We start from the raw sequence: 55,179 nt of genomic DNA, 5'->3' as shown, positions 1-55,179 counted from the left end.
GATTGGCGTTGCTCAGTGGGTGGCGGCGACGAGTTTCAGAGAAACGCTTGAGCAGCGTTTCTTCGTCGGCATCCAGGTACAGGACATCGCATTGAATATGCTTGGCACGGGCGTCTTCAAGCAATTCCGGAAATCGGGTCAGATGGCTCGGTAGATTGCGTGCATCGATCGAGACCGCCACCAGTGGCTGCGCCAGCTCGGTGTGAATCAGGGCGCGTTCGGCCAGTTCCGGCAGTAGACCGGCCGGCAGGTTATCGATGCAGTAGTAACCGTTGTCCTCAAGGACATCCAGGGCGGTACTTTTACCCGAGCCGGAACGGCCACTGACAATGATCAAGCGCATGGTTACGGCCTGTTCTGTTCTTCCAGTACAACCTGGTACAAGGCTTCGTTGCTTGGCGCGCTGCGCAGTCTGTCGCGCACGTCCTTGCGGTCGAGCATGCTGGCGATCTGGCGTAACAGCTCCAGGTGCGCATCGGTGGCGGCTTCCGGCACCAGCAGGACGAACAGCAGGTCCACAGGCGCGCCGTCGATAGCGTCGAAATCGATAGGGGCGTCAAGGTGCATCAGCGCACTGATCGGCGCTTCGCAGCCCTTGAGGCGGCAGTGGGGAATGGCGATGCCGTTGCCAAAACCGGTGGAACCCAGTTTTTCACGGGCAATCAATGCCTCGAAGACATCTTGCATCTCCAGATCCGGAACTTCCCGGGCGATCAGGTTGGCAATTTGTTCGAGGGCTTTCTTTTTACTGCCGCCCGGCACGTTCACCAGGGAACGGCCGGGGGTCAGGATACTTTCAAGTCGGATCATGGGGGTGGGGGTTATCGACCGGTAGCGCCCTGAAGCAGGCTCTGGGTCTTTTCCTTATGCTTTTTGAGTTGTTTATCAAGCTTGTCGGTCAGCGCGTCGATCGCAGCGTACATATCGGTATGTTCCGCGTTTGCGACGACCTCGTTGCCGGGAATATGCAGCGTGGCTTCGATTTTCTGCTTCAGCTTTTCGACGCACATCGTGACTTGCACGTTGGTGATCTTGTCGAAATGTCCCTCAAGCCTCTTGAGCTTTTGCTCAACGTATTCACGGAGAGGTTGGGTAACTTCCAGTTGGTGTCCACTGATGTTGACTTGCATACAGCTTCTCCTTCGTTGCCAGTGCATAAAGCGGCAGGCCGAAGAGCCTGCCACTGGAACGCTGTAACGTGGCTTACATCAACCGCTTGCGTTCGCTCGAAGGCGCGATCCCGAGGGATTCGCGGTACTTGGCGACGGTGCGGCGAGCCACCTGAATGCCTTGTGCCTCCAGTAAACCAGCGATCTTGCTGTCACTCAACGGCTTTTTCTGATTTTCCGCGGCAACCAGTTTCTTGATGATCGCGCGGATCGCCGTGGACGAGCATTCACCGCCTTCGGAGGTGCTCACATGGCTGGAGAAAAAGTATTTCAGTTCATATATGCCCCGTGGGGTATGCATGAATTTTTGCGTGGTCACCCGGGAAATCGTCGACTCGTGCATGCCCACCGCTTCGGCGATGTCATGCAGGACCAGCGGCTTCATGGCTTCGTCGCCGTACTCCAGAAAGCCGCGTTGATGCTCGACGATCTGGGTGGCCACTTTCATCAGGGTTTCGTTGCGGCTCTGCAGGCTCTTGATGAACCAGCGGGCTTCCTGCAACTGATTGCGCATGAAGGTGTTGTCGGCACTGGTGTCGGCGCGGCGCACGAAACCGGCGTACTGGGCGTTGACCCGCAGGCGCGGCACCGATTCCTGGTTCAGCTCGACCAGCCAGCGCTCGTTGTCCTTGCGCACGATGACGTCAGGTACCACGTACTCGGCTTCGGTCGATTCGATCTGCGAACCTGGGCGCGGGTTGAGGCTCTGCACCAGTTCGATGACCTGGCGCAGCTCATCTTCCTTGAGCTTCATGCGGCGCATCAGCTGGCTGTAATCGCGGCTGCCGAGCAGGTCGATGTAATCGGTGACCAGACGCTTGGCCTCGGCCAGCCAAGGGGTCTTGGCCGACAGCTGGCGCAATTGCAGCAGCAGGCATTCGCCCAGATTGCGTGCGCCGATGCCGGCCGGTTCAAACTGCTGAATGCGGTGCAGGACGGCTTCGATCTCGTCCAGCTCGATGTCGAGCTCCGGATCAAAGGCGTCGAGAATTTCTTCGAGGGTTTCGTCGAGGTAGCCCTGATTGTTGATGCAATCGATCAGGGTGACGGCGATCAGGCGATCGGTGTCGGACATCGGTGCCAGGTTCAACTGCCAAAGCAGGTGGCTTTGCAGGCTCTCGCCGGCGGAGGTGCGTGTGGTGAAGTCCCACTCGTCATCATCGCTGCTCGGCAGGCTGCTGGCGCTGGTCTGATAGACGTCTTCCCAGGCGGTGTCGACGGGCAGTTCGTTGGGAATTCGCTCGTTCCATTCGCCGTCTTCGAGGTTATCGACGGTCGGCGCGGTCTCCTGATAGGAGGGTTCCTGGATCTCGGTGTTGGGCTTCTGTTCGGCGTTGTCGGCCATGGGATCGGAGTTGTCGAAGTCGTCGCCGTCTTCCTGGCGTTCGAGCATCGGATTGGATTCCAGAGCCTCCTGGATTTCCTGTTGCAGATCCAGGGTCGACAATTGGAGCAGGCGGATGGCCTGTTGCAGCTGCGGTGTCATCGTCAGCTGCTGGCCCATTCTCAAGACTAGCGATGGTTTCATGGCAGGGGCTTAACACCTTATTCGCCGGCGCTATGCGCCATCCACTACAGGGCGCCGGAGCGCCAAACTTAAGCAAATTATATGCCTGAAACTGTCGTGTTTGCCTAGAGCGCTGTAACAATAAAAGCGTATAAAAAGGCGCTTCAACGTTACAGCACCCGGACGGCTGGTCGAATGCCGTCGTGCTTACAGGCGGAACTCGTGACCCAGATAGACTTCCTTCACCAGATCGTTGGCGAGGATGGTCGCGGAGTCGCCTTCGGCGATCAGCTGGCCGTCGTTGACGATGTAGGCGGTTTCGCAGATATCCAGTGTCTCACGGACGTTATGGTCGGTGATAAGTACACCGATACCCTTGGCCTTGAGGTGGTGGATGATCTGCTTGATGTCGCCGACCGAGATCGGGTCGACACCGGCGAACGGTTCGTCGAGCAGGATGAACTTCGGTGCCGTGGCCAGTGCGCGGGCGATCTCCACGCGGCGGCGCTCACCACCGGACAGGCTCATGCCGAGGTTGTCGCGGATGTGGCTGATGTGGAATTCCTGCAGCAGGCTTTCCAGCTCCTTGCGACGACCGGCCTTGTCGAGCTCCTGACGGGTCTCGAGGATGGCCATGATATTGTCGGCCACCGACAGTTTGCGGAAGATCGACGCTTCTTGCGGCAGATAGCCGATACCGGCCTTGGCGCGACCGTGCATCGGCTGGTGGCTGACGTCCAGGTCGTCGATCAGTACGCGACCCTGATCGGCCTGGACCAGGCCGACGATCATGTAGAAGCAGGTGGTCTTGCCGGCGCCATTCGGGCCGAGCAGGCCGACGATCTGACCGCTGTCGATCGACAGGCTGACGTCGCGCACGACCTGGCGGCTTTTATAGGCCTTGGCCAGGTGCTGAGCTTTCAGAGTTGCCATTACTGGGTTTTCTCGTCGGTTTTCTTCTTCGGCTGGATCACCATGTCGATGCGCGGGCGCGCTTCGGTGACCTTGCTGCCAGTGGCTCGACCGGCGCTGGCCAGTTTCTTCACCGTGTCATAGACGATTTTCTCGCCTTGAGTGGTGTTGTTGTCCTTGTCGACGACTTTGGCCTTGTCGATCAATACAACGCGGTTTTGCGCAGCGTGGTACTGAATGGTCACACCCCAGCCCTGGACAGGTTTGGTGTCGCCGGCAGTCTGCAACTGTTCGAAGTAGGCGAGGTTGCCCACCGAAGTCACGACGTCGATGTCGCCATTGGGCGCGCGAGTCATGGTCACGGTGTTGCCTTTGACGATCATCGAACCCTGGGTGATGATCACGTCGCCTTTGTAGGTGGCAACGCCGTTCTTGTCGTCCAGTTGGGCATCGTCGGCCTGAATGCGGATTGGCTGCTCTTGATCGTTCGGCAGAGCCCAGGCGCTCACGCTTCCCAGTGCTGCGCCCAGACTGAGCAAAATAGGGAGGGTTTTAACGAGCCTCATACTGTCCTCTTACGTTCGATAGCAGGTGTATCCTGCTTTCCTTCAAATACGCTTTCATTCCTACGCCAGTCGATACACCGCCAGCGCCGTCGATTCTAACGGGTTGCTGGGTCTGCGCATATTGCTGCTGCGGGAACACCGTCATGCGAGTGGAGGTGATCAGGGTGTCGCGGTTCTTTTCGTCGGTGCGTTTGACGCGTACCGAGTCGATCAGCTCTACCTCGGTGCCACCGGAGTTCACTTCGCCGCGCTCACTGGTCACGTGCCATGGGAAATCGGTGCCACGGAACATGTTCAGGTCAGGCTTGGTGACCAGTGTAATGTCGGTCGCCTTGACGTGCTCAGCCTTGTCGGACGTCATTTCGTACTGCACTTTGCCGTCTTCGAGGTACTGGATCGTGTGGGTATTGGTCGCATACCAGTCGATCGGGCTTTCCTCTGCCGAAACCGGCGGTTTGTCGAGGAAGCGTTCCGGGCTGATGTTCCAGTAGCCGACCGCACCGAAAATCGCTGCGATGCAACCGAACAGCAGGATGTTGCGAAACTTTTTGCTAAACATGGTTGGACTCACAGGTACGCGTTGTTGGCGGCTTCGAGGCTGCCTTGGGCGCGCAGGATCAGTTCGCAGAATTCGCGGGCGGCACCTTCTCCGCCACGGGCCTGGGTAACGCCATGGGCGTGCTCGCGCACAAAGGCGGCAGCGTTGGCCACGGCCATGCCCAGCCCTACACGGCGGATCACCGGCAGATCCGGCAGGTCGTCACCGAGATAGGCCACTTGTTCATAGCTTAGGCCCAGTTGTTCCAGAAGACCGTCGAGAACGACCAGTTTGTCTTCGCGCCCCTGAAACAGGTGCGGGATCCCCAGGTTTTTTGCCCGACGCTCGACCACCGGGGTCTTGCGACCGCTGATGATTGCAGTCTGTACGCCGGCGTTCATCAGCATCTTGATGCCCTGGCCATCGAGCGTATTGAAAGTCTTGAACTCGCTGCCGTCTTCAAGGAAGTACAGGCGCCCGTCGGTGAGGACGCCGTCGACGTCGAAAACCGCCAGTTTGATGGCTTTGCCGCGTTGCAGCAGATCGTTGCTCATTTACATCACTCCTGCGCGCAGCAGGTCGGAGAGGTTGAAGGCGCCGATCGGGCGATCCTCTTCATCCACGACAACCAGCGCGTTGATTCGGTGGTCTTCCATGATTTTCAGGGCTTCGGCGGCGAGCATTTCGGCGCGGGCGGTCTTGCCGTGCACGGTCATTACCTGGTCGATGGTGGCGCTGTGGATGTCGATGCTGCGATCCAGGGTGCGACGCAGGTCGCCATCGGTGAAGATCCCGGCCAGTTTGCCGTCCGCTTCAAGAATGACGGTCATGCCCAGTCCCTTGCGGGTCATCTCCATCAGCGCGTCCTTGAGCAGGGTGCCGCGCTGTACCTGCGGCAGTTCCTGACCGGCGTGCATGACATTTTCCACTTTCAGCAGCAGGCGTCGGCCCAGTGCGCCACCCGGGTGGGAAAAGGCGAAGTCTTCGGCGGTGAAACCGCGCGCTTCCAGCAGTGCTACGGCCAGGGCGTCGCCCATGACCAGCGCGGCGGTGGTCGAGGAGGTCGGCGCCAGATTCAGCGGGCAGGCTTCGTGCTCGACGTGAACATTGAGATTGACCTCGGCGGCCTTGGCCAGCGGCGATTGCGGGTTGCCGGTCACGCTGATCAGCTGGATGCCCAGGCGCTTGATCAGTGGCAGCAGGGTGACGATTTCGTTGGTGGAACCGGAGTTCGACAGGGCCAGAATCACGTCGTCACGGGTGATCATGCCCATGTCGCCGTGGCTGGCCTCGGCCGGATGCACGAAAAACGCCGGGGTGCCGGTGCTGGCCAGGGTCGCGGCAATCTTGTTGCCGATGTGCCCGGACTTGCCCATGCCGACCACGACAACACGGCCCTTGCTGGCCAGAATCATCTCGCAAGCGCGTACGAAATCGGCGTCGATATGGGGCAACAAGCCTTGTACGGCTTCCACTTCGAGGCGGATGGTGCGTTGTGCCGATTGAATCAGGTCGCTGGTTTGGCTCATGTCAGAAATCGTATAGCCCGATGAAAAGGCGGCGATTATAGCGGTTATGTTGAAAAGCCTCACGCAAGTTCGTCGTGCTTTGTCATTCCTCGTTACCAAAACTCTGCAAATAAGGCCTAAAGCCCTTCAACTCGCAGAATGCGGGCCGGTGCAGGCCTTGGGCGCTTGCCCTTTGCAGTGATATAGTTCGCCGCCAGTTCGGCCTGCCCGGGATGTAGGGGCTTTCTTCCAGGAAGCCAGGCGCCCCAGTGAGAGGCTGCATCGCAAGGAGTTTAGATGAGTGCCGATAACGCCTACGCGGTCGAGCTGAAGGGAGTCTCCTTCAAGCGCGGTGCGCGGAGCATTTTCAATAACGTCGATATCCGCATCCCGCGCGGCAAGGTCACCGGCATCATGGGGCCTTCCGGGTGTGGCAAGACCACGCTGTTGCGCCTGATGGGCGCCCAGTTGCGGCCATCCAAGGGCGAGGTCTGGGTCAACGGCCAGAACCTGCCTAAGCTGTCGCGCAGCGATCTGTTCGATGCGCGCAAGCACATGGGCGTGCTGTTTCAGAGCGGTGCGCTGTTCACCGATCTCGATGTGTTCGAGAACGTCGCCTTCCCGCTGCGTGTTCATACCGACCTGCCGGACGAGATGATCCGCGACATCGTGCTGCTCAAATTGCAGGCGGTGGGCCTGCGCGGTGCGATCGAACTGATGCCCGACGAGCTATCCGGCGGCATGAAACGCCGCGTCGCACTGGCCCGGGCCATTGCCCTCGATCCGCAGATCCTCATGTACGACGAACCGTTCGTCGGCCAGGATCCGATCGCCATGGGCGTGCTGGTTCGCCTGATCCGTCTGCTCAACGATGCCCTGGGGATTACCAGCATCGTGGTCTCCCACGACCTCGCCGAAACCGCGAGCATCGCCGACTACATCTATGTGGTCGGTGATGGCCAGGTATTGGGGCAGGGCACGCCGGACGAACTGATGAGCTCGGACGATCCGCGTATCCGTCAGTTCATGACCGGTGAACCCGACGGCCCGGTGCCGTATCACTTTCCAGCGCCGGATTACCGCGCAGATCTTCTGGGGAAGCGCCGCTGATGCGCAGAATTACATTAATGGAGCGTGTGCGTCGTTTCGGCCTCGCCGGAATCGACAGCGTCGCAGTGTTCGGGCGTTCGACCCTGTTCCTGTTTCATGCCTTGCTCGGGCGTGGCGGCATCGGCGGTGGTTTTGGCCTGCTGGTCAAGCAGCTGCACTCCGTCGGCGTGATGTCGCTGGTGATCATCGTGGTGTCCGGGATCTTCATCGGCATGGTGCTGGCCCTGCAGGGCTTCAACATCCTGTCCAGCTACGGTTCGGAACAGGCTGTCGGGCAGATGGTAGCGCTGACCCTGTTGCGTGAGCTGGGGCCGGTGGTGACTGCGCTGCTGTTCGCCGGTCGTGCCGGTTCCGCGCTGACGGCGGAAATCGGCAACATGAAATCCACCGAACAGCTGTCCAGCCTGGAAATGATCGGGGTCGATCCGCTCAAGTACATCATTGCCCCGCGTCTGTGGGCCGGCTTCATTTCCCTGCCGGTGCTGGCGATGATCTTCAGCGTGGTCGGCATCTGGGGCGGTTCGTGGGTCGCCGTCGACTGGCTGGGCGTCTACGAAGGTTCCTACTGGTCGAACATGCAGAACAGCGTGAGCTTCGGTGACGATGTGCTCAACGGCATCATCAAAAGTGCAGTATTTGCTTTTGTCGTCACCTGGATCGCCGTATTTCAAGGCTATGACTGCGAACCCACTTCCGAGGGGATCAGCCGTGCCACCACCAAGACCGTGGTTTATGCCTCGCTGGCAGTACTCGGCCTGGACTTTATTCTGACCGCTTTGATGTTTGGAGATTTCTGATGCAAAACCGCACCCTGGAAATCGGTGTCGGCCTGTTCCTGCTGGCAGGGATCCTGGCCTTGTTGCTGCTGGCCCTGCGGGTCAGTGGCCTGTCTCCGACTTCGACCACCGATACCTACAAGCTTTACGCGTATTTCGACAATATCGCCGGTTTGACGGTCAGAGCCAAAGTGACCATGGCGGGTGTGACCATCGGCAAGGTCACCGCGATCGATTTGGACCGCGACAGCTTCACCGGTCGGGTGACCCTGCAAGTGGATAAAAGCGTCGACAATCTGCCGACCGACTCCACAGCATCTATCCTGACAGCGGGTCTGCTGGGCGAGAAATACATTGGTATCAGCGTAGGCGGGGAAGACACCCGCCTGAAGGATGGTGGAACCATCCACGACACGCAGTCGTCTCTGGTACTGGAAGACCTGATCGGTAAATTCCTGCTCAATACCGTTAGCAAAGACGCCAAATGAGGAGCTTTTGAATGATCTCTACCTTGCGACGTGGCCTGTTGGTGTTGCTTGCGGCACTGCCGCTGGTGGCCAATGCCGTGGCGGCGCCTTCGGCGCATGACCTGGTTCAGGACACCACCAACCGGATGCTGGCTGATCTGGCTGCCAACAAAGAGAAGTACAAGCAGGATCCGGCTGACTTCTACACCGCGTTGAACACCATCGTCGGGCCGGTCGTGGATGCCGAGGGCATTTCCAAGAGCATCATGACGGTCAAGTATTCGCGCAAGGCAACCCCGGCGCAGATGAAGACCTTCGAGGAAAACTTCAAGCGCGGCCTGTTCCAGTTCTACGGCAACGCCTTGCTCGAGTACAACAACCAGGGCATCACCGTCGATGCGCCCAAGGATGAGTCGGGCGACCGCACCAGCGTCGGCATGACCGTCAAGGGCAACAACGGCGCGATCTACCCGGTGTCGTACACCCTGGAGAAGATCAATGGCGAGTGGAAACTGCGTAACGTGATCATCAACGGCATCAACATCGGCAAGCTGTTCCGTGACCAGTTCGCTGACGCGATGCAACGCAATGGCAACGACCTGGACAAGACCATCAACGGCTGGGCCGGGGAAGTCGCCAAGGCCAAGCAGTCTGCCGAGCAGAACGAGAAGCCTGCCCAATGACCGAGTCGGCCATTCGTCTGGACGAAGCCAGTGAGCTGCAGCTCAGCGGCGTGCTGGATTACCGCACCGCCCCTGACCTGCGCGAGCAGGGCAGGGCGCTGATCAAGTCGTGCAATGCTCCGGCATTGGTGATCGATTGCTCGGCGGTGGAGAAGTCCAGCAGCGTCGGTCTGTCGCTGCTGCTGTGCTTCATTCGCGATGCCAAGGCCGCCGGCAAGGCGGTCAGCATTCGCGGGATGCCCGAAGACATGCGCGAAATTGCTCAGGTCAGCGAACTGACCGAGCTGTTGGCGCAACCCTGAACCCGCATCTATAGAGAAGCCCCCCGTCAGAGTCCTGCGCAGCGGGGTTCGCAGGCGCGGGGCTTTTTTGTATGATGTCCGACCCGTGCGCACAGGGCGCCGATTGAGGTTGAGCATGCAGGCCGTAGAAGTGAAGAGCTTCCTTGAAGGAAAGCTGCCAGGAACGCAGGTGGAAGTTGAAGGCGAAGGCTGCAACTTCCAGCTGAACGTGATTAGTGATGAACTGGCGGCGTTGAGCCCGGTCAAGCGTCAGCAAAGCATCTATGCCCATTTGAACCCTTGGATCGCCGATGGCAGCATCCACGCGGTCACTATGAAATTTTTCAGCAGCGCGGCCTGGGCCGAGCGCACCTGAGCCCTAGGGCGTCGAGATTCTTATGGATAAATTGATTATTACCGGTGGCGCTCGTCTTGATGGCGAGATCCGCATCTCCGGGGCGAAGAACTCCGCCCTGCCGATCCTGGCTGCCACCCTGCTGTGCGATGGCCCGGTTACCGTTGGCAACCTGCCGCACCTGCACGACATCACCACCATGATCGAGCTGTTCGGTCGCATGGGCATCGAGCCTGTGATCGACGAGAAGCTCAGCGTCGAAATCGACCCGCGCACCATCAAGACCCTGATCGCTCCGTACGAACTGGTGAAAACCATGCGTGCGTCGATCCTGGTGCTGGGTCCGATGGTTGCGCGTTTCGGTGAGGCCGAAGTCGCACTGCCTGGCGGTTGCGCCATCGGTTCGCGTCCGGTCGACCTGCACATCCGTGGCCTGGAAGCCATGGGCGCGGTCATCGACGTCGAGGGTGGCTACATCAAGGCCAAGGCGCCTGAAGGCGGCCTGCGCGGCGCGCACTTCTTCTTCGATACCGTCAGTGTGACCGGTACCGAGAACATCATGATGGCTGCCGCTCTGGCCAAGGGTCGCAGCGTGTTGCAGAACGCCGCTCGCGAACCTGAAGTGGTCGACCTGGCGAACTTCCTCAACGCCATGGGCGCCAAAGTGTCCGGCGCCGGCACCGACACCATCACCATCGATGGCGTCGAGCGTCTGGGTTCGGCTTTCTACAAGGTCATGCCTGACCGCATCGAAACCGGCACCTATCTGGTGGCCGCTGCGGTCACCGGTGGCCGCGTGAAGGTCAAGGACACCGATCCGACCATCCTCGAAGCCGTTCTGGAAAAACTCCGTGAAGCCGGCGCAGAAATCACCTGTGGTGAAGACTGGATCGAGCTGAACATGCACGGCAAACGCCCGAAAGCGGTCAACGTGCGCACTGCGCCGTACCCGGCGTTCCCGACCGACATGCAAGCGCAGTTCATCTCGCTCAACGCCATTGCCGAAGGCACCGGTGCGGTGATCGAGACGATCTTCGAAAACCGTTTCATGCACGTGTACGAACTGCACCGCATGGGCGCGCACATCCAGGTCGAAGGCAACACCGCCATCGTGACCGGCATCGAAACACTCAAGGGCGCGCCAGTGATGGCAACCGACCTGCGTGCTTCGGCGAGCCTGGTGATTTCGGCGCTGGTGGCACAGGGCGATACCCTGATCGACCGCATCTACCACATCGACCGTGGTTACGAGTGCATCGAGGAAAAACTGCAGATGCTGGGCGCCAAGATCCGTCGCGTTCCGGGCTGATCGCTGCATCTGGACACAGGGAAGTGTCCGTTGAATTCGTTTTGATCGGGGGTGGCAACGCCCTCGAAGTATGTCCGGCGCCGATTGCGACCGGACATGAGTACCTTGATAAGGACTGACGTTTCCCATGTTGACCATCGCACTGTCCAAGGGCCGCATCCTTGACGACACCCTGCCGCTTCTCGCCGAAGCGGGCATCGTGCCGACCGAGAATCCGGACAAGAGCCGCAAGCTGATCATCCCCACGACCCAGGAAGACGTTCGCCTGTTGATCGTGCGGGCCACCGACGTGCCGACCTATGTCGAGCATGGCGCGGCTGACCTCGGCGTTGCCGGTAAAGACGTGCTGATGGAATACACAGGCCAGGGCCTGTACGAGCCGCTGGATCTGCAGATTGCCCAGTGCAAGCTGATGACCGCCGGCAAGGTCGGCGCGGTCGAGCCCAAGGGCCGCCTGCGCGTCGCCACCAAATTCGTCAACGTCGCCAAGCGTTACTACGCCGAGCAGGGCCGTCAGGTCGACATCATCAAGCTGTATGGCTCGATGGAGCTGGCGCCGCTGATCGGCCTGGCCGACAAGATCATCGATGTGGTCGACACCGGCAACACCCTGCGTGCCAACGGCCTGGAACCCCAGGAACTGATCGCCACGATCAGCTCGCGTCTGGTGGTCAATAAAGCTTCGATGAAAATGCAACACGCCCGAATCCAGGCGTTGATCGACACCCTGCGCAAGGCAGTGGAGTCTCGACACCGCGGCTGATGTACCTGCGCGACGTTAAGTCGCGCCCGTCTATCCGCCTCATAGCCAGAATCTCAGGTGCCCAAGCGGAAACGACTGCTAAGTTAGGGCGCCTGAGTTTTTGCCATTCCTATGAGGCTCTCGCTATGACCGCACCGACTGCAATTCGCCGACTCAACGCTGCTGACCCGGATTTCGCGCATCATCTGGATCATCTGCTGAGCTGGGAAAGTGTGTCTGACGACTCGGTCAATCAGCGGGTGCTGGACATTATCAAGGCTGTGCGCGAGCGCGGTGACGCAGCGCTGGTCGAGTTCACCCAGAAATTCGACGGCCTGGAAGTCGCTTCGATGGCGGATCTGATCCTGCCGCGCGAGCGCCTGGAACTGGCCCTGACTCGTATCACTGTCCCGCAACGCGAAGCGCTGGAAAAAGCCGCCGCCCGCGTGCGCAGCTATCACGAAAAACAGAAGCAGGACTCCTGGAGCTACACCGAAGCCGACGGCACGGTGCTGGGCCAGAAAGTCACGCCACTGGATCGCGCCGGTCTGTACGTGCCGGGCGGCAAGGCGTCGTACCCGTCGTCGGTGTTGATGAACGCGATTCCGGCCAAGGTTGCCGGCGTGACCGAAGTGGTCATGGTGGTGCCGACCCCGCGCGGTGAAGTCAACGAGCTGGTGCTGGCGGCGGCGTGCATCGCCGGCGTCGACCGGGTGTTCACCATCGGTGGCGCGCAAGCTGTTGCCGCATTGGCCTATGGCACCGAAAGCGTGCCGCAGGTGGACAAGGTCGTCGGCCCGGGCAACATCTATGTCGCCACGGCCAAGCGTCACGTGTTCGGTCAGGTCGGCATCGACATGATCGCCGGCCCATCGGAAATCCTCGTGGTGTGCGACGGCCAGACCGATCCGGACTGGATCGCCATGGACCTGTTCTCCCAGGCCGAGCACGACGAAGACGCCCAGGCGATTCTGGTCAGCCCGGACGCCGAGTTCCTCGACAAGGTCGCCGCCAGCATCGACAAATTGCTGCCGACCATGGATCGCGCGACCATCATCGAAACCTCGATCAACGGCCGTGGTGCCCTGATCCACGTGCGCGACATGGCCCAGGCCATCGAAGTCGCCAACCGCATCGCGCCGGAGCACCTTGAGCTGTCGGTGGCCGACCCGCAGGCCTGGCTGCCGCAGATCCGCCACGCCGGCGCGATCTTCATGGGCCGCCACACCTCCGAAGCGCTGGGCGACTACTGCGCAGGTCCGAACCACGTGTTGCCGACCTCCGGCACCGCGCGTTTCTCCTCGCCGCTGGGCGTGTATGACTTCCAGAAGCGCTCGTCGATCATCTTCTGCTCCGAGGCCGGCGCTTCGGAACTCGGCAAGACCGCATCAATCCTGGCCCGTGGCGAATCGCTGAGCGCCCACGCGCGCAGCGCCGAATACCGCATCAAAGACGAAGTGAAGGGGAACTGAACATGAGTAAATTCTGGAGCCCGTTCGTCAAGGATCTGGTGCCTTACGTGCCGGGCGAGCAGCCGAAGCTGACCCGTCTGGTCAAACTCAACACCAACGAAAACCCGTACGGCCCGTCGCCAAAAGCCCTGGCGGCGATGCAGACCGAACTCAACGACAACCTGCGCCTGTACCCTGATCCGAACAGCGATCTGCTGAAAAACGCCGTCGCCAAGTACTACGGCGTACAAAGCAATCAAGTGTTCCTCGGCAACGGTTCGGACGAAGTGCTGGCGCACATCTTCCACGGCCTGCTGCAACACGATCAGCCGATCCTGTTCCCGGACATCAGCTACAGCTTCTATCCGGTCTACTGCGGCCTTTACGGCATCAACTTCGACGCGGTGCCGCTGGACGCACAGTTCCAGATCAATCCGGCGGACTACGCCAAGCCGAACGGCGGGATCATCTTCCCCAACCCGAACGCACCGACCGGTTGCCTGCTGGCGCTGGAAGCGGTCGAGCAGATCCTCAAGGCCAGCCCGGATTCGGTGGTGGTAGTCGACGAAGCCTACATCGACTTCGGCGGCGAAACCGCGATCAGCCTGGTGGACCGTTATCCGAACCTGCTGGTCACCCAGACCCTGTCCAAGTCTCGTTCGCTGGCAGGCCTGCGGGTCGGTCTGGCGGTCGGGCATCCGGACCTGATTGAGGCGCTGGAGCGGATCAAGAACAGCTTCAACTCCTACCCGATCGATCGCATGGCGAATGTCGGCGCGGCGGCGGCGTTCGAAGATCGCGAATACTTCGACAAGACCTGCGCACTGGTCATCGAGAGTCGCGAATGGGTGGTTGCGCAGTTGCAGGCCAAGGGCTTTGAAGTGCTGCCGTCAGCGGCGAACTTCATCTTCGCCCGGCATCCGCAACACGATGCGGCGGGGCTCGCAGCCAAACTGCGTGAGCAGGGTGTGATCGTGCGCCACTTCAAGCAGGAGCGGATTGCCCAGTTCCTGCGGATCTCGATCGGCACGCCGGAGCAGAATCAGGCGTTGATCGACGGTCTGGGCGAACTCTGAAACGACGCTGATCCCTGTGGGTTTCGTCCCGCAGGGATCAGCGCTGGTTTATTCGTGATGCGGTTCGCCAAGGAACGTCAACGAACTGAACAACCCTCTGCTGCTCACCTCTGCACTGTCCTTCACCGGCACTTCCACCTGCGCCGCAATCACATTCAATCCCTCATTACGCACCAGCACCTGCGCGCGGCCGTCCTTGTCGGTTTCAGTGCTCAAGGTATTCGGCGCGCTGCGGTAGTCACCGATCAACTTCACGCCCGCCGCCGGTTTGCCATCCAGCAACACCCGCACCGGCAATGATTTCCCCGGTCCGATGGTCAGCGGATCGACCTCCGGCAAAATCAGCAATTTGATCTGATCCAGTTTGGGCAGCTTCGCTCCCAGCTGATAAATCGCCAGGCTGTACTTGAGGGTCTCGGTCGACTCGATGGCGCCCGGGACTTTGCTACGCCCCTCGTTGACCCATTTCTTGTCGGCGGTTTGCGACCACATGCCATTGTTCAGGGCCACGGCCATCACCGCCGGCGGTTTCAACGGTTGCAGGCGGGCGTGATCCGCCAGGCGCTGCACACTGACGGGAATCATCTTGCCGCTCGCGTCAAAGGCCCACGCCCCGCTGACTTTCTGCGGTTTGAACGCATTGTCCTCGGCACCGTGGCCGTAGACGACTTCGATATTGCCGCGCCGTTGTTCGGTCCACAAACCATGGGCCGAGGCGTGAGTGGCGAACAGCGCGGCGATGAGCAGCAGGGATTTGCCGTATTGCATGGTGACGTCCTTTTACAGGTTGAGTGTCAGGCTGACCGTGAAATTGCGCGGCTCGCCGGGGTTGACCCAGTAGTTGCTGTACGAGCGCTCGTAATACTTTTCGTCGAACAGGTTGTTCAGATTCAGTCCGAGAGTGACGGTGTCGCTGGCCTTGTAATGGGCCAGCAGGTCGACGGTGTGATAGGCCGGCAGCTCGAAATCGCTGCCGGACTCACCCGAGCGGTCACCGACGTAGGTGAACGCCGCGCCGATATCCGAGCCGCGCAAGCGGCCGTCCTGAAACTCGTAGACACCCAGCAGGCTGCCGCTGCGTTTGGCCACTCCGAGGATGCGGCTACCGGCAGGAATCGCGGCATCACCCTTGGTGACTTCGGCGTCGATCCAGGCGAAGGCGCCGATCACCCTGACGGCGTCGGTGACTTGCCCGGTGACTTGCAGATCGAAACCCCGGCTGCGGGCCTTGCCCATGGCGCGGCTGGTGTCGGTGCCCGGGTCGAGGGCGAGGACGTTTTCCTTGTCGATATGGAAGAAGGCGAGGGTGCTGCTTAACCGTTCGTCGAACAGCTCGTTCTTGATGCCGATTTCGTAACCCACACCTTCCTCCGGATCGAAGGATTTGCCAGCCGCATCGAGGCCGTTGTTCGGTTTGAATGAGGTCGAGGCGTTGGCGAACAGGCCGGTGTCCGGTGTCAGTTGATAGAGCAGTCCGGCACGTTGAGTGAGTGCATCGTGGGTCTGGCGGCTGGTGGTGTTGCGGCTGTGGTCATCGATGTTTTGCTCAAAGTGCTCGAATCGCGCCCCGATCATCCCGCGCAGTTTTTCGCTGAAGACCATTTGATCCTGCAGGTTCAGCGCATGGCTTTCGACGTGTTCGAAAAAGTCTGTGCCGGAGCGTGCGCCGTTGGGTTTGGGCTGGCCGTACACCGGGTTATAGATATCGATGGCGTAAGGCCTGCCGGCGATGGTGGTGACGCGCTCGTTCTTGCGGAAGTTCTCGTACTCGCTACCGATCAGCAGTTCGTGCTGCCAGGTGCCGAGGTCGAACAGGCCGCGCAGTTCCAGCTGGGTGATGCTGTCGTGCCAGTTGGTATCGCGTTCGCGATAGCGGCGGTTGATTGTGTGGCCATCGGCATTCAAAGGACGGTTTTCGGAGGCGAATCCCCACAGTTTGCCTTCCTTGTAATGGCTGGCCAGGCGCAGTTTCCAGGCATCGTTGAGGTGGTGCTCAAGCGTGGCTTGCAGTCTGTTGTTGTGGTTGTCGATGTTGCCGTCGTTCGGCTCACCCAGGAATGTCGAGCGCGAGACGCCGCTCCATTTATTGTTTGGCGCAACGATGCCGCGGTCGAAGGTCGAGCTATGACGCACGAATTCGCTCTCCACCAGCAGGCTGGTGTCCGGGTTCAACTGCCAACTGAAGGAAGGGGCGACGAATACGCGTTTGCTGTCGACGTGATCGCGAAAGCTGTTGTTGTCCTCGACCGCGAGGTTGATCCGCGACAGCACATCACCCTGATCATCCAGCGGCGTGTTGACATCCAGCGCGGTGCGATAACGATCCCAACTGCCGGCACTGGTTTGCAGGGTAGTGAACGCTTCGGGCTGCGGTTTCTTGGTGACGATGTTGACCGTGCCACCCGGATCGCCTCGGCCGTACAGGCTGGCGGCCGGTCCTTTGAGCACTTCGATGCGCTCGATGTTGGCAGCGTCCGGTGTGCTCGGGTAACCACGGTTGGCGCTGAAGCCGTCCTGGTAAAACTCGGAGGTGGTGAAGCCGCGCACGCTGTATTCGTAAAGCGTCAGGCCGCCGAAGTTGTTTTGCTTCGACACGCCACCGGCGAAATCCAGCGCACGTTCGACGCTGGAGCTGCCCAGATCCTTGAGCACGCTGGCAGGCACCACGCTGATGGCCTGCGGAATATCGCGGATTGCGGTGTCGGTTTTGGTGGCGCTGGACGAGCGCGTGGCGCGGTAGCCATTGACCGGGCCAGTAGGGGATTCGTAATCGGAGGTGACGCTGATGGCGTCGAGTTCGAGCGTTTGCGGTTCATCGGCAAACGCGGGATCGCCAAGCAGGCCAAGGGTCAGGCCGAGGAGGGAGGCCTTTTTTCGAGACGACATGTTATGTTGTTCCAAGGTGCTAATTGAAACAATATAACATGCCTGTTGAGAATGTCTGTTATTCGCGCCAATGACGCGAACAAAGTCTTACTCTTCTTTTTCCTTCACCGGCGCTGGCGGCGGACGCAGACCGATTTCAGCGGTCAGCTTCAACTCCTTGCCATTGCGCATCACCTGAATCGTGACCTTGTCGGTTGGCTTGATTCGCGCCACCTGGTTCATCGACTTGCGACCATCGCCCGCAGGTTCGCCGTCGATGCTCAGGATCACATCGCCCAGTTGCAGGCCGGCCTTCTGTGCCGGGCCGTCGCGGAAAATCCCCGCCACCACGATCCCCGGACGGCCCGACAGACCGAACGACTCGGCCAGTTCCTGAGTCAGCGGTTGCACTTCAATGCCCAGCCAGCCACGGATCACCTGGCCGTGCTCGATGATCGACTTCATCACTTCCATCGCCAGTTTCACCGGGATCGCGAAGCCGATGCCTTGGGAGCCGCCGGACTTGGAGAAGATCGCGGTGTTGATGCCGGTGAGGTTGCCGTTGGCGTCGACCAGCGCACCGCCGGAGTTGCCCGGGTTGATCGCCGCGTCGGTCTGGATGAAGTCTTCGTAGTTGTTCAGGCCGAGCTGGTTGCGGCCGGTGGCGCTGATGATGCCCATGGTCACAGTCTGGCCGACCCCGAACGGGTTGCCGATGGCCAGCGCGACGTCGCCGATGCGGATGTTGTCGGAACGGCCGACGGTGATCGACGGCAGGGTTTTCAGGTCGATCTTCAGGACCGCGAGGTCGGTTTCCGGGTCGCTGCCGATCACTCGGGCCAGGGTTTCGCGACCGTCCTTGAGCGCCACGACGATCTGGTCGGCGCCGCTGGTGACGTGGTTGTTGGTCAGGATGTAGCCTTCCGGGCTCATGATCACGCCGGAGCCGAGGCTCGATTCCATGCGTTTCTGTTTCGGCGAGTTGTCACCGAAGAAGCGGCGGAACTGCGGGTCTTCGAACAGCGGATGGCTTGGCTTGTTGATGACTTTGGTGGTGTAGAGGTTCACCACCGACGGCGCGGCGATGGTCACCGCGTCGGCATAGGACACCGGCCCCTGCTGCACGCTGGTGGTCTGCGGGGCCTGTTGCAGGTTGACGTCGAGGCTCGGAAGCCCGACCCACTGCGGGTAACGCTGAATAATCAACAGAGCGATAAGCACGCCGGCCAACAGCGGCCAGCCGAAAAAACGCAGCGCCTTGAGCATTAAGCACGTCCTGGAAAAGTTGCAGGCGGGGTCAGACCGCCCATAATGTCGCGCATTATACGAGGCCGCGCGTGCCTCTGAACGGGATATTTAGGAGTCTTTCATGGCCGTCGCCCTGAGCACCCTGGTCGAAGAAGCCGACCGTTACCTTGGCAGTGCGAAAATTGCCGATTATTGCCCCAACGGCCTGCAGGTCGAGGGCCGTCCGCAGGTGATGCGCATCGTCAGCGGCGTCACCGCCAGCCAGGCGTTGCTCGATGCCGCCGTCGAGGCCGAAGCCGATCTGGTGCTGGTGCATCACGGTTATTTCTGGAAGGGCGAGAACCCGTGCATTACCGGCATGAAGCAGCGCCGTCTGAAGACGCTGCTCAAGCACGACATCAGTCTGCTCGGTTATCACCTGCCGCTGGATCTGCACCCGGACGTCGGCAACAACGTGCAACTGGCCCGTCAGCTGGACATCACCGTCGAAGGGCCGCTGGACCCGGACAACCTGAAGATCGTCGGTCTGGTCGGTTCACTGAGCGAGCCGATGACCCCGCGTGACTTCGCCCGCAAAGTGCAGGAAGTCATGGGGCGCGAGCCGCTGTTGGTCGAAGGCAGCGCGATGATCCGCCGGGTCGGCTGGTGCACCGGTGGCGGTCAGGGCTACATCGACAACGCCATCGCGGCCGGCGTCGATCTGTTCCTCAGCGGCGAAGCCTCCGAGCAGACATTCCACAGCGCCCGGGAAAACGACATCAGCTTCATCGCCGCCGGCCACCACGCCACCGAACGCTACGGCGTGCAGGCGCTGGGTGACTATCTGGCGAAGCGTTTTGCCCTCGAGCACATCTTCATCGACTGCCCGAATCCGATCTGACTTTTGCCTGAAAGCACCCGAACGGGCGGGCATATTCATATACCCTTTCGATCTAGTTGGCGTCCTGATTAGAAGAGGTCGCTGTGCTAGGATTCCTCGCTCGAACACGGCCCGCTGGCCGTTCATAAGAAAGCTTTCGTGAGTAGCCATGGTCGACAAACTGACGCATCTGAAACAGCTGGAGGCGGAAAGCATCCACATCATCCGCGAGGTGGCCGCCGAGTTCGACAACCCGGTGATGCTGTACTCCATCGGTAAAGACTCCGCCGTGATGCTGCATCTGGCACGCAAGGCGTTCTTCCCGGGCAAACTGCCGTTTCCGGTGATGCACGTCGACACCCGCTGGAAATTCCAGGAGATGTACAAGTTCCGCGACAAGATGGTCGAAGAGCTTGGCCTGGACCTGATCACCCACGTCAACCCGGATGGCGTTGCGCAGGGCATCAACCCGTTCACCCACGGCAGCGCCAAGCACACCGACATCATGAAGACCGAGGGCCTGAAGCAGGCGCTCGACAAGCATGGTTTCGACGCCGCTTTCGGCGGTGCCCGTCGCGATGAAGAGAAGTCCCGCGCCAAGGAGCGCGTCTACTCGTTCCGCGACAGCAAGCACCGCTGGGACCCGAAGAACCAGCGTCCCGAGCTGTGGAACGTCTACAACGGCAAGGTCAACAAGGGCGAATCCATTCGTGTGTTCCCGCTGTCGAACTGGACCGAGCTGGACATCTGGCAGTACATCTACCTCGAAGGCATCCCGATCGTACCGCTGTACTTCGCGGCCGAACGCGAAGTGATCGAGAAGAACGGCACGCTGATCATGATCGACGACGAGCGCATCCTCGAGCACCTGTCCGACGAGGACAAGGCGCGCATCGTCAAAAAGAAAGTGCGTTTCCGTACCCTTGGCTGCTACCCGTTGACGGGCGCGGTGGAGTCCGAGGCCGAAAGCCTGACGGACATCATTCAGGAAATGCTCCTGACGCGAACTTCCGAGCGCCAGGGCCGGGTCATCGACCACGATGGCGCAGGCTCGATGGAAGACAAGAAACGTCAGGGTTATTTCTAAGGGGTTGTCATGTCGCACGCATCTGATTTGATCAGCGAGGACATCCTCGCCTACCTGGGCCAGCACGAACGTAAAGAGCTGCTGCGCTTTTTGACCTGCGGTAACGTCGATGACGGCAAGAGCACCCTGATCGGGCGCCTGCTGCACGACTCGAAGATGATCTACGAAGATCACCTCGAAGCCATCACCCGCGATTCGAAGAAAGTCGGCACCACCGGTGACGACATCGACCTGGCATTGCTGGTCGACGGCCTGCAGGCCGAGCGCGAGCAGGGCATCACCATCGATGTCGCCTACCGCTATTTCTCCACCGCCAAGCGCAAATTCATCATCGCCGACACCCCCGGCCATGAGCAGTACACCCGCAACATGGCCACCGGTGCGTCCACCTGTGACCTGGCGATCATCCTGGTCGACGCCCGTTACGGCGTGCAGACCCAGACCCGCCGCCACAGCTTTATCGCATCCTTGCTGGGCATCAAGCACATCGTTGTCGCCATCAACAAGATGGACCTCAAGGGCTTCGATCAGGGCGTGTTCGAGTCGATCAAGGCCGACTACCTGAAGTTCGCCGAAGGCTTGAAGATGAAGCCGACGAGCATGCACTTCGTGCCGATGTCCGCTCTGAAGGGCGACAACGTGGTGAACAAGTCCGAGCGCTCGCCGTGGTACACCGGTCAGTCGCTGATGGAAATCCTCGAGACCGTGGAAGTGGCGGGCGACCGCAACTTCACCGATCTGCGTTTCCCGGTGCAGTACGTCAACCGTCCGAACCTGAACTTCCGCGGTTTCGCCGGCACCCTGGCCAGCGGCATCGTCAAGAAGGGCGACGAAGTCGTGGTCCTGCCGTCGGGCAAGAGCAGCCGCGTGAAATCCATCGTCACTTTTGAAGGTGAGCTGGAACACGCAGGTCCTGGCCAGGCGGTAACACTGACCATGGAAGACGAAATCGACATCTCCCGTGGCGACCTGCTGGTACACGCCGACAACGTTCCGCCAGTGACCGACAGCTTCGAAGCGATGCTGGTGTGGATGGCTGAAGAGCCGATGCTGCCGGGCAAGAAATACGACATCAAACGCGCCACCAGTTACGTGCCGGGCTCGATTGCCAGCATCGTCAACAAGGTCGACGTCAACACCCTCGAAGAAGGCCCGGCGAGCGCGTTGCAGCTCAACGAAATCGGCAAGGTGAAGATTGCGCTCGATGCGCCGATCGCCCTCGACGGTTACGACAGCAACCGCACCACCGGCGCGTTCATCGTTATCGACCGTTTGACCAACGGCACCGTCGGCGCCGGCATGATCGTCGCTCAGCCACTGGCTCATGGCACTGCTACCCATCACGGCAAACTGGCCCATGTAGCGACTACCGAGCGTGCTCAGCGTTTCGGTCAGCAACCGGCCACTGTGTTGTTCAGCGGCCTGTCGGGCGCGGGCAAGAGCACGTTGGCGTATGCGGTCGAGCGCAAGCTGTTCGATCTGGGGCGTGCGGTGTTTGTGCTGGATGGTCAGAATCTGCGTCATGACCTCAACAAAGGGCTGCCGCAGGATCGTGCTGGCCGCACCGAAAACTGGCGTCGTGCCGCGCATGTGGCGCGTCAGTTCAACGAGGCGGGTCTGCTGACGCTTGCGGCGTTTGTGGCGCCGAGTGCTGAAGGTCGTGAGCAGGCGAAGGATTTGATTGGCAAGGATCGTTTGCTGACGGTTTATGTCCAGGCTTCGCCGACTGTTTGCGCCGAGCGTGATCCGCAAGGTTTGTACGCGGCAGGTGGCGATAATATTCCGGGTGAGTCTTTCCCGTTCGATGTGCCGCTGGATGCTGATCTTGTGATCGACACTCAGTCGTTGTCGCTGGATGAAAGCGTGAAGCAGGTGCTGGATCTGTTGCGTAAGCGTGGTGCGATTTAAGCGTTAGCTGCGAATAAAAAAGCCCGCCGATGAGTGATTATCGGCGGGTTTTTTTTGGGTTGTTTGGGGTGAATATCCGTTGTTGCGGTAACGGCGGCTTATGGTTTCGCCCTTACGGCGAGTCACTTTGGCAAACGCCCCAAAGTAACCAAAGGTCTGGGCCCCGGCGTTCGGCACCTCGCTGTGGCTCGGTGTTCCTTCGTTCCGGGATTCATCCGGGGGCATCGCCTACGGTTTGCTTCGCTGCACCTCCTCTCGATGCATGCGGCTGCGCCGCACGGTCGCTGCGCTCCCATCCCCGGATGAATCCCTCCACTCAGCCTTCCGATGGGGCCAGCACGTCAAAAGCGGTACTCGAGCTAACGCTCATTGTGTTGAGTGGTGAAGAGCAGGTGCGGGAAGGGGGGCTTTGCTCTTCCGGGGGAGCACCTGACAGCCAACCACCGTCAGGCGCTCCCACACGGAAGATCAGCGTCGGTTGGGATATTCGCGGTGCATCTGTTCCAGCAATGCATCCTTGTCTTGCCACAGCTGGTTGATCCAGCCTTGGAATTGCAGGCGGTATTCGCCGTCCTGGTCGTAGTTTTTGCCGATGAACTGCGGTGGGATTTTCAGTTCTTCGAAGTGCACCACTACGTCTCGGACGTTGCCGCACAGCAGGTCCCAGAAGCCAGGGCGTCCGCCCGGGTAGTGGATGGTGACGTTGACGATCGATTCCAGTTGTTCGCCCATCGCATCCAGTACGAAGGCAATGCCGCCGGCTTTGGGCTTGAGCAGGTATTTGAACGGTGATTGTTGCTGTGCGTGTTTGCCTTCGGTGAAGCGTGTGCCTTCGACGAAGTTGAAGATGCCTACCGGGTTGTCGCGGAATTTCGCGCAGGTCTTGCGGGTGGTTTCCAGGTCTTTGCCTTTCTTTTCCGGGTGTTTTTCCAGATAGGCTTTTGAATAGCGTTTCATGAACGGGAAGCCCAGTGTCCACCACGCCAGACCGATGACCGGCACCCAGATCAGTTCCTGCTTGAGGAAGAATTTCAGCGGCTGGATGCGTCGGTTGAGTACGTATTGCAGCACCAGAATGTCGACCCAGCTCTGGTGGTTGCTGGTGATCAGGTACGAGTGTTGATGGTCGAGGCCTTGCAGGCCGCTGAGGTGCCAGCGGGTGCGGCGGACCAGGTTCATCCAGCCTTTGTTGTTGCTGATCCAGGCTTCGTGGGTGTGGCTCATCAGCCAGCGCGAGGCGCGGCGGGCGAGGTCGAACGGCAGCACTTTGATCAGCGCCACGAGAAACAGGAACGAGCACAGCAGGATCGTGTTCAGCGCCAGCAGCAGCGCGGCGATCACGCCGCGCAGGGTGGCAGGGAGGAAAGCCAGCATCGGGTCAGATATCCAGAGGTCGGTTGGCAGCCTGAATCGCGGTCAGGGCGATGGTGTAGACGATGTCGTCGACCTGCGCGCCTCGCGGCAGATCGTTCACCGGTTTGCGCAGGCCTTGCAGCATCGGGCCGAGGCTGACGCAATCGGCGCTGCGTTGCACGGCTTTGTGGGTGGTGTTGCCGGTGTTCAGGTCGGGGAACACGAACACCGTGGCGCGACCGGCCACCTGGCTGTTCGGCGCCAGTTGCCGCGCCACGGTTTCGTTGGCGGCGGCGTCGTATTGCAATGGGCCGTCGATCAGCAGCGAGTGCTGTTGTTCGTGGGCGAGCAGGGTGGCTTCGCGGACTTTTTCGACTTCCTCGCCGGTGGCGGATTCGCCGCTGGAGTAGCTGATCATCGCCACGCGCGGGGTGATGCCGAACGCGGCGGCCGAGTCGGCGCTTTGCAGGGCGATTTCGGCCAGTTCGCTGGCGCTCGGGTGCGGGTTCATTACGCAGTCGCCGTAGACCAGCACTTCCTCCGGGAACAGCATGAAGAACACCGACGACACCAGCGTGCAGCCCGGCGCCGTCTTGATCAGCTGAAGCGCAGGGCGGATGGTGTTGGCGGTGGTGTTGATGATGCCGGAGACCAGGCCGTCGACTTCATCCAGCGCCAGCATCATGGTGCCGATCACCACGGTGTCTTCCAGTTGTTGCTCGGCCATCGGCGCGTTGAGGCTTTTGGTTTTGCGCAGGGCGACCATCGGTTCGACGTAGCGCTCGCGGATCAGGTCCGGATCGAGAATTTCCAGACCCGGCGGCAGCACGATGCCTTGCGCCCGCGCCACGGCGTCGACGTCTGCCGGTTTGGCCAGCAGCACGCAACGGGCGATCCCGCGTTCCTGACAGATCGCCGCCGCTTGCACGGTGAACGGCTCGCTGCCTTCAGGCAGGACGATGCGTTTGTTGGCGGCCTGGGCGCGTTGAATCAATTGATAACGGAACACCGCCGGCGACAGGCGCATTTCCCGCGGCGTGCCGCAGCGCTGGTGCAGCCAGTTGGCATCCAGATGGCTGGCGACGAAATCGGTGATGATCTCGGCGCGCTCGCGGTCATCGACGGGAATTTCCTTGTTCAGGCCGTTGAGCAGGTTGGCGGTGTCGTAGGAGCCGGTGCTCACCGACAGCACTGGCAGACCGGCCTGCAACGCGCCACGGCACAGGTCCATGATGCGCGGATCCGGAAGGGTGTCGCTGGTCAGCAGCAGGCCGGCCAGCGGCACGCCGTTGATGGCGGCGAGGCTGACGGCGAGGATGATGTCGTCGCGATCGCCGGGGGTCACCACCAGCACGCCGGGCTTGAGTAGATCCACGGTGTTGCGCATGGTGCGTGCGCAAATGATGGTCTTGGTCATGCGCCGGGTTTCGTAGTCGCCGGCGTTGAGCACCTGGGCGCCCATCAGGTCGGCGACGTCGCGGGTGCGCGGAGCGTTGAGTTCGGGCTGGAACGGAATGCAGCCGAGCAGACGGAAATCACCGGTGCGCAGCAAGGGCGAATGCTCTTTCAGACGCGCGGCGAAGGCGTCCATGCTTTCGTCGGTCTTGACCTTGTTGAGGATCACGCCGAGGACTTTCGGGTCTTTCGGCCCGCCGAACAGTTGCGCTTGTAACTCGACGCGGCCGGACAGTTCGGTCAGCACTTCGTTTTCCGGGGCCGAGACCAGAATCACCTCGGCATCGAGGCTCTTGGCCAGGTGCAGGTTGACCCGCGCGGCGTAGCTGGCGCTGCGGGTCGGCACCATGCCTTCGACAACCAGTACGTCTTTGCCGATGGCGGCCTGCTGGTAGAGGGTGATGATTTCTTCGAGCAACTCGTCGAGCTGACCGTCGCCAAGCATCCGCTCGACGTGGGCCAGGCCCAGTGGCTGCGGCGGTTTCAGGCCGTGGGTGCGGGCCACCAGTTCGGTGGAGCGCTCAGGGCCGGTATCACCCGGATGCGGCTGGGCAATCGGTTTGAAGAAGCCGACTTTCAGCCCGGCCCGTTCCAGCGTACGCACCAGCCCGAGGCTGATGGAGGTCAGACCCACACCAAAGTCGGTGGGCGCGATAAAAAAAGTTTGCATGCGGATTCTCTAAGGGTGCATGGCAATGGCGATCGTCTCTGTGTGCCGATCTGCCGAATTTCAGTCGCCAAGGTTATCGCTAACCGAGCCTTGTGCGCACCAACCGCAAGCAAAGGGTTGGCCTATTTTTTCAATACGTTGCGCCGCGTCCAGGACCCACGCCCGGGACTGCCACGGCGGCAGGTGGCGCAGGTGCTGGGTGTGGCCGCAGGACAGCTCGGCGACCCAGTGGCCGTCCTCGTCCTGATGGAATCCGGTGACGGTCACGGGCGCCAATCGATCCCGTCTGTCCGGGTTCTGTTCGCTTTCGGGCAAATCCTTGTTTAGACTTGTCCGTTCTTCATTCTTATGCAAAAGGTCTCGCCCCATGCTGATCGCCGCCAATAAGGCTGTCTCCATCGACTATACCCTGACCAACGACGCTGGTGAGGTCATCGACAGCTCCGCCGGCGGCGCTCCGCTGGTCTACCTGCATGGCGCAGGCAACATCATCCCGGGCCTGGAAAAAGCCCTGGAAGGTAAAGAAGTCGGCAACGAGCTGGACGTTTCCGTCGAGCCGGAAGATGCCTACGGCGAATACGCCGCTGAACTGGTCAGCACCCTGAGCCGCAGCATGTTCGAAGGCGTTGACGAGCTGGAAGTCGGCATGCAGTTCCACGCTTCGGCGCCGGACGGCCAGATGCAGATCGTCACCATCCGTGACCTGGACGGCGATGACGTCACCGTCGACGGCAACCACCCGCTGGCCGGTCAGCGCCTGAACTTCAAAGTGAAGGTCGTTGCCATCCGTGACGCCAGCCAGGAAGAAATCGCTCATGGTCACGTCCATGGCGAAGGTGGCCATCACCACTGATTTTCTGCGCTAAGCTCAGAGAACTGGAGAGGCGCCCGAGGGCGCCTTTTTAGTCCGCGGCTGTCCTTGGTGGCCTCGCCAAGTGGCTGTTTCGAGTAGAAAACGGGAATCTGGAGTTCGTCATGAGTGCTTTTCACGACCTTAAGTTGACAGCCCTGGATGGTCAGGAGCTACCGCTGGCACCCTTCAAGGGCCAAGTCGTGCTGGTGGTCAACGTCGCCTCCAAATGCGGCTTGACCCCACAGTACGCGGCGCTGGAAAACCTTTATCAGCAATACAAAGGCAAAGGCTTCAGTGTGCTGGGCCTGCCGTGCAACCAGTTTGCCGGTCAGGAACCGGGCAGTGAGCAGGAGATCCAGGAATTCTGCAGCCTCAACTATGGCGTGAGTTTTCCGTTGTCGAAAAAGCTCGAAGTCAACGGTCACGACCGTCATCAGCTCTACCGCCTGCTGGCGGGCGAGGGCGCGGAATTTCCCGGTGACATCACCTGGAATTTCGAGAAATTCCTGCTCGGCAAGGACGGTCGGGTACTGGCCCGGTTCTCGCCGCGCACGGCGCCGGATGATCCTTCGGTGATTACGGCGATTGAAAAAGCCCTGAGCTGAAACACAAAAATCGCAGCCCTCGAGCTGCGATTTTTTTCGCCTGCCTTTTGACCCTTAATCATTCAGATCAATAGTGCTATCGGCTGGTTGAAACTGCGCATATTATCGCCGTCATATGAATCGCATGCCCGTCGATCAATTTTTCGTGGAGCCTCCCATGCCCGTGCAAGCCCTGTTCAAACCGTTCCAGCTCGGTGCCCTCGAACTGCCGACCCGCGTGGTCATGGCGCCGATGACCCGCTCGTTTTCCCCGGGCGGCGTACCCAATTCCAAAGTGATCGAATACTACCGTCGTCGTGCGGCGGCCGGTGTCGGCCTGATCATCACCGAAGGCACCACCGTCGGCCACCAGGCTTCCAACGGTTATCCGAACGTGCCGCACTTTTACGGTGAAGCCGCGCTGGCTGGCTGGAAGAAAGTCGTCGACGCGGTGCACGCCGAAGGCGGCAAGATCGTTCCGCAACTGTGGCACGTCGGCAATGTGCGCCGTCTGGGCACCGAGCCGGACGCGAGCGTGCCGGGTTACGGACCGTCGGAAAAACTCAAGGACGGTCAGGTCGTCGTGCACGGCATGACCAAACAGGACATCCAGGACGTGATCGCAGCCTTCGCCCAAGCCGCCAAAGATGCCCAGAGCATCGGCATGGACGGCGTGGAAATCCATGGCGCTCACGGTTACCTGATCGACCAGTTCTTCTGGGAAGGCAGCAACCAGCGCACCGACGAATACGGTGGCAGCCTGGCCAACCGTTCGCGTTTTGCCATCGAGCTGATCCAGGCCGTCCGCGCCGCTGTTGGCGAAGGCTTCCCGATCATCTTCCGCTTCTCGCAATGGAAACAGCAGGACTACACCGCGCGTCTGGTGCAAACCGCCGAAGCGCTGGGCGAATTTCTCAAGCCGCTGTCCGACGCCGGCGTGGATATTTTCCACTGCTCGACGCGCCGTTTCTGGGAGCCGGAGTTCGACGGTTCCGACCTGAACCTGGCCGGCTGGACACGCAAACTGACGGGCAAACCGACCATCACCGTCGGCAGCGTCGGCCTCGATGGCGAGTTCCTGCAATTCATGGTCAACACCGACAAGGTCGCGCAACCGGCCAGTCTGGAAAAACTGCTGGAGCGTCTGAACAACGACGAGTTCGATCTGGTGGCGGTGGGGCGTGCACTGCTGGTCGATCCGGACTGGGCGCAGAAAGTACGCGAAGGCCGCGAGCAGGACATTCTGCCCTTCAGCCGTGAGGCGTTGATGACGCTGGTTTGATCGCCGTGGGCGGCTTGTCGCGCAGGTCGCGGCAAGCCCCCAGCAAATGGTTTTCAAACTGTTCGACGATGGCCGCCCAACCCTGGCGGCTGGCGTGTTGGCGTGCGTTCAGGCGCACGCAGCGCAACCGTTCATCCTCTTCCAGCAGCCACGCCGCTGCCTCGCAGAACGCCTCTTCATCCCCGGGCATCGCCAGCACGCCGTTGTAGCCATGGCGAATGTGCTGGGCCGCTGCGGCCTGATCGTAAGCCACCACCCCAAGGCCTGAGGCCAGCGCTTCGAGCACGACGTTGCCAAAGGTTTCGGTCAGGCTCGGAAACAGAAAAACATCCCCCGACGCATAGTGCGCCGCCAGCGCTTCGCCCCGTTGCGAGCCGCAGAAAATCGCCTCGGGCAGTTCCTTTTCCAGTGCCATTCGTTGCGGCCCGTCGCCGACCACGATCAGCTTCAGGTTGCGCTGTGGATAAGTGCCGGCGAGCTTTTCGAAACTGCGCTTGAGCAGGCCGAGGTTCTTCTCCGGCGCCAGGCGTCCTACGTGAATGACGGCAATATCCCGCTCGCCGAGACCCCATTGCTCACGCAGGGCATTCAGGCGTTTGGCCGGGTGAAACAACTGACTGTCGACACCCCGGGACAGCAGCGCCAGGCGTTCGAAATGCCGACGCTCCAGCTCCAAACGCTGGCTGACACTCGGCACCAGGGTCATGGCCGAACGATTATGAAACCAGCGCAGATAGTGGGTGAGCAAACGCGTCAGCAAACCCAGCCCGTACTGATGGGTGTATTGCTGAAAGTTGGTGTGAAAACCGCTGACCACGGCAATCCCCAGACGCCGTGCCGCGCGCAATGCCGACAGCCCGAGCGGACCTTCGGTGGCGATGTAGAGCACGTCCGGGCGCTGACGCGTCCAGCGCCGCAGCAACTTGTGCATCGACGACTGACCCCATTGCAACCCCGGATAACCCGGCAACGGCCAGCCCCGGCACAACAACAGCGAGTCGTCTTCAGTGCGCTGCGGGTCGTCAGCCTGACGCGGTCGCACCAGTTCCACCCGGTGCCCGCGTGCGCGCAAACCGTCGCACAAGCGACCAAGGGTGTTGGCCACGCCGTTGATTTCCGGTGGGAAGGTTTCGCTGATGAGGGTGATATGTAGAGCTGTCGTCATGACCTCAGTGTCGGCGGAGGCCATGTCGTGGTTGTGACGTTCGGATGATGGATTTGTGACGCGGGCTCAGCGTTGGGTCACCAGATTCTCGGCCCCGCGCTCGCGCACCCAGAATAGTGTCGCGCCAGCCACCGCGGCCGGCATCATCAGGATGTTGACCACCGGAATCAGCAACACCAGATAAACGATCCCGCCGAAGCTCATGCTCTGCCAGCGTTTCTGCCGCAGCCAGGCGAGCATCTCGTTCCAGCCCAGTTTGTGGTTGTCCGCCGGGTAGTCGATGTACTGGATCGCCATCATCCACACCCCGAACAGCAGCCACAGCGGCGCGGCGACGATGTTCACCACCGGGATGAACGAAAGGATAAACAGGCCGATGGCTCGGGGCAGGAAGTAACCGAGCTTGCGCATTTCCCGCGCGAATGTGCGCGGGACCATGGCGATCAGTTCGCCCCAGCTGAAGGCCGGAAAATCGTCGGTGCCGCGCACCACCACTTCAACCTTTTCCGCGAGGAAACCGTTGAACGGCGCGGCGATCACATTGGCCAGTATGGTAAAGGTGAAGAACACCATCAACGCCACCAGCACCACGAACAGCGGCCACAGGATGTAACTGAGAAAACTCAGCCATTCGGGCAGCGACGGCATCAGCGTGTCGACCCACAGGCTGAACTGGTGGCCGGCCAGATAGATCAATCCGACGAACAGCACCAGGTTGATGGCCAGCGGCAGCAGCACGAACAGGCGCAGGCTCGGGCTGAGGACCAATTTGAGGCCTTCGCGCAGGTATTGCGGGCCGGACAGAACAGGGGCGGGCATAAGGTGCTCCGAGCAAGGGAAAACGCGCCGACCTTACCGACTTTGCAGAACCTGTGAAAGCGCGGCAGCGGGATCGACATTCACTGTAACAAAGACGTCCATCTCGTCAGTGTGTCGGCATAGAGACCACCTATGAGCTGGATTGTTAAACCGTATTTCCTTAATCTTGCCCCCCTCGATACGCTGCACCCAACTTTTTACAGGACTGTCGAGCTCACGCCTTCCCCAAGGTTATCCACAGTCCTTTTTTATTCCCGCCGGCAGTCCGGCGTCCGGCCAGGTGTCTTGGCCGGTCAACAGGAGCAGGTTCATGTCTGAAGTCCGTCATTCGCGAGTGATCATCCTCGGTTCCGGCCCTGCCGGTTACAGCGCTGCCGTCTACGCTGCCCGTGCCAACCTCAAGCCGCTGCTGATAACCGGCATGCAGGCCGGCGGTCAACTGACCACCACCACCGAAGTCGACAACTGGCCGGGCGACGTCCACGGTCTGACCGGCCCGGTACTGATGGAGCGCATGCGCGAGCACGCCGAGCGTTTTGAAACCGAGATCGTCTTCGATCACATCAACGCTGTGGACTTCGCTTCCAAGCCATACAGCCTGACCGGCGACAGCGGCACTTACACCTGCGACGCGCTGATCATCGCCACCGGCGCCAGCGCTCGCTACCTGGGCCTGCCGTCGGAAGAAGCGTTCATGGGCAAGGGCGTTTCGGCCTGCGCGACCTGCGACGGTTTCTTCTATCGCAACAAGCCGGTGGCTGTGGTCGGTGGCGGCAACACCGCTGTCGAAGAAGCCCTGTACCTGGCCAACATCGCCAGCAAGGTCACCCTGATCCACCGTCGCGAAACCTTCCGCGCCGAGAAGATCCTGATCGACAAGCTCAACGCCCGTGTGGCCGAAGGCAAGATCGAGCTGAAACTGAACGCGACCCTGGACGAAGTGCTGGGCGACAACATGGGCGTGACCGGTGCGCGCCTGAAGAACAACGACGGCAGCTTCGACGAAATCAAGGTCGACGGCGTGTTCATCGCGATCGGCCACACCCCGAACACTTCGCTGTTCGAAGGTCAGCTGGAGCTGAAGGACGGCTATCTCGTGGTTCAGGGCGGCCGTGAAGGCAACGCCACCGCGACCAGCGTCGAAGGCATCTTCGCCGCCGGCGATGTGGCTGACCACGTTTATCGTCAGGCCATTACCTCGGCCGGCGCCGGCTGCATGGCGGCACTGGACACCGAGCGTTACCTGGACGATCTGCAGAACGTTTCGTTCTAAGAACGCAGGCAAAGAAAAACCGGCCAATTGGCCGGTTTTTTTGTGCCTGCGATTCGCTCGGAATCAGCGGCGGGTCAGCGGTTGCGCTTCGAACTTCACGCCCGCCAGACCGTGCTGGATCAGCGCACGGATATTGCCGTGATCGCTGCCTTCAGGCGTTGCCACGACCGAGCGGTAGTGTTCGCCGAACGCCAGCAGCGCTTCTTCATCGCTCAAGCCTTCCAGCAGCGCCAGCCCCAGGGTCTTGCACGAGCCTTCGTTCTGCCCGGCCGCGTTTTCCACGCCACCGTTGTTGAACGCCTGAGGCTGGTAGTCGTAACCGGCGGCGATGAAGGACAAGGTGTCGGCAAAAACGTGTTCGCCGCTCTTGAGGCTGGCGCGCAGGGTGTTCAGATCACTCATGACTTACGACTCCTTCTCACTGTTACATGTGATATTCACAAATATATTCAAGAACTTACACATGGTAACTTTTTCGGGCCACATGCGCGCCGGGCAATCGCAGGGGCGTGAAAGTTATCCCGATGCCTTGCTGGCAAGCACGGTGTCGCGACAGCCATGTGCGCGATTGAGCTGCACCTCGATGTGATCGAACCGGTTCCCGGACAGTAGCGCCACCAGAGAACGGGCGCTGAAATTCTGCCCGCCCTCGGTCAGGATCTGTACATAGAGACTCATGAGCGCCGGCAGAATCGGTCCGGCCAGATCATCGTCCAACAAGGTTTCACTGACCGCCAGACATCCTCCTGGCTTGAGATAATAGTGAGTATTGGCCAGCAGCTTGACCTGGTAATCATGACTCCAGTCCCCCAATACAGCGGAGATCAGCACTACATCGAAGTCAGCCTCGGTCAATGGCAAACGAGCGAAGATATCCCCTGACAGGCATGAAATTCGATCGCTCAATCCCTTGCGCCCGACTTCGGCGCGGGCGAAACGCGTGGCTTTTTCCAGATCAATCATTGTGATCTGCGCCTGAGGAATCGCCTGCGCGATTTCAATGGACACCTGCCCGCCGCCGCCCCCCAGATCAAGTATGCGTAACGGAGTGGCAGAACCGACTCTCGCGCTCAGCGCGTCGGCAATACGAGTCCCTGCGCCGGTGCTGAACGTGTTCATGGCCGTCATGAACACATTGAAGTCTTTCTCGCTTTTATCCAGCTCGGCATAGAACTCATTGGTATCACTTTGCGCCGAAGACAGGTGCAGACGATCAGAGATCGGTTTGCCGCTTTTAAGCGACTCGGCTAGCTGACCGAACAACGGATAGACATGACGGCTATGGTGCTCGATCGCCGAACAAATATTGTCCGTGCTGTGGCGGGAAAGCAGTTTCTGCGCATCGCTTGAGCTGAAGAACTTTTCATCTCGCTCAATGATCAGTCCCACCGACAAACCGAAGGACACCAGTTTCTGGACCTGCGCCGCACTTAGCTGGCACGCGTCGGCCAATTCGCTGATTGCCGTTCCTGATGTCTCATCCAGATGACTGAACAGATCGACCTCGACACAACCGAATAACGAGGCAGACAACATATAGCTATTAACCAGGGTGTGAATCAATGCTTCGGAACTTGGCAATTTACCGCGAAAGTCAATCGTTCCCTGATTCTGCATATCTATGATCCCAGTATTGAGTTGATGTAAGCCAAAGTCCTGGCCGGTGCGTACTTGAAAGCGGCTCCTTCGCCGAAAGCAAATACATGTGTGTGTGCCGGCAACGCGGTTTGCGCCTCGGGTGCCAGTGAGGCGAAGGCGTCTGCCGAGCGGGTGGTTCGCACTTCGGAGAATGAAAGCGGCAAGGGTGCGAACCGCTGCAAATGTGCCAGGGCTTTGTTCAGGTGAGCGTCGGCGCGGTCAGGCAGATGGTTTGGCGCAACGTCCCAATCCGGCTGAGGAATGCCAAACAGAATCTCGCCGCATGCGGTCGGACGAGCATGGAAGCCACTGTCGTGTTCAACCACAAAGGGCAGATGTGACAGGTTATGGCCTGCAAGCCGATGAACGGTGATGGTTCGATTGCGCACTGCAACCGGCAGTCCCAGGCGTTCGAGCAGGCTCGGCGTCCAGTAACCGGTGGCAAAGATCACCCCATGCGCCACGTAACGCCCCGCTTGCGTCAACAAGTGCCGTGCACCGGCACTTTGCTCCAGAGCCAGAACCGGATGGCCGAACCGGAAGGTCACCCCAAGTCGCTCGCATGCTGAGCGCAGTGCATGCCATGTGAGCAGGGGATCTCTGAAACCGGCGTGCTCATCTTCCACGGCGTAATCCACAGCCTTCCATTCAATATGTGGTCTGCGGGCCTGAAGCTGCGCACGTGAAAGAACCTGCAGGCCCCTCGCACCGGCCCCGTCCAGCACACCCTCGGCGGCTGCCGCACCGAAGCAGTAGTAACTCGGGCAGGGACGGAAATCGCCAGCCAGGCCCAGTTCCGAGTAAAAACCGTGGCTTTCTGCAACCTGGGCGCTGACAACAGGGTCAGGGTCGAAAAAACGTATCCCGGCCCCGGATACAGTCGAGGCGTTTGTCACCTGGGACATCTGCTCGATGACACACACACGCAGCTTGCGTCGGGCCAGGTGCAGTGCGGTGCACAGACCGACGAGCCCGGCACCGACGACGAGCCAGTCGTAGTGGCTCAATACCTGGCGTGAGCTCATCAGCGATCCAGCTCGCCAATCACTTGCGGCATTATGCAGCCCAAGTGCAGGCGCAGCAGCGCCACGGCTTCGGCCTCCAGGTACATGCTGGTGCGCCGTTCGCCGTGATCGGCCGAGTCCTCGAAGTCGTCGGCGGTCATCCGCTGGAAACGGCTTACCACATCAAGCAGCTGTTTGACCGAGCTGGCGTACTGTTTGACGGCATAGCCGTTGGGAACACCAAGGGCGTTGCCCAAATGGATCTTGTGCCGATTGAAAAACGTGTCGTATTCCTGGTGCAACCGAGTCCAGGAACCGGGCTGGGGGACGACTCCTGCGAATTGCCCCTCAAGTCGCTGCCGATGAGTCGCGAACAACCGCCCCAGATCAGCCAGAGTGCTTTGACGAAAGCTTTCAAATTCACTGCGATCATAGTTTTCGCGGTTGACGTCGGGTCTTTTCAACGACAGGTAAAAGCGATACCAGTCAGCAACGGCCGGTGAGGTAAACACGTCGTTGGCCCAGATCGCGTGGTTGCGACTGGTGGAGAATTTCAACTGATCCAACAGCAGAAATTCATTGACCACGAACGTCATCTTCAACGCCCGCACACCCAGCGCGGCAAATAACTGTGGGTACAGATGGGCGTAATAGAACGAGTTGTCGAAACCCATCAGGTGAATGATTTCGAAGTCTGCGGCATTCAAGCGTTCGATTGCCCGCCCGACATCACTGATTTCTTCGCCAAATACACTTTTGTAAATGGCGGCCAGGTAACCGGCAGCCATTTCGATCCAGGCCAGATAAGATTGCCCCACCAATTCCGGATGTCTTGATGGCACGCCCCATTCGCTGTGGAACGTCACCACATAATCCTCTTGTGCGAGCGCTTGTTGCTTGAGCAAGTACTTCTCGAGTTTCGGTGGCGCAGTGACCTGAAAACCGGCGTGTACAAAATCGGCAGCGCATCGGCCCAGATCCAGTACACCCTTTTTGCCTTGCCGCAGCGTCGGCGCCGAACCGCACAGGTTGCACGACACATCATGCAGGTTGTAGCTGTTATTGGGACTGCCGCAGTCTTCGCACACGCACCCGTTGGAGGGCGCCTGGCAGGTGGGACAAGCGCCCCGGGCAAAGGCGTCAAATACTTCGATCCGGCAATCGGCACACCATGCGATGTCCTGCGGTTTGATCTGCAGAATGTCTTTGGCCAGCAGGCGCTGAATGAAGTCGTGGACGAATTCGAGGTGAAAATGGCTGTCGCAATCATGCACGTCGTCGTAATCGATACCGGCATTATCAAAGGTGCTCAGGATCGATCGACTGAAATGTTCATAGACTTCGCGGGCAGAAATGTCCTGTTGCCGAGCCTTCAGGTCGACATAGGATTGGTGCTTGTCCAGACCGACAATCAGGCTGGCCGGTGTGCCTTGACTCTGTAGATAGCGCTTGATGATATCGGCACAGATGTAAGGCCCGGAAATATGCCCCAGGTGCAGATTGCCGTTAGGTGTCGGTGGTGGAGTAAACAGGATCTGGCGAGTGGTCCGGGGTTCGGATTGTGATTCTGCGTCTTCCCACCAGATACTCATGAACTCGACTGGCGACTCAGGATGAGCCTCGATGTAGTGTTCGCTGAAAGGCTTGATGTAAATAACATCCCCGGCCGAGATATCGCTTCGAGTATTGTCCTGAACAAACGCTCCATGACCGGATACGATGATGAACGTTTCATGTTCGTGATGCAGATGCGGTTGGCTTAGTGTCCCGGCTTCAACCGTGACACACGCAGAACCGAAGGGTGTACGCAGCGAAGGCTCAGGATAGATACGCTTGATCAGTGCATTGTATTCATGACTGGATTTGAACTGTTGGTGCTTTCTGACGACTTCCATGCTTGTCTCCCCAACTTGCAAAATGCTAATCACCGGGCACACGAATCCCCGGATGCAGACTTGTGTCTGCATCCTTCATCCGTTCTTATTGTTTTAAATCGTTTCTAGCGAAAGTAACTCGTCGAAAGTCTGACGACGACGAATGACCCTGACCGAGTCGCCATCCAGGAGTAATTCCGGGATTAACGGTCGGGTGTTGTAGTTGGATGACATGCTTGCACCGTAGGCGCCGCAATCATGGAAAACCAGCAAGTCATCCACTTGCAAATCCGGCAGCAATTGGTGATCGATTTCGCCGTTGCTCTGCTGAGTGAATACGTCCCCAGCCTCGCACAACGAACCCGCCACCACGGTATTGCGCCACCGCTCCCGATCCAGCACCGGGATTTTCTGAATGGCGGTGATCTGGTGAAAACTGCCATACATGGCTGGCCGCATCAGATCGTTGAAGCCGGAGTTCACCAGCACGAAATGATTTGGCCCGACATCCTTCTTCGCTCTGACCTGAGTGACCAGGCACCCGGATTCTGCGACCAGAAGGCGCCCTGGTTCGATCTCCAGCGTCACCGGGTGCCCAAGATGTGCTTCGATCTGGCGACGCGCCAGATCCCAGATCCGGAAGTACTCGTCGATGTCGATCTGCGGGTCATTGTCGCGATAGGCGATTGGCAATCCGCCCCCCGCCGAGATCGCCGAAATATCGAACGGGCAACGCAATACGTGCTCGACCATGCTTGCGCAGACACGTTGCAGGTGCTCGTAATCGACGCCGGAGCCAATGTGCATGTGCAGACCCACCAACTCAAGACCGTAGGTTTCGATCAGTTGGTAGCATTCAGCCAGGTTTTCATGCCAGTTGCCGTGCTTGCTGCTTGGGCCTCCGGTATTGGTTTTGCGGCTATGACCGTGACCGAATCCCGGGTTTATCCGCAACCAGACTTTATGCCCGGGACTTGCCTTGCCCAGTTGCTCCAGCATTTGCGGGGAGCCGGCGTTGACCGGAATGTTCAGTTCGATCACCCGCGCCAGCGTCGCTTCGTCCAGGACGTCACAGGTGTAAACGATTTGGGCATGTCCCTCATCGTTGCGAAATCCGGCTCTGTGAGCTCGTTCAATTTCGCCCAGTGACACCGCGTCGACCATGGCGCCCAGACTTTTCATCAACTTGAGTATTTGAATGTTCGGATTGGCTTTCTGCGCATAGCGAATCACATCGAATGCGCGCAACTGCCCGGTCCGGCGACGAATGGAATCGGCGTCATAGAGCCAGAACGGCGTACCGAACTCGTGCGCCAGTTGGTTGATCAGTGAATCGTTGAAGTTGTTCAAAATGAGGTATCCGTTCAAGGAGTCGGAGGGCTGAGTTCGTACCAGACATAAGACTTTCGGGACGGTTCGAGCACATTCCATTCGCCCTTGTAACCGGCGGGAAAGACCAGTTGCATACCGGGTAAAAACATCAACTGGGAGCCGTGCTCGTCTTCGATCATGATCCGCCCCTCCAGCAGGCTGGCGAATTCATGCCCGGTGAAATTCACCGTAAAACTGCCCACGCTGCATTCCCAGATCCCGACCGAGAACAACCGGTCCGCGCTCTCGAACTGTTTGTGAAAAGTTTGTACCGGACGACCCTGCGTGCACTTTTCCGGTGGTGTTGCGTACTCGATCAATTCCATGGCCTGGTTGGCCAAGGAACGAATGTGGCGATTGTCGAACATGCTTTTATCTCGTGAAGGCGTTGGCAGAACCGGCTCAGTTTTGTTCGATTTCAAACAGGTCGGCTGAGAGCCTGGCGGTTTGAAACATGAAGTCAGGCGTGTCCTGATGCTCGATCGGCCAGAACCATTCCACATGCCCTTCCCGGGTTTCGAAGTTCTGCGCGTCCCGGTCGGAAAAATCTCCAACGCCTTTGTAAAGGCTGAGTTCGTGCACACCCTCGGGCAGTGCAACGGGATTGATACGGGTGATCCTTCCGGGTGCCGCCTTCAGGAAAGCGACGGCCGCCGTTCCGCGATGCTTGATCAGGGGCATGTCGTCCCAGATATCGCAATAGCTCTTGGCATGCAGGGCATAAAGGTCGATGCCCAGCGAGCGATAAACCAGGTCGATGATGCGGTCGCCTGCGGGCCGGGCGCCGACCTCGATAATGAAAGGCACACCGTTGACGATCTTGATCTCGACGTGTGATACGCCACGTTCGATACCCAGCGCCCGACATGCCTTTTCGGCGGTTACGCACAAGGCTTGGTAATCCGTCCCGGCATAGGGAACGATGTGACCCATTTCAGCAAAAAAAGGACGTGGCGACAGTTGCTTGTGGGTGACGGCCGCCGCCTTGCACTCGCCAGGTCTGCAATAAACTTCGACGGAGACTTCAAGCTCGCTGTCGAGAAAGGCTTCCAGATGAATCCGTTCAGGATCGATGTAAAGAATGTCCTTGTACTTGTGCAACAACTTCGCGGCGTCATCAATCGCCACCTGCAACTCCTGCGGGTTGCTCACCAGACGCACACCCCCACTGCCACCGAAGACACTGGGTTTGAAAATGACCTTTTCCTGATCCTTGAAAATGTAGCTGGCGACACCTTCGTTGACCGCCAGGGTCGGCGCCACATTCAGCCCTGCCTTGGCCAGTTCGGTCTTCATCAGTAATTTGTCGCGGCAGCGCAGAATGACCTCGTCACTGTGGAACGGTATTGCGTATTGCCTTGCTATCGCAGCGCCAGCCTCCAGAACAAAATCATTGACCGGAATGACCGCTGCCGGTGTGAGGCCGGTCTTGCGTTCGTAGTCTTTGACCGCCTCAAGCGCGCGCACCGGATCCAGCAGGTACGGGCTGACGATGTAGTCATCGGCCAGGCTGGCTGCCGGCCTGCGCCGCTGGGCCAGAACCTCGCCTGGATAGGCCAGCACCACAACGGCCATGCCCAGCGCACGTGCGGTACACAACACGGCCCGCTCCCTCATGGGTAAATCGGCGCCGATCAACAAGGCGTAGCGATTGGATAAGGTCATATCGAATCCTCAAACTCTTACGTAGTTAGGGTGCCGTCTTTATCAGGCGCTGGCAGATGCGGTGTTCGCTTGCCCTTTGGCGAAACGAGTCGCAGAGGTCTGCAGCAGGAGCGCGATGGACAACGTGATCATCAGGAACGGCACAAACCAGGCCGTATCGATCATTGCCAGTTGCAGGCTCAGAACCAGCAACAACACCGGAGTAGCCAGCGCATTCGCTCTGCTGACACAAAGGCCGACGGCGGCCTCGCTGTAGCGATAGGCGATCGCAGCGCGGATATGCACCCGGGCGCCGCCAAATGCCATGCCTAGAATCAGCAGACTCAGGGCTTTGAGCACAAGTGTGTCAGGCACCAGGAACCAGACCAGAGCGGCGGTGATGGCAAGTGCAATCAGCCCGGACAGGAAGACCAAGAGGTTACGGCCGGTATTGCCCAGAATGATCAGCACACCGATCAACGCCATGCCCATGCCGAATACGGCGTCCAGCACACCTAACTCAAACAGCGCCCAGCCATGGCTCGACACGTACACCGGAAGCATGAAGTTGAATGCTCCGAGGATGGGCCAGATCAACACCATTGGAATGAACAGGGTCAGTGGAAGCTTCGCCGGCGCTGCGAGGGCACTGCCTTCCCGGGTTTCAATCACGGCGGCACCATTTCGGGTGTAGCAGACCACGGCGACGAGCAAGAAGCTGACGCCCAGAAGAATGGAAAACCCCATGCCGGTCAGAATCGGCATCAGGCCGGCCGCCAGCAACGGTCCAATCATCAGCGCCGCCTGGCTGGTGGCGGTGGTCGCACCGCTGATGCGTCTGACTGTCGCTTCATCCATACCGCGCTGAACCTGGGTAAACCACATATCCAGGCTGGCTTCCAGCAACATGAATATCAGCCACACAAACAGATTGGTGATCAACAGCCCGACCGTGATATCACGGCACACCCCGGCGACCAGGCTTAGACCTGCGAGACAGACCAGGAACCAACTGCTCATCTGGCGTCCGTTCATTCGGGTCGACAGGCGTTTGATCATCATCGGCGTAACAAACGCCGGAATGAAGGAACAGAAAATCGCGAGTGCCAGCGGCAAGTAGCCGCCTTCATCCTGATTGAGAATGGTCCATGTCAGGGAAACCAGCAGTGCACCGGAAAACAACCGGTAAACCGTGGAACAGATTAAAAAAACGATCAGCTCTCTGTGTGTTTTCATGTCGTCAATGCTCCCTGCAAGACTCTGTCATTCAGCGTGTTGACGATTTCCCCACCCACTTCATGGGACCGCCGTGAAATAACCGAAAGCAATGTATCGCTCAGTCCATGGGTATGTTCCGACATGCCCTGGATATAAATGTTGGGTTTGAAATTGTCATTCATCTGCAACGCGTAATGACGGCTCAAACGCGGTATGTGTGCAGGCTCTGCCCAATAAGATTTGAGGGAGTCCAGCAGCGCCAGGTTGTTCCGTCGGCTGTAGCCGGTAGCGCAGATGACGACGTCCACTTCAAGTTCCTGATATTCGCCATCGAGCGTCGAAACCAATGTGACGGACAACGCATTATTGTGCTCGACCACCTCGGTGAGTCGTTTGAACTTGAGCATTCCGAAGCGATCGACATTCCCGCCAATCGTGGCTTCGTATTCTTCGCGATAAAGGCTTTGGATAATTGCCAGATCGGCCACCGAATAGTTGGTGTCGAAGTGTTTTCGAATCAGTGCCTGGCGATTATCCGGATCCAGGTAAAAAATCCGGTCGATCATTTCGTTATCAAACACTTCATTCACGTATTCACTGTCATCGGCTTGCTTGAATCCGATACCACTGCTGGCCACTCGAACATCTGCATGACGATAATGGCTTATCAGGTGCTGATAGATCTCCGCGGCGCTCTGTCCGGAACCCACGACCAGAAAACGATAGCGTTTGTTTTCGTCGTATTCAGGCAGCTTTTCCAGCAACTGCGAAGAGTGGAAGACGTGGGGGCTGGCGCACGCCACCGGCATTGCCGGTTCACCGCCAATGGCAATAGCGAGGTTTTGCGTCCTGACGACCTGTGTGTTGCCCGTCAGCGTGTCATTGACGGTTACATCAAGTGCGACGACGTGATCACCTTCTTTAACCGGTAAAACCGATTGAACCCATGATGAGTAACGCGTCACATGATTGAAGTGGCCGGCGACCCAACGCAGGTAATCGTCAAATTCCTTGCGACTGGGGTTGAAGTCTCGCAGGTTGGCGAAAGAACCCAGTCGGCGATGTTCATGCAAGTAGTTCACAAATGTGAAATGACTTTTTGGATTGCGCAAGAAACAAAGATCTTTCATGAAGGAAATTTGCATCTTGGCACTGGGTAGCATCATCGGATGGTGCCAGCCATGTTTGTTCTTGGCTTCAAAGAACATGATTTTTTTGCCTTCAGTCTCTTCTTTGTAATCTTCATAAAGCGAGACTGCCAAGCCAATATGCGAAGGACCAAAACCAACGCCAACCAAATCATGCATGTCCATAAGTTGACCCCTCACCCGGGTCGATTCCGGTTAATCCGTTGGTAAACCTGATCCGCCTCTTGCTCGCACGCGCCTGCTTCCGATGATCATGTCGGCACCGCTGAATGACGGGCAGCTGATCTCGGATCTGATGGGCAGAGTGGCAGAGGTTTATTTTGTCGGGCCAGTGTAGTTAGATGGCCACTACATTCAAAATATCATTTCTTCGGAGGGGGCTTTCATTTCTGATATGCCCTGAGCAAGGCTCAAACAGCCACGCATGCTATGCTCGCTGGCGCTTTTCAATGGGTTCAGGCGGTATCTGTCTGGGGGTAGAGTGAGATTCAGTTTCAGGCAAGTCGAAATATTCTGGGCGGTCATGACCACCGGCAGCGTGACCAAGGCGGCGGCATTGCTCAAAACCTCACAGCCGACCGTCAGCCGTGAAATCGCACGATTCGAGCATGTCCTGGGGCTCAAACTGTTTGAGCGAACACAAGCGCGCTTGCAGCCAACTACTCAGGGGCTGAGTTTGTTCGAGGAAGTGAAAACCTCCTATTACGGGCTCGAACGCATCCACAATGCGGCGCAATCGATCAAGAATTTCCAGAGCAGTCTCACGATCGCATGCCTGCCTGCTTTTTCGCAGAGCCTGTTGCCTTATGTGTGTGGTCGGTTCATCAATGCGTTCCCGGAGGTGAACATCAACATCACCCCGCAGGAATCCCCGTTGCTTGAGGAGTGGATGACAGCCCAGCGGTATGATCTGGGACTGACTGAAAACAGTGAAACGCCGCCAGGTACTCGATGTGAAAACATCTTTACCGGTGATGAAGTGTGCGTGCTGCCACTCAGTCATCCGCTGTGCGACAAAAAGGTGATTACGCCTCTGGATATGGCTGGTATCAACATGGTCAGCCTATCGGGCCAGGACCCCTACCGGATCATCTTCGACAAGATTCTTGCCGACGCCCAGGTCAAGACGCGCACGGTTGTAGAAACCCACAGCGCAGCAGCCGTCTGCTTCTTCGTTCAGCAAAACGTCGGGGTCGGTATCATCAATCCGCTGACGGCCTTGAGTTTTGCCGATCAGGGTGTGTGCTTGCGGCGGTTTTCGATCTCGATACCGTTTTCCGTCAACCTCATCAGACCGCTGTACCGCCCACAGACGCCAGTTGCTACCGCCTTCATTGATGAGATGAAGTTGAGCTCCGACGAGTTGCACCAACAGCTTCACACTTTGCTGGGGTAGCAACGAAGTGGAAGCTGTCTGATTCCCTGTATGTCAGGCATGCCTGTTTTTGATACTTGGCAAGGGCCTAACCCTTGGGTTTTCCTTTGGCGAACGCCGCTTGTTGTTCGGCGCTGGCTTCTTGCTGATATTGGGCTTTCCAGTCGGCGTACGGCATGCCGTAAACCACTTCACGGGCATCGTCGAGGCTGACCTCGATCCGGCGCTCGTCGGCCTCGGCCTTGTACCACTTGGACAGGCAGTTGCGGCAGAACCCGGCGAGGTTCATCAGGTCGATGTTCTGCACGTCCTTGCGGCTGTCCAGGTGGGCGACCAGCCGGCGGAAGGCGGCGGCTTCGAGTTCGAGGCGTTGTTGCTCGGTCATGATGGGCTCTGTGCAGTCAAATCGTGGCGCGGATGATAAAAGTCTGACGCCCGGAGCGCCAGACACGTTCAGCGGCTGGCCGCGAGGGTAATCGACACTGATTCGGCGAAACGCAACGCATGCGGCTTGTCGACTTCGACTTCGGCGTACAGCACCGATTCGTTGGCCATCACCAGATCCAGCAGCTCCTGGGTCAGGCGTTCGAGCAGCGCGAAACGGTTGCCTTCCACATGGGCGATGATCGCCTTGGTGATGGTGCGGTAGTTCAGCGCGTGGTCGATGTCGTTGTCACGCACCGCTTCCTGCGCTGCGTACAGGATGGTCAGGTTGATCAGCACATCCTGCTTGTTGAGGATTTCGTCCTCGTTGATCCCGATAAAGGTGCGCAGGCGCAGATCCTTGACCCGGATGCGCGCCATTCCCGGTTGAAGTTGTGGCATTTACTTGCTCCGTCCAATCAATTGCAGGAACTCCTGACGGGTGTTGCTCGACTCGCGGAAGGCGCCGAGCATGACCGAGGTGTTCATGGTCGAATTCTGTTTCTCGACACCGCGCATCATCATGCACATGTGTCGGGCTTCGATGACCACCGCGACACCGGCGGCATCGGTGACTTGCCGGACCGCCTCGGCGATCTGGCGGGTGAGGTTTTCCTGGATCTGCAGGCGGCGGGCGAACATGTCCACCAGCCGTGCGATCTTCGACAGCCCCAGCACCTTGCCCGTCGGAATATAAGCCACATGGGCCTTGCCGATGAAGGGCAGCAGGTGATGTTCGCACAACGAATAGAGCTCGATGTCGGCGACGATGATCATCTCGTCGGTGTCGGAGGCAAACAGCGCGCCATTGACGATCTCGTCGACGCTCTGTTCGTAGCCGTGACACAGATACTGCATGGCCTTGGCCGCCCGCACCGGCGTGTCGAGCAGTCCTTCGCGGTCAGGGTTTTCACCGAGACCGATCAGGATCTCGCGGTAATTCTCGGGCAGGGAACGGGTCATGGAGCATCCTCGCGGGGGCGTATTACTTGACGTGCCGCCCGCCGTTGACGGTCAGGGTCGTGCCGGTGACATATGGGTTGTCGAGCAGATAGCGCAGGCTCTGATAAATCACTTCGCTGCCGGGTTCGATGCCCAGCGCGGACTTGGCCAGCGCCTTGGCGCGGTACGCCGCGTCGTCGTCGGGATTGAACAATAGCAGGGCTGGCGCGATGCCGTTGACCTTGATTGACGGTGCATAGCGCGCCGCGAAGGACAGCGTGAGACTGTCGAGCCCGGCCTTGCTGGCACAATAGCCGATGTGTTTGCTGCTGCCCTTGCGGGTGACGTCATCGCTGATGTGGATGATGTCGGCAGGACTCGAACGTTGCAGCAATTGGGCGCAATGCAGGTTGATCAGGTACGGCGCCAGCATGTGAATGTTGAACATCCGGCTGAAGGCTTCGGCTTCGCCGTCGTCTGTTTCCGCCAGCCACTCCGAGGCGTTGTGCACGATGGCGCGCAGGCTGTCGGTGTGGGTCTTCAGTTCGGTGATGAACGCGAGGATCGAAGCTTCGCTGGAAAAGTCCGCGTGCAACCCGATGGCGCCCAGATCCCGTAACGTCTTCACACCCGGCCGTTCACTGCGATAGGTGAAGATCACCCGATGGCCGTCTTCCAGCAGACGCTGCGCACAATGCAGGCCGACCCGCTGGCCGGCGCCGGTGATGAGGATGGGAGCGGGGGGAGAAGTCATGTACGGCTCGCGTCGAAGTCAGAGCAAAAACTATAACAGCGACGCGAGCGACGGCTTCAGCGATTTTGCGTGGAGGGTGTGGCAGGCAGCGGGCGTGCAGGCGCCGGGTTGAGCCAGCCGGCCAGCAGGCGGGTCGACAGTGGAATGAAGAAGTAGACCATCAACGGCGTCAGGCACAGCGTGCTGATGAAGACCTTCGGCAACAGGCTCATTTCAGCGAGCAGCGGGCCCAGCACGAAATTGAACAGCAGCGACACCGGGAAGAACGCCAGCCAGATCGCCACGGCCTGCTTCCAGCGTGGAGGACGCGCGCCGGCTGCACCGAACCAGCCTTCGATCCCGCTGACCCGATGTTCGGTCGGGTGAGCAAACAGATCGCTGCCACGGGCCAGCCATGCGGTGCGCGATGCCGAGTGTTCCCAGGCGTGCAGGGTCTGTTCGTCGACGAAGCGGAAAATGATCTGGAATTCATCGTCGCCGGGAGGCGGGGCCAGTACACCGGAGCCGAGGTAACCGGGGAAGTCGGTGGCCAGTTGTTCGCCTTCGCGCAACCAGGCGATCAGATCCTGATAACGACCATTGGCGACACGACGTGCGACCATCAGCGTGACGGGGGAAGTAGACATTGTGTATCTCCGTATTGCATTTGCGTCGCTCCGGGTAGGAGCTTCGCCTGACGCAGCGCCGGGGTAGAGAGCTGCGTTTTTCGACAAGCAAGGATTATTCCTGATTTTTGTGACAAAACCAGAGACTTTCGTCCCATTTCGTCGCTTGAACCGAGAAGGGGCATCCGGAGTAGAATGGGATCCAACTACGCCAACAAGGACGTGTCCGCCCAAATGCCTGTCATTACAGACGTTCGCCCTGCTTCGCAGGCATCTGATGCGCTGGAGCGCGAAGAACTTTTCCCGATACGAGAAGTGGCGCGCCTGACCGGGGTCAACCCTGTCACGCTGCGCGCATGGGAACGCCGCTATGGTTTGATCCAGCCGACACGCACCGAAAGTGGGCATCGTTTGTATTCGATGACCGATATCGAGCGCGTTCGCAGCATCGTCGACTGGATCGATCGCGGTGTCGCCGTGAGCAAGATCGGCAAGATCCTCGCCAAGACCGAGCCGATGAAGGTGTTGGCCCACTTCATTCCCGATGATCTGGTGCAGGCTGACTACCTCCAGTGGCAGGAACAGGTCCGGCAGGCAGTCAGCTCGTTTGACGATCAGTTGCTCGATCGCGTCTACGGTCAGATTTTCTCTTCCTATGCCTTGCCCGTGGTGTTTCAGGACATCCTGATGCCGCTGTGGCTGCAAATGCTCCAGCGTCAGGATGCGTTCGGGCAGACCAGCGAGTGGCTGTTCTTCGATGGTTTTCTGCGAGCGAAGGTGCTGCAGCGCATCGTCGTACTGCGCGGCTCGCAACCGCGCAAGGTGATCGTCAGCGCGCTGGCCGGTCAATGTCGTGAGCTGGAATTGCTGGTGGCGGCGCTGTTTCTCAGCGGCAATGACGCGGGGGTTCGTGTGCTCACCACTGGTCAGCCGTTCGACGAGTTGACGCTGGTGTGCGAAAAGACCCGGCCCCAGGCGTTGGTGCTGTTTTCCAATCACGCGCCGACCGCAGAGCTGCCGCGACGTCTGAATCGTCTGGCCTTGAGTCTGGATTGTCAGTTGATGTTGGCAGGCGATGCTGCCGATCTGGCGCAGGACAGCCTGGCCGGATCATCGGTTGGCTGTCTGGGCAATGAAGGATCGACCATGCGCCAGCGCATGAATCAGTTCCTCGCAGGAACGCTGGATACCTGAGACTCAGGTGTGCAGGGCAGGGTGGGTCAGACGATGCTGTTGCAGGATGAACTGGCGCAGACGCTCGGTTTCGTCGGCATCGCTCTGGCTTAACTCGTAAGCATAAAAGCCGCTTTCGGTTTCCCGCTCGAACGTCCCGCGCAGGGAAATCCGCTCGTAGCCCGACGGACTGAACCACAAGGCAAAATGCTTCGGCGGTTTGGTCTTGTTGCGCACTTCCAGCAGCACACCCTTGTGCGAAACCTCATGAACCCACAGCGTACCTGGCTGGCCCTTGGCATTTTCCAGTGCCACCGGCTCTTCCAGGGTCAGGCGCCATGGACGCACCATCGGCCCGTCTTCATAGATGCTTGGTACGCCCAGACGCAGGTGCAGGGCGTGGAACTCGTCTTCCACCAGATGCAACGGAAAGGTCATCTGCTGATTTTCGAAGTTGGCCTGGATGGTGACTTGCTCATGGGCCGCCAGACGCGTGAGCAGATCACGGATCTGCGAACCACCATTGACCAGCAGGCTCGACGTCGCATCCCGCACATTGAGTTGCGGGTTGTGTTGCATGGTCTGGATGAAATCCAGCTCATCCTGGGTCAGGAGGGCGTCACGCTGCATGGCTAACTCGAAATGAATAATTACAAAGTCATTGGTGATTGTAGTTAATGACAATTAGTTCGCTGTTTTGTTTGCGCCGTTCGTCGCTTTCAAGGCAGCAATTTCTGCTTCCAGTGCCGCAACCTGAGCTTCCAGTTGCACAACCCGCTGCTGGGCCTTGACCTGAACCGTGACGTCTTTTTGCACGCCGACGAAATAGGTCAAACCGTCGTCGGCATTTTTTACCGTCGACAGGGACAGCTCATTCCAGAACGGCGTGCCGTCCTTGCGGTAGTTACGCAGGATTTCCCGGCATGAGCCACCGTTTTGCAATGCCTCGCGAATCAAGGCGAGACTGGTCTGGTCTCGATCTCCGGCCTGCAGGAAGCGACAGTCCTGATAGAGAATTTCTTCGCGGGTATAGCCGGTCATCTTTTCGAAAGCCGGATTCACGTAGATCAGGATGTTGTCCTGATCGCCTTCCTTTTCTGCCACCACGATCCCGTCGTTCGACGCATTGATCACCATTTGCAGCAGACTGGCGTTGATCATCTATGAAGCCTTACAAGGATTTCGGTGGCAGGCATTCTAGAAGATCGACCGGCGCTGTCTACTGGCCATCAGCGCTTATCGAGAGCCAATCGCAACAGGGCGCCGCTGGCTGTTACTATCGCCGCTCTTTTTTTCAGTTTCAGGATCAGATTGATGAAAGTCGCCATCCTCTCCGGCTCGGTGTACGGCACGGCCGAAGAAGTCGCTCGCCACGCTCAGAGCCTGTTGAACGCCGCCGGTTTTGAAACCTTCTACAACTCCCGCGCCAGCCTTGCCGATCTCCAGGCCTTCGGCCCTGAAGCCTTGCTCGGCGTGACCTCGACCACCGGCATGGGCGAGCTGCCGGACAACCTGCAACCGTTGTATTCGGCCATTCGCGACCAATTGCCGGCGGCCTGGCGTGGTTTGCCGGGCGCCGTGATCGCTTTGGGTGACGCCAGCTACGGCGACACTTTTTGCGGCGGCGGCGAGCAACTGCGCGAGTTGTTCGGCGAACTGGGCGTGCGCGAAGTGCAGGACATGCTGCGCATCGACGCCAGCGAAAGCGTCACCCCGGAAACCGACGCCGAGCCTTGGCTGGAACAGTTGATCGCCACGCTCAAGGGCTGATCCCGCGTTCACGCAACAGCGCCAGCCAGGCCTGCGCAGCCTTCGACAGATAGGCGCCCCGGCGCCAGATGAAGGCGATGTCCCAGCGCAAATAGTCCGGCGCGTTCAGGGTCAGGCGAACCACGCCTGGCCGCACCAGACCGCGCGCCACCACGCTGGGCAGCAACACCACGCCTTGTCCGGCGGCCACCAGCGCCGCGAGAAAATCCGCCTGCCCGCTGCGCCCGCCTTCCTTCGGAGTGAAGCCCATCTGCTGGCACGCCTGAAGCAAGCGATCGTTGAGCACGAAACTGCGCTGATATAAAAGAAACGGTGTATCGGCCAATTCCTCCAGACCAATTTCACCTCTCGCCGTTAGTGGGTGATCCACAGGCAGCAGAGCATCGAGCGGTTCATCGCAGAATGGCTGGAAGTCGAATTGCGGATCTTTCGGCAGAAGACTGCCACCCAATTCCAGCTCCCCACTGAGCACCGCCTGTTCGATATTGCGACTGCCGCCTTCAAGCAACTGCACGCTGATGTTCGGATAACGCCGGCGGTATTCGGCGAACAGCCCGGCAAACAATGCGTCGCTACCGAGCAATGGCAGCCCGAGACGTAACTCGCCGCGTGCCAGATGGCTGAGGTCATCCAGTTCACTGAGCAATTCATTGCGCAACCGCAGCATGCCTTCGGCCCGTTGCAGCACCACGCTGCCGGCGGCGGTCAGGCGTATCTGCGAACCCAGCCGTTCGAGCAGAGGCGTACCGAGGCTCTGTTCGAGCTGGGCGATCTGCTTGCTCACGGCGGACTGACTGATGTGCAAGGTCTTCGCGGCTTGGGTGAAACCGCCCTGATGCATGACTTCGACGAAGCTTCTGAGCTGTTTGAATTCCATGGCCTGATTCCAGATTGGAATGGCTTTGAGTCTAACAATTCGCTTCGGAGATGGCAGTCGGGTTCGTAAAATAGGCAACTGAAAGGAGCCCACCGATGAAAGCCTCGACCGTTAAATACCTCTCCCGCCTGCTGGCCGAACTGGCAGTTCTGCTTGCTCTCTACCTGCTCGGCTGCCAGATCGCAGCGTGGCTGGCCTGGCCGATCCCCGGCGGTGTGATCGGCATGGCGCTGTTGCTGCTGGGTTTTGCGTTCGGCTGGGTCAAACCGGCGGCGTTACAAATGGGCGCTGGGTTATTAATGGCGGAGATGCTGCTGTTCTTCATTCCGGCGCTGATGAGCCTGCTGGATTACGGCGCGTTGCTGCGCGATGACGGCTGGCGGATCTTGTTGGTGATCGCGGCCAGTACGCTGATGGTGATGCTGGTGACCGCATTCACTGTGGAGCTGGCCGTGCGCCTGAGGCGGTCCCATGAAGCTTGAGCTGATGCCGATGTTCTGGCTGGCATTCACGTTGCTGGCCTATCTGTTCAGTCGCTGGCTGTATCGCCGGACCGGGCGCTACGTGCTGTCTCCACTGATTCTGGTCCCCGCATTGCTGCTGGCGCTTGCCGTGCCGCTGCACACTGCTTATGCCGAATATTCGAGCAACACCCATTGGCTGATGCTGGTGCTCGGTCCGGTCACCGTGGCGTTTGCGGTGCCGATCTGGCAACAGCGGCGATTGCTGGTGCGGCATTGGTCGGCGTTGCTGCTGGGCATGCTGGCTGGCAGTGCCGCGTCGATCGCCACTTCGTTCGGCCTCGCTAAAGCACTGGCGCTGGACAGTTCGGTGACGCTGTCGCTGGTGCCGCGCTCGATTACCACGCCGTTTGCCATGCCGCTGGCGCAGGACCTGGGCGGTGTGCCTGAGCTGACAGCGGTGTTCGTCATGTTCACCGGGGTGTTCGGCGCGATGCTCGGCGGTGTGCTGCTCAAGTGGCTGCCGTTGCGCAGCGCCCTGGCGCGCGGTGCATTGTTCGGTGTCGGTGCGCACGGTGCCGGGGTCAGTCGGGCCCATGAGGTGGGCGGTGAAGAAGGCTCGGTCGCGGGCCTGGTAATGGTGCTGACGGGGCTGCTCAATCTGTTCGCCGCGCCTTTGTTGGCGTCGTTGCTTTGACATGGATCCAAGCTGTTTGCGTAGCTGACTCGTTCAGTCATCAAGCTGGCTGCCAATGCAACTACGCGACGGTCCGGGGCTGACTAGACTGCTGACACACGCAAAAAACAATAAGAACGCAGAGGTGCATACAGTGAGCGTAGCCCCCGTCCCTTCGTCCGTGAGTGTCAAAGACCAGGTCAGTGCCGCGGAATGGCAGACCCGGGTCGATCTGGCCGCCTGTTATCGTCTGGTCGCGCTGCATGGCTGGGACGATCTGATCTTCACCCACATTTCCGCCAAAGTGCCCGGCACCGAAGATTTCCTGATCAACCCGTTCGGCCTGATGTTCCATGAGATCACCGCCTCGAGCCTGGTGAAGGTCGACCAGGCCGGCAACAAACTCATGGACAGCCCCTACGAAATCAATCCCGCCGGCTACACCATCCACAGCGCCGTGCACGAAGTGCGGCACGACGTGGCCTGCGTGCTGCACACCCACACCGCCTCCGGTGTCGCGGTATCGGCGCAGAAACAAGGCGTGTTGCCGATCAGTCAGCAATCGCTGTTCGTACTCTCGAGCCTGGCCTTTCACGCCTATGAAGGTGTGGCGCTCAACCATGAAGAGAAAGCGCGGTTGCAGGCGGATCTCGGTGACAACAATTTCCTGATGCTGCACAACCACGGTCTGCTGACCTGTGGCGGCACCATCGCCGACACGTTCCTGATGATGTTCACCTTTCAGCGCGCCTGCGACATTCAGGTCATGGCGCAGACCGGCGGCGCGGAACTGATTGCCATCGAACCGCAGATTCTGGCAGGTGCCAAGGCGATGATCGCCGGCGTCACCAAAAGTGCTCAAGGCATGGGTGGCGCGCTGGCCTGGCCGGCGCTGCTGCGCAAACTCGATAAACAAGACCCGGGGTATAAACTCTAATGCCTCTCGCCGAGATCCCTCTGAGTGCCTGGCGCAAACGCAGCCAGACGTTTGTCTTCCGTGGTCAGCCGATCCGCTACTGGACGGCCGGGCAGGGCGAACCGCTGCTGCTGATCCATGGCTTTCCGACGGCCAGTTGGGACTGGCATTACCTGTGGCAGCCACTGTCCCAGCGCTACCGGGTGATTGCCTGCGACATGCTCGGCTTCGGCGACTCGGCCAAACCCCTGAATCACACCTACAGCCTGCTGGAGCAGGCCGATCTGCAACAGGCCTTGCTCGCGCATTTGCAGGTCGAACAACCGGTGCACATTCTGGCCCACGACTACGGCGACAGTGTTGCCCAGGAACTGCTGGCCCGGCATTACGAAGACCGGATCGAGGTCGCCAGTTGCGTATTCCTCAACGGGGGACTTTTCCCGGAAACCCACCGGCCGCTGCTGACGCAAAAACTGCTGCTCAGCCCCTTGGGCTGGATGATCGGCCGGGCCTTCACTCGCGATGCACTGGTGAAAAGTTTCCACCAGATTTTTGGCCCGGACACCCGGCCCAGCGAAAGCGAGATGGATGATTTCTGGAGCCTGATCGAATGCAATCGCGGGCCGCGAGTCATGCACAAGCTGATTCAATACATTCCCGAACGCCGGGTTCAGCGTGATCGCTGGGTCGCGGCGATGCAGCGCGGTGAGGTGCCGCTGCGGGTGATCGATGGCGAAGTCGATCCGATTTCCGGGGCGCACATGGTCGAGCGCTATCGAGCGCTGATCCCCGACGCCGACACCGTGCTGTTGTCGGGTATCGGTCATTACCCGCAAACCGAAGCGCCGGTGCAGGTGCTCAAGCACTACCTCGAATTTCGCGATCACTTCGTGTTGCCACCACGCAAGGTGGCGTGCTCCTGATTGCGTGTCGCAGGCGCCTGGCGCCTCGGCACGTTTTCATCATCCCCCAGCCTTATCGCGCACCATTCAGCCCCAGCCGTGTTCGTTGTGACCAGACGCGTCGTGCCTGACACTCAGGGACACTGTCCCTCAGGCCTGCTGGAGTTGCCCCGATGAATGAGTCTGTGCGTTTCGAAGATAAAGTCGTGATCGTCACCGGAGCCGGTGGTGGCCTGGGACGCGCTCACGCTTTGCTGTTCGCCAAACAGGGCGCCAAAGTGCTGGTCAACGACCTCGGCGGCTCGACCCAGGGCGAAGGTGCCAACGCGTCGGCCGCCGACCGCGTGGTAGCGGAAATCCGTGAGGCCGGCGGCATCGCCGAAGCCAACCATGATTCGGTCACCGACGGCGACAAACTGGTGCAGAACGCGCTCGATGTGTTCGGCCGCGTCGATGTGGTGGTCAACAACGCCGGGATCCTGCGCGACAAGACCTTCCACAAAATGGAAGACGCCGATTGGGATCTGGTCTACCGCGTCCACGTCGAAGGCGCCTACAAGGTGACCCGTGCCGCATGGCCGCACCTGCGCGAGCAGAACTACGGCCGGGTGATCTTCACCGCGTCGACCTCGGGCATTTACGGCAATTTCGGCCAGTCCAACTACGGCATGGCCAAACTCGGTCTTTACGGCCTGACCCGCACCCTGGCCATCGAAGGTCGCAAGAACAACATCCTGGTCAACGCCATCGCCCCCACCGGCGGCACGCGCATGACCGAAGGCCTCATTCCGCCGCAAGTGTTCGAACAACTCAAACCGGAACTGGTCAGCCCGCTGGTGGTGTACCTGGCCAGCGAACAGTGCCAGGAAACCTCGGGCCTGTTCGAAGTCGGTGGCGGCTGGATGGGCAAGGTGCGCTGGGAGCGCAGCCTGGGTGCCGGGTTCGATCCTCGTGTCGGGTTTTCCCCGGAAGACGTCGCGGCGCACTGGCAGCAGATCTGTGATTTCGAAGGCGCGGCGCATCCGAAGGACAACATCGAGGCGCTGAAGGAAATGATGGGGAATCTGCAGAAGTATTCGCTCTGATCCCCTGGGTTATCCGGCAGGACTTGCCCGAGTCCTGCTTTCCCCTTTGAGTGCTCGCCTCGAGAGCCTCTGCCGCTGACTTCCAGCCAAAACATCGCCCATAAAAAAGGCCGCTGCAAACGCAGCGGCCAAGGTAAGACGTTGGATCAAGGAGCTACAAATCAACGTCAGTGAACACCGGGGCGATGAATCGAAAAAACGCTTCGATCGATCAGAAATCGGTTGCCGACGACTCGGTCGTGGACTTCGTGCTTTCCGGCGGTCTGCCGTGAAAGCCCGCTCAGAATAAGCGCCTGAGGCCAAAGGAAAAATAGCGATTCCGGACATGCACTGTTACGGGGCATGTAACAGTGGCGCGCACCGTGCTCGTCATTATCTGTTGCGTTGATAGTGCTCTATCCAGCCTGTTCATGGCGGGCGCGAAGCCTTGTCGCAGGCGGGGATTCATCCTTTCGAGCGACGGCGTGAATACCTCCTTGGTGCGCTTATCGTTCCCGTGTGGCGGCAGTAGGGTGAGGCCTTCTGTCACTCACCGGGGAAGACGCATGACAAAAACAACAATGCGCGCCATCTTCACGCCGCAGGCGCTCGCCGCAGCGGTGGCCTTGGGTTGCTGTGCCCAGGCGCACGCGGTCGCGTTCAATATCGGGGAAATCGAAGGCACCTTCGATTCGTCTTTGTCGGTCGGTGCGAGCTGGGGCATGCGCGATGCCGACAAGTCGCTGGTGGGCACGGTCAACGGCGGGACCGGCCAGTCTTCCACCGGTGATGACGGGCGTTTGAACTTCAAGAAGGGCGAGACCTTTTCCAAGATCTTCAAAGGCATCCACGACCTCGAACTGAAGTACGGCGACACCGGTGTGTTCGTGCGCGGCAAGTACTGGTACGACTTCGAACTCAAGGACGAAGACCGCGAGTTCAAACAGATCAGTGACAAGGGCCGCAAGGAGGGCGCCAAGTCGTCCGGCGCGCAGATTCTCGATGCGTTCGTCTATCACAACTACTCCATCGCCGATTTGCCGGGCACGGTGCGCGCCGGCAAGCAGGTGGTGAGCTGGGGCGAAAGTACCTTCATCGGCAACTCGATCAACAGCATCAACCCGATCGACGTCTCGGCGTTCCGCCGGCCAGGTGCGGAGATCAAGGAAGGGCTGATTCCGGTGAACATGTTGTTCGCCTCCCAGGGGTTGACCGACCAACTGACGGTCGAAGGCTTCTATCAGCTGGAATGGGATCAGACCGTTCTCGACAACTGCGGCACCTTCTTCGGGGTCGACGTGGCGGCGGACGGTTGCAACAACGGCTACACCGTCGGCAGCCCGGCGATCGCCCCGTTGGCGCCGCTGGCGGCAGCCTTTGGCCAGCCGATCCAGGTGACCCGCGAAGGCGTGATCGTGCCCCGTGGCGGCGACCGCGATGCGCGGGATTCCGGGCAATGGGGCACGGCGTTGC

General features: G+C 59.5%; 60 protein-coding genes (2 of these 60 only partly in view). 26 read left to right on the top strand and 34 right to left on the bottom strand.

Annotation, left to right across the window (positions count from 1 at the left end):
* From rapZ to M5G18_RS10220, 9 genes are all read right to left on the bottom strand, one after another.
* Nucleotides 1-343: the start of an RNase adapter RapZ gene (gene rapZ, locus M5G18_RS10260; RefSeq protein ID WP_127796932.1), read on the bottom strand. The gene continues 515 nt to the left of window position 1, outside the view; 343 of the gene's 858 nt are visible here — the first part of the coding sequence; its start codon is at nt 341-343; the stop codon falls past the left edge of the window.
* A gap of 2 nt (nt 344-345) precedes the next feature.
* Nucleotides 346-810 carry a PTS IIA-like nitrogen regulatory protein PtsN gene (gene ptsN / locus M5G18_RS10255; protein WP_007953580.1) on the bottom strand — a complete coding sequence of 155 codons (465 nt, stop codon included), beginning with the start codon at nt 808-810 and terminating at the stop codon, nt 346-348.
* An 11-nt stretch (nt 811-821) separates the two neighbouring features.
* Nucleotides 822-1,130 (bottom strand): ribosome hibernation-promoting factor, HPF/YfiA family, encoded by a 309-nt coding sequence (hpf, locus tag M5G18_RS10250; RefSeq protein WP_007953578.1) that lies wholly within the window; start codon nt 1,128-1,130, stop codon nt 822-824.
* A 73-nt stretch (nt 1,131-1,203) separates the two neighbouring features.
* Nucleotides 1,204-2,697, bottom strand: a complete 1,494-nt coding sequence (locus M5G18_RS10245) for an RNA polymerase factor sigma-54 (protein ID WP_011332472.1) — start codon at nt 2,695-2,697, stop codon at nt 1,204-1,206.
* A 186-nt stretch (nt 2,698-2,883) separates the two neighbouring features.
* Nucleotides 2,884-3,609, bottom strand: a complete 726-nt coding sequence (gene lptB, locus M5G18_RS10240) for an LPS export ABC transporter ATP-binding protein (protein WP_007953572.1) — start codon at nt 3,607-3,609, stop codon at nt 2,884-2,886.
* The gene (gene lptA, locus M5G18_RS10235; protein ID WP_007953570.1) at nt 3,609-4,154 is read right to left on the bottom strand and encodes a lipopolysaccharide transport periplasmic protein LptA; all 546 of its coding nucleotides are present in this window, start codon (nt 4,152-4,154) and stop codon (nt 3,609-3,611) included. Before lptA ends, lptB begins: the two co-directional genes overlap by 1 nt.
* Nucleotides 4,141-4,713 carry an LPS export ABC transporter periplasmic protein LptC gene (gene lptC, locus M5G18_RS10230; protein WP_007953568.1) on the bottom strand — a complete coding sequence of 191 codons (573 nt, stop codon included), beginning with the start codon at nt 4,711-4,713 and terminating at the stop codon, nt 4,141-4,143. Before lptC ends, lptA begins: the two co-directional genes overlap by 14 nt.
* Before the next feature lie 8 nt (nt 4,714-4,721).
* A complete protein-coding gene (locus M5G18_RS10225) occupies nt 4,722-5,246 on the bottom strand; it encodes a KdsC family phosphatase (RefSeq protein WP_273899659.1) in 525 nt (174 codons plus the stop codon).
* Complete coding sequence (locus M5G18_RS10220) at nt 5,247-6,221, bottom strand: KpsF/GutQ family sugar-phosphate isomerase (RefSeq protein WP_011332477.1); 975 nt, start codon at nt 6,219-6,221, stop codon at nt 5,247-5,249.
* 276 nt (nt 6,222-6,497) lie between these two features.
* Here M5G18_RS10220 and M5G18_RS10215 point away from each other — a divergent pair, with 276 nt between their 5' ends.
* The 10 genes from M5G18_RS10215 to hisC all read left to right on the top strand — a co-directional run bounded on the left by M5G18_RS10215 (nt 6,498) and on the right by hisC (nt 14,450).
* Nucleotides 6,498-7,310: an ATP-binding cassette domain-containing protein gene (locus tag M5G18_RS10215; RefSeq protein WP_007953564.1), complete on the top strand. Its 813-nt coding sequence runs from the start codon at nt 6,498-6,500 to the stop codon at nt 7,308-7,310.
* On the top strand, nt 7,310-8,107 hold the full coding sequence (gene mlaE / locus M5G18_RS10210) for a lipid asymmetry maintenance ABC transporter permease subunit MlaE (RefSeq protein WP_007953561.1): 798 nt from the start codon (nt 7,310-7,312) through the stop codon (nt 8,105-8,107). Before M5G18_RS10215 ends, mlaE begins: the two co-directional genes overlap by 1 nt.
* Nucleotides 8,107-8,574 (top strand): outer membrane lipid asymmetry maintenance protein MlaD, encoded by a 468-nt coding sequence (gene mlaD, locus M5G18_RS10205; protein WP_007953559.1) that lies wholly within the window; start codon nt 8,107-8,109, stop codon nt 8,572-8,574. Before mlaE ends, mlaD begins: the two co-directional genes overlap by 1 nt.
* Before the next feature lie 11 nt (nt 8,575-8,585).
* Entirely contained in the window at nt 8,586-9,236 is a 651-nt protein-coding gene (locus M5G18_RS10200; RefSeq protein WP_007953558.1) for an MlaC/ttg2D family ABC transporter substrate-binding protein, read from the top strand.
* Nucleotides 9,233-9,538, top strand: coding sequence for an STAS domain-containing protein (locus M5G18_RS10195; RefSeq protein ID WP_085698468.1), 306 nt, complete (start codon nt 9,233-9,235; stop codon nt 9,536-9,538). Before M5G18_RS10200 ends, M5G18_RS10195 begins: the two co-directional genes overlap by 4 nt.
* Nucleotides 9,539-9,653: 115 nt before the next feature.
* Nucleotides 9,654-9,893: a BolA family protein gene (locus M5G18_RS10190; RefSeq protein ID WP_007953556.1), complete on the top strand. Its 240-nt coding sequence runs from the start codon at nt 9,654-9,656 to the stop codon at nt 9,891-9,893.
* A gap of 22 nt (nt 9,894-9,915) precedes the next feature.
* Nucleotides 9,916-11,181, top strand: coding sequence for a UDP-N-acetylglucosamine 1-carboxyvinyltransferase (gene murA, locus M5G18_RS10185; protein WP_007953555.1), 1,266 nt, complete (start codon nt 9,916-9,918; stop codon nt 11,179-11,181).
* A 127-nt stretch (nt 11,182-11,308) separates the two neighbouring features.
* Entirely contained in the window at nt 11,309-11,944 is a 636-nt protein-coding gene (gene hisG, locus M5G18_RS10180; protein ID WP_007953554.1) for an ATP phosphoribosyltransferase, read from the top strand.
* Between the two features lie 125 nt (nt 11,945-12,069).
* Nucleotides 12,070-13,395, top strand: coding sequence for a histidinol dehydrogenase (hisD, locus tag M5G18_RS10175; RefSeq protein ID WP_007953552.1), 1,326 nt, complete (start codon nt 12,070-12,072; stop codon nt 13,393-13,395).
* A 2-nt stretch (nt 13,396-13,397) separates the two neighbouring features.
* Complete coding sequence (gene hisC / locus M5G18_RS10170; RefSeq protein ID WP_273899661.1) at nt 13,398-14,450, top strand: histidinol-phosphate transaminase; 1,053 nt, start codon at nt 13,398-13,400, stop codon at nt 14,448-14,450.
* A 48-nt stretch (nt 14,451-14,498) separates the two neighbouring features.
* On the opposite strand, the gene M5G18_RS10165 is transcribed toward hisC, so the two are convergent.
* The 3 genes from M5G18_RS10165 to algW form a co-directional block, all read right to left on the bottom strand.
* Nucleotides 14,499-15,218 carry a DUF4198 domain-containing protein gene (locus tag M5G18_RS10165; protein ID WP_273899663.1) on the bottom strand — a complete coding sequence of 240 codons (720 nt, stop codon included), beginning with the start codon at nt 15,216-15,218 and terminating at the stop codon, nt 14,499-14,501.
* A 12-nt stretch (nt 15,219-15,230) separates the two neighbouring features.
* A complete protein-coding gene (locus tag M5G18_RS10160; RefSeq protein ID WP_273899664.1) occupies nt 15,231-17,336 on the bottom strand; it encodes a TonB-dependent siderophore receptor in 2,106 nt (701 codons plus the stop codon).
* 87 nt (nt 17,337-17,423) lie between these two features.
* Entirely contained in the window at nt 17,424-18,581 is a 1,158-nt protein-coding gene (gene algW, locus M5G18_RS10155; RefSeq protein WP_007953548.1) for a Do family serine endopeptidase AlgW, read from the bottom strand.
* A 103-nt stretch (nt 18,582-18,684) separates the two neighbouring features.
* On the opposite strand from algW, the gene M5G18_RS10150 reads away from it, so the two are divergent.
* From M5G18_RS10150 to cysN, 3 genes are all read left to right on the top strand, one after another.
* Nucleotides 18,685-19,443 (top strand): Nif3-like dinuclear metal center hexameric protein, encoded by a 759-nt coding sequence (locus M5G18_RS10150; RefSeq protein WP_011332485.1) that lies wholly within the window; start codon nt 18,685-18,687, stop codon nt 19,441-19,443.
* Between the two features lie 148 nt (nt 19,444-19,591).
* On the top strand, nt 19,592-20,509 hold the full coding sequence (gene cysD, locus M5G18_RS10145; RefSeq protein WP_007953546.1) for a sulfate adenylyltransferase subunit CysD: 918 nt from the start codon (nt 19,592-19,594) through the stop codon (nt 20,507-20,509).
* Between the two features lie 9 nt (nt 20,510-20,518).
* Nucleotides 20,519-22,417 carry a sulfate adenylyltransferase subunit CysN gene (gene cysN / locus M5G18_RS10140; RefSeq protein WP_273899665.1) on the top strand — a complete coding sequence of 633 codons (1,899 nt, stop codon included), beginning with the start codon at nt 20,519-20,521 and terminating at the stop codon, nt 22,415-22,417.
* Nucleotides 22,418-22,885: 468 nt separating this feature from the next.
* Here cysN and M5G18_RS10135 read toward each other — a convergent pair whose 3' ends face one another.
* From M5G18_RS10135 to M5G18_RS10125, 3 genes are read right to left on the bottom strand one after another with little or no spacing between them, the layout of a single operon-like run.
* Nucleotides 22,886-23,791 (bottom strand): acyltransferase, encoded by a 906-nt coding sequence (locus M5G18_RS10135; RefSeq protein WP_273899666.1) that lies wholly within the window; start codon nt 23,789-23,791, stop codon nt 22,886-22,888.
* Between the two features lie 4 nt (nt 23,792-23,795).
* Entirely contained in the window at nt 23,796-25,895 is a 2,100-nt protein-coding gene (pta, locus tag M5G18_RS10130) for a phosphate acetyltransferase (RefSeq protein WP_273899667.1), read from the bottom strand.
* 60 nt (nt 25,896-25,955) lie between these two features.
* A complete protein-coding gene (locus M5G18_RS10125) occupies nt 25,956-26,294 on the bottom strand; it encodes a DUF3565 domain-containing protein (protein WP_170928952.1) in 339 nt (112 codons plus the stop codon).
* Here M5G18_RS10125 and M5G18_RS10120 point away from each other — a divergent pair.
* The 3 genes from M5G18_RS10120 to M5G18_RS10110 all read left to right on the top strand — a co-directional run bounded on the left by M5G18_RS10120 (nt 26,263) and on the right by M5G18_RS10110 (nt 28,614).
* Nucleotides 26,263-26,748, top strand: a complete 486-nt coding sequence (locus M5G18_RS10120) for an FKBP-type peptidyl-prolyl cis-trans isomerase (protein ID WP_007959084.1) — start codon at nt 26,263-26,265, stop codon at nt 26,746-26,748. The genes M5G18_RS10125 and M5G18_RS10120 overlap by 32 nt on opposite strands.
* 122 nt (nt 26,749-26,870) lie before the next feature.
* Nucleotides 26,871-27,353 carry a glutathione peroxidase gene (locus tag M5G18_RS10115; protein ID WP_007959082.1) on the top strand — a complete coding sequence of 161 codons (483 nt, stop codon included), beginning with the start codon at nt 26,871-26,873 and terminating at the stop codon, nt 27,351-27,353.
* Nucleotides 27,354-27,510: 157 nt separating this feature from the next.
* Nucleotides 27,511-28,614, top strand: coding sequence for an NADH:flavin oxidoreductase (locus M5G18_RS10110; RefSeq protein WP_064600676.1), 1,104 nt, complete (start codon nt 27,511-27,513; stop codon nt 28,612-28,614).
* On the opposite strand, the gene M5G18_RS10105 is transcribed toward M5G18_RS10110, so the two are convergent.
* Nucleotides 28,583-29,803, bottom strand: coding sequence for a glycosyltransferase family 4 protein (locus tag M5G18_RS10105; protein WP_273899668.1), 1,221 nt, complete (start codon nt 29,801-29,803; stop codon nt 28,583-28,585). The genes M5G18_RS10110 and M5G18_RS10105 overlap by 32 nt on opposite strands.
* Nucleotides 29,804-29,845: 42 nt before the next feature.
* Nucleotides 29,846-30,598, bottom strand: a complete 753-nt coding sequence (cysZ, locus tag M5G18_RS10100) for a sulfate transporter CysZ (RefSeq protein WP_273899669.1) — start codon at nt 30,596-30,598, stop codon at nt 29,846-29,848.
* 310 nt (nt 30,599-30,908) lie between these two features.
* Between cysZ and trxB the strand changes: the two genes are divergently transcribed.
* Nucleotides 30,909-31,871, top strand: a complete 963-nt coding sequence (gene trxB, locus M5G18_RS10095) for a thioredoxin-disulfide reductase (protein WP_007957204.1) — start codon at nt 30,909-30,911, stop codon at nt 31,869-31,871.
* A 63-nt stretch (nt 31,872-31,934) separates the two neighbouring features.
* Here the strand turns inward: trxB and M5G18_RS10090 are convergent, their stop codons facing one another.
* The 9 genes from M5G18_RS10090 to M5G18_RS10050 form a co-directional block, all read right to left on the bottom strand.
* Nucleotides 31,935-32,273, bottom strand: coding sequence for a HopJ type III effector protein (locus tag M5G18_RS10090; RefSeq protein ID WP_011332495.1), 339 nt, complete (start codon nt 32,271-32,273; stop codon nt 31,935-31,937).
* Between the two features lie 114 nt (nt 32,274-32,387).
* The gene (locus M5G18_RS10085) at nt 32,388-33,488 is read right to left on the bottom strand and encodes a methyltransferase (RefSeq protein ID WP_273899670.1); all 1,101 of its coding nucleotides are present in this window, start codon (nt 33,486-33,488) and stop codon (nt 32,388-32,390) included.
* A gap of 2 nt (nt 33,489-33,490) precedes the next feature.
* Nucleotides 33,491-34,534 carry an NAD(P)/FAD-dependent oxidoreductase gene (locus M5G18_RS10080; RefSeq protein ID WP_273899671.1) on the bottom strand — a complete coding sequence of 348 codons (1,044 nt, stop codon included), beginning with the start codon at nt 34,532-34,534 and terminating at the stop codon, nt 33,491-33,493.
* On the bottom strand, nt 34,534-36,408 hold the full coding sequence (locus tag M5G18_RS10075; RefSeq protein ID WP_273899672.1) for a class I tRNA ligase family protein: 1,875 nt from the start codon (nt 36,406-36,408) through the stop codon (nt 34,534-34,536). The genes M5G18_RS10080 and M5G18_RS10075 overlap by 1 nt, the downstream gene beginning before the upstream one ends.
* Before the next feature lie 93 nt (nt 36,409-36,501).
* A complete protein-coding gene (lysA, locus tag M5G18_RS10070) occupies nt 36,502-37,737 on the bottom strand; it encodes a diaminopimelate decarboxylase (protein WP_273899673.1) in 1,236 nt (411 codons plus the stop codon).
* A gap of 14 nt (nt 37,738-37,751) precedes the next feature.
* A complete protein-coding gene (locus tag M5G18_RS10065; RefSeq protein ID WP_273899674.1) occupies nt 37,752-38,126 on the bottom strand; it encodes a cupin domain-containing protein in 375 nt (124 codons plus the stop codon).
* Between the two features lie 34 nt (nt 38,127-38,160).
* The gene (locus tag M5G18_RS10060) at nt 38,161-39,333 is read right to left on the bottom strand and encodes an ATP-grasp domain-containing protein (RefSeq protein ID WP_273899675.1); all 1,173 of its coding nucleotides are present in this window, start codon (nt 39,331-39,333) and stop codon (nt 38,161-38,163) included.
* Between the two features lie 132 nt (nt 39,334-39,465).
* Nucleotides 39,466-40,638 (bottom strand): MFS transporter, encoded by a 1,173-nt coding sequence (locus tag M5G18_RS10055; protein ID WP_273899676.1) that lies wholly within the window; start codon nt 40,636-40,638, stop codon nt 39,466-39,468.
* Complete coding sequence (locus M5G18_RS10050) at nt 40,635-41,933, bottom strand: SidA/IucD/PvdA family monooxygenase (RefSeq protein WP_273899677.1); 1,299 nt, start codon at nt 41,931-41,933, stop codon at nt 40,635-40,637. The genes M5G18_RS10055 and M5G18_RS10050 overlap by 4 nt, the downstream gene beginning before the upstream one ends.
* A 358-nt stretch (nt 41,934-42,291) precedes the next feature.
* On the opposite strand from M5G18_RS10050, the gene M5G18_RS10045 reads away from it, so the two are divergent.
* Complete coding sequence (locus tag M5G18_RS10045; protein ID WP_273899678.1) at nt 42,292-43,164, top strand: LysR family transcriptional regulator; 873 nt, start codon at nt 42,292-42,294, stop codon at nt 43,162-43,164.
* Between the two features lie 67 nt (nt 43,165-43,231).
* Here M5G18_RS10045 and M5G18_RS10040 read toward each other — a convergent pair whose 3' ends face one another.
* The 5 genes from M5G18_RS10040 to M5G18_RS10020 all read right to left on the bottom strand — a co-directional run bounded on the left by M5G18_RS10040 (nt 43,232) and on the right by M5G18_RS10020 (nt 45,888).
* Nucleotides 43,232-43,528: a DUF1244 domain-containing protein gene (locus M5G18_RS10040; RefSeq protein ID WP_273899680.1), complete on the bottom strand. Its 297-nt coding sequence runs from the start codon at nt 43,526-43,528 to the stop codon at nt 43,232-43,234.
* Nucleotides 43,529-43,596: 68 nt separating this feature from the next.
* The gene (gene folX / locus M5G18_RS10035; protein WP_007957207.1) at nt 43,597-43,968 is read right to left on the bottom strand and encodes a dihydroneopterin triphosphate 2'-epimerase; all 372 of its coding nucleotides are present in this window, start codon (nt 43,966-43,968) and stop codon (nt 43,597-43,599) included.
* On the bottom strand, nt 43,969-44,529 hold the full coding sequence (folE, locus tag M5G18_RS10030; protein WP_085746944.1) for a GTP cyclohydrolase I FolE: 561 nt from the start codon (nt 44,527-44,529) through the stop codon (nt 43,969-43,971). It abuts the gene before it with no gap.
* Between the two features lie 22 nt (nt 44,530-44,551).
* Nucleotides 44,552-45,262 (bottom strand): dihydromonapterin reductase, encoded by a 711-nt coding sequence (gene folM, locus M5G18_RS10025; RefSeq protein WP_273899683.1) that lies wholly within the window; start codon nt 45,260-45,262, stop codon nt 44,552-44,554.
* Nucleotides 45,263-45,318: 56 nt separating this feature from the next.
* Nucleotides 45,319-45,888, bottom strand: a complete 570-nt coding sequence (locus tag M5G18_RS10020; protein ID WP_273899684.1) for an antibiotic biosynthesis monooxygenase — start codon at nt 45,886-45,888, stop codon at nt 45,319-45,321.
* A 213-nt stretch (nt 45,889-46,101) separates the two neighbouring features.
* Here M5G18_RS10020 and M5G18_RS10015 point away from each other — a divergent pair, with 213 nt between their 5' ends.
* Entirely contained in the window at nt 46,102-47,061 is a 960-nt protein-coding gene (locus M5G18_RS10015) for a MerR family transcriptional regulator (protein ID WP_273899685.1), read from the top strand.
* A 3-nt stretch (nt 47,062-47,064) separates the two neighbouring features.
* Here M5G18_RS10015 and M5G18_RS10010 read toward each other — a convergent pair whose 3' ends face one another.
* Together M5G18_RS10010 and M5G18_RS10005 are read right to left on the bottom strand one after the other, a co-directional pair.
* Entirely contained in the window at nt 47,065-47,670 is a 606-nt protein-coding gene (locus M5G18_RS10010; protein WP_007957217.1) for a hypothetical protein, read from the bottom strand.
* Nucleotides 47,671-47,724: 54 nt separating this feature from the next.
* A complete protein-coding gene (locus M5G18_RS10005) occupies nt 47,725-48,201 on the bottom strand; it encodes a PAS domain-containing protein (RefSeq protein WP_273899686.1) in 477 nt (158 codons plus the stop codon).
* Between the two features lie 153 nt (nt 48,202-48,354).
* On the opposite strand from M5G18_RS10005, the gene M5G18_RS10000 reads away from it, so the two are divergent.
* Nucleotides 48,355-48,810 (top strand): flavodoxin, encoded by a 456-nt coding sequence (locus M5G18_RS10000; protein ID WP_085608096.1) that lies wholly within the window; start codon nt 48,355-48,357, stop codon nt 48,808-48,810.
* Here the strand turns inward: M5G18_RS10000 and M5G18_RS09995 are convergent.
* Nucleotides 48,800-49,687: a LysR family transcriptional regulator gene (locus tag M5G18_RS09995; RefSeq protein ID WP_273899687.1), complete on the bottom strand. Its 888-nt coding sequence runs from the start codon at nt 49,685-49,687 to the stop codon at nt 48,800-48,802. The genes M5G18_RS10000 and M5G18_RS09995 overlap by 11 nt on opposite strands.
* 95 nt (nt 49,688-49,782) lie before the next feature.
* Between M5G18_RS09995 and M5G18_RS09990 the strand changes: the two genes are divergently transcribed.
* The 6 genes from M5G18_RS09990 to M5G18_RS09965 form a co-directional block, all read left to right on the top strand.
* A complete protein-coding gene (locus M5G18_RS09990) occupies nt 49,783-50,169 on the top strand; it encodes a CidA/LrgA family protein (RefSeq protein WP_102686881.1) in 387 nt (128 codons plus the stop codon).
* Complete coding sequence (locus M5G18_RS09985; protein WP_007957226.1) at nt 50,159-50,845, top strand: LrgB family protein; 687 nt, start codon at nt 50,159-50,161, stop codon at nt 50,843-50,845. Before M5G18_RS09990 ends, M5G18_RS09985 begins: the two co-directional genes overlap by 11 nt.
* A gap of 133 nt (nt 50,846-50,978) precedes the next feature.
* On the top strand, nt 50,979-51,761 hold the full coding sequence (locus tag M5G18_RS09980; protein WP_273899688.1) for a class II aldolase/adducin family protein: 783 nt from the start codon (nt 50,979-50,981) through the stop codon (nt 51,759-51,761).
* Nucleotides 51,761-52,663, top strand: a complete 903-nt coding sequence (locus M5G18_RS09975; RefSeq protein ID WP_273899689.1) for an alpha/beta fold hydrolase — start codon at nt 51,761-51,763, stop codon at nt 52,661-52,663. Before M5G18_RS09980 ends, M5G18_RS09975 begins: the two co-directional genes overlap by 1 nt.
* A 152-nt stretch (nt 52,664-52,815) precedes the next feature.
* Nucleotides 52,816-53,727 (top strand): SDR family oxidoreductase, encoded by a 912-nt coding sequence (locus tag M5G18_RS09970; protein WP_011332507.1) that lies wholly within the window; start codon nt 52,816-52,818, stop codon nt 53,725-53,727.
* 545 nt (nt 53,728-54,272) lie between these two features.
* On the top strand, nt 54,273-55,179 hold the 5' portion of the coding sequence (locus tag M5G18_RS09965; RefSeq protein ID WP_273899690.1) for a DUF1302 domain-containing protein. Its footprint extends 887 nt past the window's final position; only the first 907 of its 1,794 coding nucleotides appear in the window; the start codon lies at nt 54,273-54,275; the stop codon falls past the right edge of the window.

The sequence above is a fragment of the Pseudomonas aphyarum genome (genome assembly GCF_028657055.1).
Taxonomy (GTDB): Bacteria; Pseudomonadota; Gammaproteobacteria; order Pseudomonadales; family Pseudomonadaceae; genus Aquipseudomonas; species Aquipseudomonas aphyarum.
The sequence above is the reverse complement of the archived record's forward strand: the minus strand, read 5'-3'. Positions and strand labels throughout refer to the sequence as shown.

Coding starts and splice junctions, on each gene's coding strand:
- M5G18_RS10060 (WP_273899675.1), bottom strand. CDS start 39,333: ATGGCCGTTGTGGTGCTGGCCTATCCAGGCGAGGTTCTGGCCCAGCGG.
- M5G18_RS10225 (WP_273899659.1), bottom strand. CDS start 5,246: ATGAGCAACGATCTGCTGCAACGCGGCAAAGCCATCAAACTGGCGGTT.
- mlaD (WP_007953559.1), top strand. CDS start 8,107: ATGCAAAACCGCACCCTGGAAATCGGTGTCGGCCTGTTCCTGCTGGCA.
- M5G18_RS10195 (WP_085698468.1), top strand. CDS start 9,233: ATGACCGAGTCGGCCATTCGTCTGGACGAAGCCAGTGAGCTGCAGCTC.
- M5G18_RS10160 (WP_273899664.1), bottom strand. CDS start 17,336: ATGTCGTCTCGAAAAAAGGCCTCCCTCCTCGGCCTGACCCTTGGCCTG.
- cysN (WP_273899665.1), top strand. CDS start 20,519: ATGTCGCACGCATCTGATTTGATCAGCGAGGACATCCTCGCCTACCTG.
- M5G18_RS09985 (WP_007957226.1), top strand. CDS start 50,159: ATGAAGCTTGAGCTGATGCCGATGTTCTGGCTGGCATTCACGTTGCTG.
- folE (WP_085746944.1), bottom strand. CDS start 44,529: ATGACCCGTTCCCTGCCCGAGAATTACCGCGAGATCCTGATCGGTCTC.
- M5G18_RS10065 (WP_273899674.1), bottom strand. CDS start 38,126: ATGTTCGACAATCGCCACATTCGTTCCTTGGCCAACCAGGCCATGGAA.
- M5G18_RS09990 (WP_102686881.1), top strand. CDS start 49,783: ATGAAAGCCTCGACCGTTAAATACCTCTCCCGCCTGCTGGCCGAACTG.
- M5G18_RS10220 (WP_011332477.1), bottom strand. CDS start 6,221: ATGAGCCAAACCAGCGACCTGATTCAATCGGCACAACGCACCATCCGC.
- M5G18_RS10245 (WP_011332472.1), bottom strand. CDS start 2,697: ATGAAACCATCGCTAGTCTTGAGAATGGGCCAGCAGCTGACGATGACA.
- M5G18_RS10110 (WP_064600676.1), top strand. CDS start 27,511: ATGCCCGTGCAAGCCCTGTTCAAACCGTTCCAGCTCGGTGCCCTCGAA.
- M5G18_RS10005 (WP_273899686.1), bottom strand. CDS start 48,201: ATGATCAACGCCAGTCTGCTGCAAATGGTGATCAATGCGTCGAACGAC.
- M5G18_RS10020 (WP_273899684.1), bottom strand. CDS start 45,888: ATGTCTACTTCCCCCGTCACGCTGATGGTCGCACGTCGTGTCGCCAAT.
- mlaE (WP_007953561.1), top strand. CDS start 7,310: ATGCGCAGAATTACATTAATGGAGCGTGTGCGTCGTTTCGGCCTCGCC.
- algW (WP_007953548.1), bottom strand. CDS start 18,581: ATGCTCAAGGCGCTGCGTTTTTTCGGCTGGCCGCTGTTGGCCGGCGTG.
- ptsN (WP_007953580.1), bottom strand. CDS start 810: ATGATCCGACTTGAAAGTATCCTGACCCCCGGCCGTTCCCTGGTGAAC.
- M5G18_RS10105 (WP_273899668.1), bottom strand. CDS start 29,803: ATGGCCTCCGCCGACACTGAGGTCATGACGACAGCTCTACATATCACC.
- M5G18_RS10135 (WP_273899666.1), bottom strand. CDS start 23,791: ATGCTGGCTTTCCTCCCTGCCACCCTGCGCGGCGTGATCGCCGCGCTG.
- M5G18_RS10010 (WP_007957217.1), bottom strand. CDS start 47,670: ATGCAGCGTGACGCCCTCCTGACCCAGGATGAGCTGGATTTCATCCAG.
- hpf (WP_007953578.1), bottom strand. CDS start 1,130: ATGCAAGTCAACATCAGTGGACACCAACTGGAAGTTACCCAACCTCTC.
- M5G18_RS10085 (WP_273899670.1), bottom strand. CDS start 33,488: ATGCAGAATCAGGGAACGATTGACTTTCGCGGTAAATTGCCAAGTTCC.
- M5G18_RS10120 (WP_007959084.1), top strand. CDS start 26,263: ATGCTGATCGCCGCCAATAAGGCTGTCTCCATCGACTATACCCTGACC.
- M5G18_RS10045 (WP_273899678.1), top strand. CDS start 42,292: ATGACCACCGGCAGCGTGACCAAGGCGGCGGCATTGCTCAAAACCTCA.
- M5G18_RS10075 (WP_273899672.1), bottom strand. CDS start 36,408: ATGGAAGTCGTCAGAAAGCACCAACAGTTCAAATCCAGTCATGAATAC.
- M5G18_RS10090 (WP_011332495.1), bottom strand. CDS start 32,273: ATGAGTGATCTGAACACCCTGCGCGCCAGCCTCAAGAGCGGCGAACAC.
- M5G18_RS09970 (WP_011332507.1), top strand. CDS start 52,816: ATGAATGAGTCTGTGCGTTTCGAAGATAAAGTCGTGATCGTCACCGGA.
- murA (WP_007953555.1), top strand. CDS start 9,916: ATGGATAAATTGATTATTACCGGTGGCGCTCGTCTTGATGGCGAGATC.
- hisD (WP_007953552.1), top strand. CDS start 12,070: ATGACCGCACCGACTGCAATTCGCCGACTCAACGCTGCTGACCCGGAT.
- lptA (WP_007953570.1), bottom strand. CDS start 4,154: ATGAGGCTCGTTAAAACCCTCCCTATTTTGCTCAGTCTGGGCGCAGCA.
- trxB (WP_007957204.1), top strand. CDS start 30,909: ATGTCTGAAGTCCGTCATTCGCGAGTGATCATCCTCGGTTCCGGCCCT.
- cysZ (WP_273899669.1), bottom strand. CDS start 30,598: ATGCCCGCCCCTGTTCTGTCCGGCCCGCAATACCTGCGCGAAGGCCTC.
- cysD (WP_007953546.1), top strand. CDS start 19,592: ATGGTCGACAAACTGACGCATCTGAAACAGCTGGAGGCGGAAAGCATC.
- M5G18_RS10040 (WP_273899680.1), bottom strand. CDS start 43,528: ATGACCGAGCAACAACGCCTCGAACTCGAAGCCGCCGCCTTCCGCCGG.
- folX (WP_007957207.1), bottom strand. CDS start 43,968: ATGCCACAACTTCAACCGGGAATGGCGCGCATCCGGGTCAAGGATCTG.
- pta (WP_273899667.1), bottom strand. CDS start 25,895: ATGCAAACTTTTTTTATCGCGCCCACCGACTTTGGTGTGGGTCTGACC.
- folM (WP_273899683.1), bottom strand. CDS start 45,262: ATGACTTCTCCCCCCGCTCCCATCCTCATCACCGGCGCCGGCCAGCGG.
- M5G18_RS10000 (WP_085608096.1), top strand. CDS start 48,355: ATGAAAGTCGCCATCCTCTCCGGCTCGGTGTACGGCACGGCCGAAGAA.
- M5G18_RS10055 (WP_273899676.1), bottom strand. CDS start 40,638: ATGAAAACACACAGAGAGCTGATCGTTTTTTTAATCTGTTCCACGGTT.
- M5G18_RS10015 (WP_273899685.1), top strand. CDS start 46,102: ATGCCTGTCATTACAGACGTTCGCCCTGCTTCGCAGGCATCTGATGCG.
- M5G18_RS10190 (WP_007953556.1), top strand. CDS start 9,654: ATGCAGGCCGTAGAAGTGAAGAGCTTCCTTGAAGGAAAGCTGCCAGGA.
- M5G18_RS10115 (WP_007959082.1), top strand. CDS start 26,871: ATGAGTGCTTTTCACGACCTTAAGTTGACAGCCCTGGATGGTCAGGAG.
- M5G18_RS10050 (WP_273899677.1), bottom strand. CDS start 41,933: ATGGACATGCATGATTTGGTTGGCGTTGGTTTTGGTCCTTCGCATATT.
- M5G18_RS10165 (WP_273899663.1), bottom strand. CDS start 15,218: ATGCAATACGGCAAATCCCTGCTGCTCATCGCCGCGCTGTTCGCCACT.
- lptC (WP_007953568.1), bottom strand. CDS start 4,713: ATGTTTAGCAAAAAGTTTCGCAACATCCTGCTGTTCGGTTGCATCGCA.
- hisC (WP_273899661.1), top strand. CDS start 13,398: ATGAGTAAATTCTGGAGCCCGTTCGTCAAGGATCTGGTGCCTTACGTG.
- M5G18_RS09975 (WP_273899689.1), top strand. CDS start 51,761: ATGCCTCTCGCCGAGATCCCTCTGAGTGCCTGGCGCAAACGCAGCCAG.
- M5G18_RS10150 (WP_011332485.1), top strand. CDS start 18,685: ATGGCCGTCGCCCTGAGCACCCTGGTCGAAGAAGCCGACCGTTACCTT.
- M5G18_RS10080 (WP_273899671.1), bottom strand. CDS start 34,534: ATGAGCTCACGCCAGGTATTGAGCCACTACGACTGGCTCGTCGTCGGT.
- M5G18_RS09995 (WP_273899687.1), bottom strand. CDS start 49,687: ATGGAATTCAAACAGCTCAGAAGCTTCGTCGAAGTCATGCATCAGGGC.
- M5G18_RS10200 (WP_007953558.1), top strand. CDS start 8,586: ATGATCTCTACCTTGCGACGTGGCCTGTTGGTGTTGCTTGCGGCACTG.
- lptB (WP_007953572.1), bottom strand. CDS start 3,609: ATGGCAACTCTGAAAGCTCAGCACCTGGCCAAGGCCTATAAAAGCCGC.
- M5G18_RS10215 (WP_007953564.1), top strand. CDS start 6,498: ATGAGTGCCGATAACGCCTACGCGGTCGAGCTGAAGGGAGTCTCCTTC.
- M5G18_RS10125 (WP_170928952.1), bottom strand. CDS start 26,294: ATGGAGACAGCCTTATTGGCGGCGATCAGCATGGGGCGAGACCTTTTG.
- hisG (WP_007953554.1), top strand. CDS start 11,309: ATGTTGACCATCGCACTGTCCAAGGGCCGCATCCTTGACGACACCCTG.